Source organism: Streptomyces sp. NRRL S-244 (assembly GCF_000717915.1).
In the GTDB taxonomy this organism is placed as follows: Bacteria; Actinomycetota; Actinomycetes; order Streptomycetales; family Streptomycetaceae; genus Streptomyces.
On sequence record NZ_JOCX01000031.1, the window covers coordinates 1 to 57671 of the forward strand.

46 protein-coding genes, 1 tRNA gene and 1 pseudogene (1 of these 48 running past the window's edge) are annotated in these 57671 nt (G+C 72.9%); 26 read left to right on the plus strand and 22 right to left on the minus strand.

All coding sequences use genetic code 11. The features are described 5' to 3' along the window. From IF02_RS0127385 to IF02_RS0127420, 8 genes are all read left to right on the plus strand, one after another. Positions 1-820: BadF/BadG/BcrA/BcrD ATPase family protein (locus IF02_RS0127385; RefSeq protein WP_030161513.1), on the plus strand; the 820-nt coding region annotated here is incomplete at its 5' end. 177 nt (positions 821-997) lie between these two features. Then, positions 998-2407 (plus strand): hypothetical protein, encoded by a 1410-nt coding sequence (locus IF02_RS0127390; protein WP_420708217.1) that lies wholly within the window; start codon positions 998-1000, stop codon positions 2405-2407. Between the two features lie 5 nt (positions 2408-2412). After that, on the plus strand, positions 2413-3510 hold the full coding sequence (locus IF02_RS0127395; RefSeq protein WP_078622367.1) for a glutamate ABC transporter substrate-binding protein: 1098 nt from the start codon (positions 2413-2415) through the stop codon (positions 3508-3510). Between the two features lie 71 nt (positions 3511-3581). Continuing rightward, complete coding sequence (locus tag IF02_RS0127400; RefSeq protein WP_030161519.1) at positions 3582-4850, plus strand: hypothetical protein; 1269 nt, start codon at positions 3582-3584, stop codon at positions 4848-4850. Next, positions 4847-7639 carry a tetratricopeptide repeat protein gene (locus IF02_RS0127405; RefSeq protein WP_030161521.1) on the plus strand — a complete coding sequence of 931 codons (2793 nt, stop codon included), beginning with the start codon at positions 4847-4849 and terminating at the stop codon, positions 7637-7639. The genes IF02_RS0127400 and IF02_RS0127405 overlap by 4 nt, the downstream gene beginning before the upstream one ends. Positions 7640-7642: 3 nt before the next feature. Next, positions 7643-9256 carry a protein phosphatase 2C domain-containing protein gene (locus IF02_RS0127410; RefSeq protein WP_078622376.1) on the plus strand — a complete coding sequence of 538 codons (1614 nt, stop codon included), beginning with the start codon at positions 7643-7645 and terminating at the stop codon, positions 9254-9256. Between the two features lie 42 nt (positions 9257-9298). After that, positions 9299-10624 carry a vWA domain-containing protein gene (locus tag IF02_RS0127415; RefSeq protein WP_030161526.1) on the plus strand — a complete coding sequence of 442 codons (1326 nt, stop codon included), beginning with the start codon at positions 9299-9301 and terminating at the stop codon, positions 10622-10624. 63 nt (positions 10625-10687) lie between these two features. Beyond that, on the plus strand, positions 10688-11734 hold the full coding sequence (locus tag IF02_RS0127420) for an FHA domain-containing protein (RefSeq protein ID WP_030161528.1): 1047 nt from the start codon (positions 10688-10690) through the stop codon (positions 11732-11734). A 27-nt stretch (positions 11735-11761) separates the two neighbouring features. On the opposite strand, the gene IF02_RS0127425 is transcribed toward IF02_RS0127420, so the two are convergent. Beyond that, on the minus strand, positions 11762-12760 hold the full coding sequence (locus tag IF02_RS0127425; protein ID WP_030161530.1) for a methyltransferase domain-containing protein: 999 nt from the start codon (positions 12758-12760) through the stop codon (positions 11762-11764). A gap of 88 nt (positions 12761-12848) precedes the next feature. Between IF02_RS0127425 and IF02_RS0127430 the strand changes: the two genes are divergently transcribed. Beyond that, the gene (locus IF02_RS0127430) at positions 12849-13253 is read left to right on the plus strand and encodes a globin (RefSeq protein ID WP_030161531.1); all 405 of its coding nucleotides are present in this window, start codon (positions 12849-12851) and stop codon (positions 13251-13253) included. A gap of 73 nt (positions 13254-13326) precedes the next feature. Here IF02_RS0127430 and IF02_RS0127435 read toward each other — a convergent pair whose 3' ends face one another. From IF02_RS0127435 to IF02_RS0127475, 9 genes are all read right to left on the minus strand, one after another. Beyond that, the gene (locus tag IF02_RS0127435; RefSeq protein WP_030161532.1) at positions 13327-14049 is read right to left on the minus strand and encodes a hypothetical protein; all 723 of its coding nucleotides are present in this window, start codon (positions 14047-14049) and stop codon (positions 13327-13329) included. Next, positions 14046-14546, minus strand: coding sequence for an acyl-CoA thioesterase (locus tag IF02_RS0127440; protein WP_037837244.1), 501 nt, complete (start codon positions 14544-14546; stop codon positions 14046-14048). The genes IF02_RS0127435 and IF02_RS0127440 overlap by 4 nt, the downstream gene beginning before the upstream one ends. Before the next feature lie 10 nt (positions 14547-14556). After that, positions 14557-16221 (minus strand): energy-dependent translational throttle protein EttA, encoded by a 1665-nt coding sequence (gene ettA, locus IF02_RS0127445; protein ID WP_078622368.1) that lies wholly within the window; start codon positions 16219-16221, stop codon positions 14557-14559. 174 nt (positions 16222-16395) lie between these two features. Continuing rightward, positions 16396-16779, minus strand: a complete 384-nt coding sequence (locus tag IF02_RS0127450; protein ID WP_037837245.1) for a barstar family protein — start codon at positions 16777-16779, stop codon at positions 16396-16398. A 38-nt stretch (positions 16780-16817) separates the two neighbouring features. Continuing rightward, a complete protein-coding gene (locus IF02_RS0127455) occupies positions 16818-18302 on the minus strand; it encodes a bifunctional phosphatase PAP2/diacylglycerol kinase family protein (RefSeq protein ID WP_051696598.1) in 1485 nt (494 codons plus the stop codon). Between the two features lie 129 nt (positions 18303-18431). Continuing rightward, complete coding sequence (locus IF02_RS0127460; protein ID WP_324603790.1) at positions 18432-19610, minus strand: thioester domain-containing protein; 1179 nt, start codon at positions 19608-19610, stop codon at positions 18432-18434. A 242-nt stretch (positions 19611-19852) separates the two neighbouring features. Further along, complete coding sequence (locus IF02_RS0127465; RefSeq protein ID WP_030161538.1) at positions 19853-20260, minus strand: single-stranded DNA-binding protein; 408 nt, start codon at positions 20258-20260, stop codon at positions 19853-19855. A 98-nt stretch (positions 20261-20358) separates the two neighbouring features. Continuing rightward, on the minus strand, positions 20359-22257 hold the full coding sequence (locus tag IF02_RS0127470) for a GTPase (RefSeq protein ID WP_037837247.1): 1899 nt from the start codon (positions 22255-22257) through the stop codon (positions 20359-20361). Between the two features lie 4 nt (positions 22258-22261). After that, positions 22262-23875, minus strand: coding sequence for a GTPase domain-containing protein (locus tag IF02_RS0127475; RefSeq protein ID WP_030161540.1), 1614 nt, complete (start codon positions 23873-23875; stop codon positions 22262-22264). Between the two features lie 332 nt (positions 23876-24207). Between IF02_RS0127475 and IF02_RS0127480 the strand changes: the two genes are divergently transcribed. Further along, positions 24208-24280: transfer RNA gene (locus IF02_RS0127480), tRNA-Arg, on the plus strand. 223 nt (positions 24281-24503) lie between these two features. Here IF02_RS0127480 and IF02_RS0127485 read toward each other — a convergent pair. Then, positions 24504-24977: a phospholipase gene (locus IF02_RS0127485; RefSeq protein WP_030161541.1), complete on the minus strand. Its 474-nt coding sequence runs from the start codon at positions 24975-24977 to the stop codon at positions 24504-24506. 281 nt (positions 24978-25258) lie between these two features. On the opposite strand from IF02_RS0127485, the gene IF02_RS0127490 reads away from it, so the two are divergent. After that, on the plus strand, positions 25259-25777 hold the full coding sequence (locus IF02_RS0127490; protein WP_030161542.1) for a hypothetical protein: 519 nt from the start codon (positions 25259-25261) through the stop codon (positions 25775-25777). Between the two features lie 94 nt (positions 25778-25871). On the opposite strand, the gene IF02_RS34975 is transcribed toward IF02_RS0127490, so the two are convergent. Then, complete coding sequence (locus tag IF02_RS34975; RefSeq protein ID WP_158708577.1) at positions 25872-26681, minus strand: hypothetical protein; 810 nt, start codon at positions 26679-26681, stop codon at positions 25872-25874. A gap of 433 nt (positions 26682-27114) precedes the next feature. Between IF02_RS34975 and IF02_RS0127495 the strand changes: the two genes are divergently transcribed. The 5 genes from IF02_RS0127495 (at position 27115) to IF02_RS0127515 (ending at position 32394) form a co-directional block, all read left to right on the plus strand. Continuing rightward, positions 27115-27813: a 4'-phosphopantetheinyl transferase family protein gene (locus IF02_RS0127495; RefSeq protein WP_030161543.1), complete on the plus strand. Its 699-nt coding sequence runs from the start codon at positions 27115-27117 to the stop codon at positions 27811-27813. An 80-nt stretch (positions 27814-27893) separates the two neighbouring features. Continuing rightward, entirely contained in the window at positions 27894-28307 is a 414-nt protein-coding gene (locus tag IF02_RS0127500) for a GNAT family N-acetyltransferase (RefSeq protein WP_030161544.1), read from the plus strand. Between the two features lie 105 nt (positions 28308-28412). Further along, positions 28413-29618 carry a S8 family peptidase gene (locus tag IF02_RS0127505; protein ID WP_030161546.1) on the plus strand — a complete coding sequence of 402 codons (1206 nt, stop codon included), beginning with the start codon at positions 28413-28415 and terminating at the stop codon, positions 29616-29618. Between the two features lie 332 nt (positions 29619-29950). Further along, entirely contained in the window at positions 29951-31243 is a 1293-nt protein-coding gene (locus tag IF02_RS0127510) for a hypothetical protein (RefSeq protein WP_030161548.1), read from the plus strand. A gap of 110 nt (positions 31244-31353) precedes the next feature. Further along, positions 31354-32394, plus strand: a complete 1041-nt coding sequence (locus IF02_RS0127515) for a WxL protein peptidoglycan domain-containing protein (RefSeq protein ID WP_030161550.1) — start codon at positions 31354-31356, stop codon at positions 32392-32394. A 122-nt stretch (positions 32395-32516) separates the two neighbouring features. On the opposite strand, the gene IF02_RS0127520 is transcribed toward IF02_RS0127515, so the two are convergent. The 4 genes from IF02_RS0127520 to iolC are packed head-to-tail and all read right to left on the minus strand — an operon-like array spanning position 32517 to position 37743. Then, positions 32517-34016, minus strand: coding sequence for a CoA-acylating methylmalonate-semialdehyde dehydrogenase (locus tag IF02_RS0127520; protein ID WP_030161552.1), 1500 nt, complete (start codon positions 34014-34016; stop codon positions 32517-32519). Between the two features lie 12 nt (positions 34017-34028). Further along, positions 34029-35957 carry a 3D-(3,5/4)-trihydroxycyclohexane-1,2-dione acylhydrolase (decyclizing) gene (gene iolD, locus IF02_RS0127525; RefSeq protein ID WP_030161554.1) on the minus strand — a complete coding sequence of 643 codons (1929 nt, stop codon included), beginning with the start codon at positions 35955-35957 and terminating at the stop codon, positions 34029-34031. Then, a complete protein-coding gene (iolB, locus tag IF02_RS0127530; protein WP_030161556.1) occupies positions 35954-36811 on the minus strand; it encodes a 5-deoxy-glucuronate isomerase in 858 nt (285 codons plus the stop codon). Before iolB ends, iolD begins: the two co-directional genes overlap by 4 nt. A gap of 20 nt (positions 36812-36831) precedes the next feature. Further along, the gene (gene iolC / locus IF02_RS0127535) at positions 36832-37743 is read right to left on the minus strand and encodes a 5-dehydro-2-deoxygluconokinase (RefSeq protein WP_051696609.1); all 912 of its coding nucleotides are present in this window, start codon (positions 37741-37743) and stop codon (positions 36832-36834) included. Between the two features lie 80 nt (positions 37744-37823). Between iolC and IF02_RS0127540 the strand changes: the two genes are divergently transcribed. From IF02_RS0127540 to IF02_RS0127550, 3 genes are all read left to right on the plus strand, one after another. Beyond that, on the plus strand, positions 37824-38738 hold the full coding sequence (locus IF02_RS0127540) for a sugar phosphate isomerase/epimerase family protein (RefSeq protein ID WP_030161560.1): 915 nt from the start codon (positions 37824-37826) through the stop codon (positions 38736-38738). Between the two features lie 20 nt (positions 38739-38758). Beyond that, positions 38759-39769: a Gfo/Idh/MocA family protein gene (locus tag IF02_RS0127545; RefSeq protein WP_030161562.1), complete on the plus strand. Its 1011-nt coding sequence runs from the start codon at positions 38759-38761 to the stop codon at positions 39767-39769. Positions 39770-39999: 230 nt separating this feature from the next. Further along, on the plus strand, positions 40000-40200 hold the full coding sequence (locus IF02_RS0127550) for a helix-turn-helix transcriptional regulator (protein WP_030161564.1): 201 nt from the start codon (positions 40000-40002) through the stop codon (positions 40198-40200). A gap of 63 nt (positions 40201-40263) precedes the next feature. Here the strand turns inward: IF02_RS0127550 and IF02_RS0127555 are convergent, their stop codons facing one another. After that, the gene (locus tag IF02_RS0127555) at positions 40264-42549 is read right to left on the minus strand and encodes an MMPL family transporter (RefSeq protein ID WP_030161566.1); all 2286 of its coding nucleotides are present in this window, start codon (positions 42547-42549) and stop codon (positions 40264-40266) included. 131 nt (positions 42550-42680) lie between these two features. On the opposite strand from IF02_RS0127555, the gene IF02_RS0127560 reads away from it, so the two are divergent. The 3 genes from IF02_RS0127560 (at position 42681) to IF02_RS0127570 (ending at position 46190) form a co-directional block, all read left to right on the plus strand. Further along, the gene (locus IF02_RS0127560; protein WP_030161568.1) at positions 42681-43397 is read left to right on the plus strand and encodes a TetR/AcrR family transcriptional regulator; all 717 of its coding nucleotides are present in this window, start codon (positions 42681-42683) and stop codon (positions 43395-43397) included. 164 nt (positions 43398-43561) lie between these two features. Next, positions 43562-43798, plus strand: coding sequence for a heavy-metal-associated domain-containing protein (locus tag IF02_RS0127565; protein ID WP_030161570.1), 237 nt, complete (start codon positions 43562-43564; stop codon positions 43796-43798). A gap of 94 nt (positions 43799-43892) precedes the next feature. After that, positions 43893-46190 (plus strand): heavy metal translocating P-type ATPase, encoded by a 2298-nt coding sequence (locus tag IF02_RS0127570; protein WP_030161572.1) that lies wholly within the window; start codon positions 43893-43895, stop codon positions 46188-46190. A gap of 383 nt (positions 46191-46573) precedes the next feature. On the opposite strand, the gene IF02_RS0127575 is transcribed toward IF02_RS0127570, so the two are convergent. After that, the gene (locus tag IF02_RS0127575) at positions 46574-47863 is read right to left on the minus strand and encodes a citrate synthase (RefSeq protein WP_030161574.1); all 1290 of its coding nucleotides are present in this window, start codon (positions 47861-47863) and stop codon (positions 46574-46576) included. Between the two features lie 182 nt (positions 47864-48045). Beyond that, a complete protein-coding gene (locus IF02_RS0127580; protein ID WP_030161576.1) occupies positions 48046-50289 on the minus strand; it encodes an ATP-dependent RecD-like DNA helicase in 2244 nt (747 codons plus the stop codon). Positions 50290-50626: 337 nt separating this feature from the next. Here IF02_RS0127580 and IF02_RS0127585 point away from each other — a divergent pair, with 337 nt between their 5' ends. Continuing rightward, positions 50627-51160, plus strand: a complete 534-nt coding sequence (locus IF02_RS0127585) for a DUF937 domain-containing protein (protein ID WP_037837249.1) — start codon at positions 50627-50629, stop codon at positions 51158-51160. Between the two features lie 52 nt (positions 51161-51212). Then, positions 51213-51710: pseudogene (locus IF02_RS0127590) on the plus strand (GNAT family N-acetyltransferase); the annotation flags it as partial. Here IF02_RS0127590 and IF02_RS0127595 read toward each other — a convergent pair. Beyond that, complete coding sequence (locus tag IF02_RS0127595) at positions 51661-52662, minus strand: EamA family transporter (protein ID WP_030161582.1); 1002 nt, start codon at positions 52660-52662, stop codon at positions 51661-51663. The pseudogene IF02_RS0127590 and the gene IF02_RS0127595 overlap by 50 nt on opposite strands. A gap of 111 nt (positions 52663-52773) precedes the next feature. Between IF02_RS0127595 and IF02_RS0127600 the strand changes: the two genes are divergently transcribed. After that, positions 52774-53730, plus strand: coding sequence for a LysR family transcriptional regulator (locus IF02_RS0127600; protein ID WP_030161584.1), 957 nt, complete (start codon positions 52774-52776; stop codon positions 53728-53730). Between the two features lie 10 nt (positions 53731-53740). After that, positions 53741-55696 carry a glycoside hydrolase family 3 N-terminal domain-containing protein gene (locus tag IF02_RS0127605; protein WP_030161586.1) on the plus strand — a complete coding sequence of 652 codons (1956 nt, stop codon included), beginning with the start codon at positions 53741-53743 and terminating at the stop codon, positions 55694-55696. Between the two features lie 86 nt (positions 55697-55782). Here the strand turns inward: IF02_RS0127605 and IF02_RS0127610 are convergent, their stop codons facing one another. After that, positions 55783-57216 carry a S28 family serine protease gene (locus tag IF02_RS0127610; protein ID WP_030161589.1) on the minus strand — a complete coding sequence of 478 codons (1434 nt, stop codon included), beginning with the start codon at positions 57214-57216 and terminating at the stop codon, positions 55783-55785. A gap of 84 nt (positions 57217-57300) precedes the next feature. After that, positions 57301-57671 carry the 3' portion of a hypothetical protein gene (locus IF02_RS0127615; RefSeq protein ID WP_234318345.1) on the minus strand. The gene runs 31 nt beyond the window's last position, so the window shows 371 of its 402 coding nt (coding positions 32-402); its start codon lies off the right edge, out of view — the gene reads right to left on this strand; its stop codon occupies positions 57301-57303.

Genomic DNA, 57671 nt, shown 5'->3' on the forward strand with positions numbered 1-57671 from the left:
GGCCGGGGCGGGGGCCGGGGCGGGGGCCGGGACGCCGTACGCCGATCAGGTCTCGGCGTGTCTGGCCAATGCCGACCTCCCGGTGGAGGAGCGGCAGCTCGCGGACGCGATCGGCGCGCGCGGCTGGGGCTCGGCCACCCGGGTGTTCAACGACACCTTCGCGATCCTGCGCGCCGGGCTCTTCGGGGGCGAACCGCCGCGGGGGGTGGCGGTGGTGTGCGGGGCCGGCATCAACTGCGTGGGGATGCGGCCCGACGGGCGCACGGCTCGCTTCCCGGCCCTCGGGCAGATCTCCGGGGACTGGGGCGGCGGGGGCGGCCTGGCGGCGGAGGCCCTGTGGTGGGCGGCGCGGGCCGAGGACGGGCGTGGCGGCCCGACGGAGCTGGCGGGGGCGCTGCCGGGGCACTTCGGGCTCGGTTCGATGGCCGAGCTGATCGAGGCGCTGCACCTGGGGACCCTGGCGTCCGGGCGGACCCACGAGCTGGTGCCGGTGCTGTTCTCGGTGGCCGCGGCGGGCGATGCGGTGGCCTCGGCGATCGTGGAGCGGCAGGCGGACGAGGTGGTGGCGCTGGCTTCGGTGGCGCTGGCCCGGCTGGACCTGCTGGAGCAGGAGGCTCCGGTGCTGCTCGGCGGCGGTGTCCTCACGGCCGGCCACGAGCAGTTGGACGAGCGGATCGCGGCCGGGCTGGCCCGGCGGGCACCGCACGCCCGGGTGTCGGTGGTCTCGGCCCCGCCCGTACTGGGTGCGGGACTGCTGGGGCTGGACGCGCTCGGGGCCCTGCCCGAGGCCCATGGAAAACTCCGTGCCCATTTCGGGTGAACCCGCCCCGGGAGGCCCCGCGTCTGGAACCGTGGCGGCCGTGGAGACGTATTCACGGTGAAGGGGTGGGGTCGGCGCACACCGGGGGGATCGCCAAGATCCAGCACCGGGTGCTGTGGTTGACCGCCACTACGGCCATACTGCTGCGGAGCAGTCAGGACCGAGGGGGAGGTCACGGTGGCCATCACATCACGCGCGCCCGCGCCGGGCGGCGCTGTCGCCGTGCCGCCGCCGGGTCCCCCCGGGGGCCCGCCGCAGGGGCCTCCCCGGCCGGGTACGGCCTGGGCCGAGGGCGTGGAGCGGCTGCGCGCCGCCGCCACGACCGAGCCCGGCCGGCTGCGGATCATCGGAGCGGTCCTGGCCGCCCTGGTACTGCTGTTCGGCATGGTGACCGTCTGGCAGATCTCCTCCCGGGTCGGCGCCGCGGACGACGTGGTGGGCCGCAGCCAGCCGCTGAGCGCGGACGCGGCGAGCATCTACCGCTCCCTCGCCGATGCCGACACGGCCTCCTCCAGCGGTTTCCTGGCCGGCGGCGACGAGCCGCGCGAGGTCCGCGAGCGGTACGAGAAGGACATCGCCAACGCCTCGAAGCTGCTGGTGAACGCGGCCGCCAACACCGGGGCGGACGAGGACTCGCGCAAGCAGATCGCGCTGCTGAGCGAGCAGCTGCCCCGCTACACGGGCCTGATCGAGCAGGCCCGCGCCACGAACAAGCAGGGCCTGCCGCTGGGCGGCGCCTATCTGCGGTACGCCAACGAGCAGATGAGCACCCAGCTGCTGCCCGCCGCGCAGCGGCTGTACGAGGCGGAGACGGGCCGGCTCTACAAGGACTATGACGACGCCCGCTCGCTGCCGCTGGCCTCGCTCGGCGCGGGCCTGCTCGCGCTCGCCGCGCTGGCGTGGGCGCAGCGCCGCAGCTACCGCCGCACGAACCGGGTCTTCAACCACGGTCTCGTGGCGGCCACGGCCGCCTCGCTGGTGGTGCTGCTGTGGCTGGCCGTGGGGCACACGGTCGCCCGGTCGGGGCTGGCGGAGGCAAGATCGGACGGGCAGGAGTCGCTGAAAGTGCTCAACGACGCGCGGATCGCCTCCCTCCAGGCGCGCGCCAGTGAGAACCTGACCCTGATCGCGCGGGGCGCCGTACTGGCCGCGGACAACAAGTCCGACAAGTACGACGTGGACTTCACGGCCGAGATGAAGGAACTGGACGCGGGTCTGGCGACGGCGCGGAAGCTGGCCGACGACAGCAGCGGCCGGGAGCCGGTGGCCCGCGCCGAGGACGGCGTCAAGGAGTGGAAGCAGCGGCACGCGGCAGCCCGGGAGACCGACTTGCGCGGCGACTACCAGGCCGCTCTGCCCCAGGTCATCGGGGACAAGGACCACAAGGACAGCAGCGGGGCCTCGTTCGACACGGTGGACGCGTCCCTGGAGCAGGCAGTGGCCCATGAGCAGAAGGAGTTCACCCGGGCCGCCCGGGGCGGGCTCGGTGCGCTGGGCGGTTTGGTGACGGGTTCGGCCGCCCTGGCGGTCATCGGCGCGGCGGCGGCACTGCTCGGCATCGGGCGCCGGCTTTCGGAGTACAGGTGACAGCGATGCGGATACGCGTGAAGTCCCACGGCGAGGGCCCCGACGAGGGCCGGGGCGGCGGAGCACCCGGTGCGGATGGGGTGCCCGGCCCGGTGCACCGCGCCTCCGGGCCGCGGCGCGTGGCGGCGCGGCTGCGCGGCTGGGGCGGGGTGAGCGCGATGGCCGCCGCCTGCGCGGTGACGGCCGCGGCCGTCCTGTTGCCGCTGGCCCAGGCGGCCCCGGAGAGCGGCCACCCCGGCGTGGTCCGCGAACCCGCCGCGATGGCGGCCGCCCCGGCCCCCTGGTCGCTCACCGACACCTGCCAGGACCCGGAGGCCAGCCTGCGCCCGAACGGCGTGGACGGGCCGGCCATCGAGCGGATCCGCAAGGCGGGCAAACTCGTCGCGGGCGTGGATCAGAACAGCTTCAAGTGGGGCTACCGCAACCCGGTCGACGGCCGCCTCGACGGGTTCGACATCGCCCTGGTCAAGGCCATCGCGAAGGACATCCTGGGCGACGAGAACGCGGTCATCTACCGGGCCATCCCCACCAGCCAGCGCGTCCCCGCGCTCCAGGACGGCCGCGTCGACGTCGTCGTACGGACCATGACGATCAACTGCAAGCGGCTGGAGGACGTCGCCTTCTCGACGGCGTACTTCGAGGCCGGGCAGCAGGTCCTGGCCCCCAAGGGCTCCCCGATCACCGGGTACGACGCCTCGCTGAAGGACCGACGGATCTGCACCGCGGCCGGCTCCACGGCCGAGGCGGCGCTCAAGGCCCAGCCGTACGGCTCGGTGCCGGTCAGCGTGCCCAACCAGCTCGACTGCCTGGTCCGGCTCCAGCTGGGCGAGGTGGACGGCATCATCACGGACAACGCGCTCGCGGCCGGCCAGGCCGCGCAGGACCCGTCGGTGCGCCTCGTCGGCTCCCCGTTCACCAGGGAGTTCTACGGGGTGGCCATGAACAAGGACGCCTCCGACCTGGTGCGCCGGGTCAACAAGGTGCTGGAGAACTACCGCGCCGGCGGTGACAACAGCCCCTGGATGCAGGCGTACGTGACGCACCTCAAGCCCGTTCTGCCCGGTGTGGCCGGACCGCCCGCGCCGAAGTACCGGGACGGCTGAGACAGGTGGCAGAGTCGGAGCCCGATGTCAGGGAAGCGGAGGCGGGGCTTGTGGAGGCGCAGTCGGCAGTGATGGACCGGGACGACGTCGACCGCGCCCTGGCCCGGCTCGGCGCGGAGCACGAGGCCGTCGAGACCTCGCTGCTCGCCCTCCAGGACCACGCCGGGCGCCGGCTGCTGGAAGGGGCCGGGCTGACCGGCGTCACGAAGGAGCGGTGGGCCGCGGCCGACGCCGCCATCACCCGGCTGTGGACGTACTTCGACGCCTACAGCGGGGCGCTGGGCGCCGCCCGGGAGATCCGCGAGCGGCGCCGCTGGCCCGGCCGCGAGGAGCTGATCGAGCTCACCGAGCGGCTGCGCGGGCCCGGGGTGCTGATCGCCGGGGCCGGGGCGGAGGGCGTGGCGCTGGCGGAGCGGCTCTCGCTCGCCGAGCTGGTGTCGCGGATGAACGAGCTGTACGCGGGCTCGCTGGACGTGGTGGTGGCCGCCGACTCGGTGTGGTCGGCGCTGCCCGCCCGCATCGACCTGCTCGCGGCGGAGCTGCACCGTACGCGCTCGCTGGCCCACTCGGTGGGGGTCCGCCCGGGCGAACACCCCTCGGGCGACGACCTGGAGGCGATCACCGCCGAGCTGACCGGGCTGCGGGAGCAGGTGATCGCGGACCCGCTGGCGTTCTGGCAGCCGGTGGCGGGGAGTTCCGCGCCCGGCGGCGGCCGTCCGGACACCACCCGGTACGACCGGGCCGCGGTCGCGCTGGAGGACGTACGGCGGGAGATCGAGGCGGTCCTGGCCGTACGGCAGGACGCCGAGCAGCGGCTGATCAGCCTGCGGGACGTGCTCTCGCGGGCGGACCGGACCCTGGCGGAGGCGCGGACGGCGCGCGGCGAGGTGCTGGCGAAGATCGCGGCGTCGGAGGTGCCCGTGGTGAGCGGGCCGCCGACGGCGCTCCAGGAGCAGCTGGCGGCGGCGGCCGAGCACCGCCGCCAGGCGCGCTGGCACCGGCTCTCCCCGCTGCTGGAATCGCTGGAAGAGCGGGCCGAGGAGGAACTGCGCAGGGCCCGCGAATCGTTGACGGCGGTGACGGCGCCCTTGGCGGTACGGGCGGAACTGCGCGGGCGGTTGGACGCGTACAAGGCGAAGGTGGCCCGGCACGGCATGGCGGAGGACCCCCTCCTGATCGAGCGGTACGACACGGCCCGGCGGATGCTGTGGAGCGCGCCCTGCGACCTGCGGGCCGCCGAGCAGGCCGTGCTGCGCTACCAGCAGGCGACGGCCGAGTCACTGGCACCGCCGCAGCCGCAGTACCGGCCCGAGGGGCCGGGGAAGGAGGAGGACGCATGAGTCTGGTCGGAACCGCGTGCGTCCGCCCCGGCTGCCCGGGGTCGTACGAGGACATGGGCGACGGCGAGCTGTACTGCGACACCTGCGGTCTGGCGCCGATCGGCGCCGTCGCGGCGGGCGCGGAGGAGCTGGTCTCGCCGCCGACGGGGATGACGAGCGCGGCCCGGTACCCCGACGCACAGGGGTCACAGGGTTCGCACGGCTCGGCCCGGTCCGGCCGCTCGGGGTCGACGTCGGCCTCGGCGCGCTCCTCACGGTCCTCGCGCTCCTCGTCCTCGCGCCGCTCGGTGTCGGGCCGGCTCTCCCGCTCCCTGCCGGGCGCCGCGTCCAGCCGCTCGGTGTCGGTGCGCAGTTCGGGCTCGGCTTCCGGGCCCTCGGGGCGCAGCCGGCTGGGCGCCGGGCTGGTCAACATCCCGGAGGTGCCGCGTCCGGACCCCTCGGCGGCGGTGCTGGAGAACCCGGAGGTGCCCGAGCGCAAGCGGTTCTGCTCGCGCTCGGACTGCGGGGCTCCGGTGGGCCGCTCCCGCGGCGACCGGCCGGGCCGGACCGAGGGCTTCTGCACCAAGTGCGGGCACCCGTACTCCTTCGTGCCCAAGCTGCGCGCGGGGGAGGTCGTCCACGGCCAGTACGAGGTGGCGGGCTGCCTGGCGCACGGCGGCCTCGGCTGGGTGTACCTGGCGGTGGACCGGGCCGTCTCGGACCGGTGGGTGGTGCTCAAGGGCCTGCTGGACACCGGGGACCAGGACGCGATGGCCGCGGCGATCTCGGAGCGGCGCTTCCTCGCGGAGATCGAGCACTCCAACATCGTGCGGATCTACAACTTCGTGGAGCACCTGGACCAGCGGACGGGTTCGCTGGACGGGTACATCGTCATGGAGTACGTCGGCGGCAAATCGCTGAAGGAGATAGCGAACGAGCGGCGGCGGCCGGACGGCCGGCGCGATCCGCTGCCGGTGGAGCAGGCCTGCGCGTACGGGATCGAGGCGCTGGAGGCGCTCGGGCACCTGCACAGCAGAAACCTCCTGTACTGCGACTTCAAGGTCGACAACGCGATCCAGCAGCAGGACCAGCTGAAGCTGATCGACATGGGCGCGGTGCGCCGGATGGACGACGAGGAGTCGGCCATCTACGGCACGGTGGGCTACCAGGCGCCGGAGGTGGCCGAGCTCGGCCCCTCGGTCGCCTCCGACCTGTACACGGTGGCGCGGACGCTGGCCGTCCTGACCTTCGACTTCCAGGGCTACACGAACGTGTTCGTGGACTCGCTGCCGGACCCGGAGCACATCGAGGTGTTCGGGCGGTACGAGTCCTTCTACCGGCTGCTGGTCCGGGCGACGGATCCGGATCCGGGCCGGCGGTTCTCGTCCGCGCAGGAGATGGCGGACCAGCTGACGGGCGTGCTGCGGGAGGTCGTCGCGCTGCAGACGGGCCGGCCGCGGCCGCAGCTCTCCACGCTCTTCGGGCCGGAGCTGCGGGTTCCGGACACCCGGCTGTTCGCCGACGTGGCCGGGGCCGAGGTGTCCCGGCTGGGGGCGCGGGCGGTGTCGGAGCCGGCGGCGGGCGGCCGGCGGCTCGGCCGTCGGACCGGGCTGTCGGCGATCCGGCGGGCGCCGGGTTCCGTTCCGGCTTCGGGTTCGGGTGCGGCTTCGGCTTCGGGTTCGGCTTCGGCTTCGGCGGCGGGTTCGGGTGCGGCGGTGGCCCCGGGGACGGCGGCCCTCCCGGCGCCGCTCGGGACCACGGCGACGCACCGGGTCGGCGGGCCGGCCGGAGCCGTCCCGGCGGCGCGCCGGGCCCCGGAGCAGGCCGGCCGGCATGCGGCCCCGGTGGCGGCGCCCCTGCCCGGGCCGGGCGTGCGCGCCACCGAACTGGCTGCGCTGGAGGCCCGGGACATGGCGCTGGCCCTGCCGGTGCCGCTGGTGGACTCGGGCGACCCCAACGCCGGCTTCCTGGCCGGACTGCTGGCCTCCGCACCGGGTGACCTGCTGGGCGCCCTGCGCTCGGCGCCCGCCGACTCGGCCGAGCTGCGGCTGCGCGAGCTGCGGGCCCGGCTGGAGCTCGGCGAGCTCGCCGCGGCCGGAGCCTCGCTGGCCGATCTGGAAGGCCGGCATCCGGACGACTGGCGGGTGGTGTGGGCGCGCGGGATCGCCTCGCTGGCCACCGGCGAGGACGAGATGGCGGCCCTGTCCTTCGACGCCATCTACGACGCCTTCCCGGGCGAGCCCGCGCCGAAGCTGGCGCTGGGCCTGTGCGCGGAGATCCTGGGGCAGTTGGACAACGCCGCCGAGTACTACCGGCTGGTGTGGAGCACCGACCCGGGGTTCGTGAGCGCCGCCTTCGGGCTGGCCCGCGTTCAGCTCGCCGCGGGCGACCGGTCCGGGGCGGTGCACACGCTGGAGTCCGTGCCCGAGGCATCGATCCACTACACCGCCGCACGGGTGGCGGCGGTACGGGCACGCCTGCGCGACCGGTCTCCCGAGGAGGCTCTGCTTCCGGATCTGGCGGCCGCTGCCGCGCAGGTGGAGGCCCTGGAGCGGTTCGGCCTGGACGCGGTGCGGCACGAACGGCTGTCGACCGAGGTTCTGGGCTCGGCCCTGGACTGGGTACTGTCGGGTAGCCGGGGTTCCGACCCCGGTCGGACCTCGCTGCTCGGCAGTCAACTGGACGAGCAGGGCCTGCGCTTCGGCCTGGAGCGCTCGTACCGCGTCCTCGCGCGGCTGGCGCAGCGGGGCGAGGACAGGATCGAACTGGTGGAGCGGGCAAACCGTTTCCGTCCCCGGACGTGGGTGTGAGTGATGTCGATGCATCGGCCGTCTGGCTGCCCCAGCTGCGCGGAACCCCTCGAGGAGGGTGACCGTTTCTGCGGCGTCTGCGGCTCTCCCGTGTCCGCCGCGCCCCCTCCCGTGCGCCGGGACGATCCGACGCTCCCGATCCCGACGCTCCCGGTCGCGCCGACCGGCCCGACGGGGGGCTACGTCCTCGCGGAGCCCGCCCCCGGGTGGGGCAGCGTCGCCTCCGGCGCGGCGCCGACGCTGGTCGGGGACACCGCCGGGTGGTCCGCCCCGGCGGAGCCGGCCACCGCCGGGCCCGCCCCCGAACCGGCCGCACGGCCCGGGCCGGTTCCGGATCCGGCGCCCGCACCGGCGCCTGCGCCCGCCCCTGCCCCCGTCGCCGTCGCCGCGGCGGCCCCCGTACCGCCGCAGGGCTCCCCGTACGGCGCGCCCGACCCGGCGTACGGCAGCGCGCCCGACCCGGCGCCCGGCGGCGGCGAGATCCGCCACGACCGGCCCGGCGGCACCCCCACCCCGCCCGAGGGGACGCCCTGGGGCGCGCCCGAAGCCCCGTACGGCGGCGGCGCCGGCCCCGGGCACGAGGATCCGTACGCCTCAGGCGCCCCGCAGGGGACCGGCCCCGCGGGCGGCGACGGCGGGAAGACCTGCGTGGCCTGCCGGGCCGGGCGGGTCGACACCGACGGGTACTGCGAGCACTGCGGGCACGCCCAGCCCCGCGAACGGGACCACCTGGAGGAGGAGCTCGGCAGCGTCGCCGCCGTCAGCGACCGGGGGCTGCGCCACCACCGCAACGAGGACTCGTTCGCGGTCGCGGCCACGGCCCTGCCCGACGGATCGGCCGCCACCGTGGCCATCGTCTGCGACGGCGTCTCCTCCGCCAGCCGCCCCGACGAGGCATCGGCCGCCGCGGCCGGCGCCGCCAACGAGGCCCTGCTCGACGCCCTCCCGCGCGGCGCCCACCCCCAGGAGGCCATGCACGACGCCATCCTGGCCGCGGCCGCCGCCGTGAACGCCCTGGCCCCCGAGGTCCCGGGCGCCCAGAACGCCCCCGCCTGCACCCTGGTCGGCGCCGTCGTCAGCGGTGAGCTGCTGACCGTCGGCTGGGTCGGCGACAGCCGCGCGTACTGGGTCCCGGACGACCGGGACGCGCTGCCGCGCCGCCTCACCGAGGACGACTCCTGGGCGGCCCAGATGGTCGCGGCCGGGCTGATGGGCGAGGCCGAGGCCTACGCCGATGTCCGCGCCCACGCCATCACGGGCTGGCTCGGGGCCGACGCGTACGACCTGGAGCCGCACACCGCCACGTTCAAGCCGGACCACGCGGGCGTGGTGGTCGTCTGCACCGACGGCCTGTGGAACTACGCCGAGTCCGCGCAGGACATGGCGCAGGTGCTGCCCGCGGACGCCGCCGCCCGCCCCCTGCACAGCGCGCAGGTCCTGGTGGGGCACGCCCTCGACGGGGGCGGCCACGACAACGTCACGGTGGCCGTCGTCCCGTTCGCCGCACCGGCCGGCCCGGGAACGGCAATGACCACCGCAGCGGCGGCAGTTGCGCGAGCCGAATCGGAAACGGAAACGGAAGGGCAAGTGGAACCGGAAGCACGCCCTCAGGCCTGATCCACCCGCCCACACCCCCGTCCTCTCCTAGGAGTCCAGCCGATGGCGAACTTCGCCAAGCCGAGCGCCCCGCGCTTCAGCGTGGAGGTGTACCAGAACGAGTTCCTCCCCGAGGGCGGGCGGGACGTGCACGCCATCGTCACGGTCACGTCCACGGGCGGTGCCACCGCCACCCGCGCGACCGCCGCCCGGGGCTCGGCAGCCGTCGTGATCATGGTGGACTGCTCGGGGTCCATGGAGTACCCGCCGGACAAGATGCGCGGCGCCCGCGAGGCCACCGCGGCCGCGATCGACACCCTGCGCGACGGCACCGCGTTCGCCGTCATCGCCGGCACCCACGTGGCCAAGGAGGTCTACCCCGGCCAGGGCCGCCTCGCCGTCGCCGACCCGGCCACCCGCACCCAGGCCAAGGAGGCCCTGCGCGGCCTGAGCGCCGGCGGCGGCACCGCCATCGGCACCTGGCTGCGCCTCGCCGACGGCCTGCTGCGCCAGTCCTCCGCCGCCATCCGGCACGGCATCCTGCTCACCGACGGCCGCAACGAGCACGAGGACCCGGCCGTGCTCCGCGCCACCCTGGAGGCCTGCGCGGGCCGCTTCACCGCCGACGCCCGCGGGGTGGGGACCGACTGGGAGGTCAAGGAGGTCACCGGCATCGCGAGCGCGCTGCTCGGATCGGCCGACATCGTGGCCGATCCGGCGCACCTCACCGAGGACTTCACGCTCATGATGGAGAACGTCATGGGCAAGGAGGTCGCGGACGTCGCGCTGCGCCTGTGGACCCCGGTGGGCGTGGAGATCCAGTACGTCAAGCAGGTCGCGCCCACCGTCCAGGACCTCAGCGACCGCCGCACCGTGGCGGGCCCGCGCGCCGGCGACTACCCGACCGGGTCCTGGGGCGACGAGTCCCGTGAGTACCACGTCTGCGTCCGGGTCCCGGCCGCGTCCGTCGGGCAGGAGATGCTGGCCGCCCGGGCCACGCTCCTGCTCCCCGGCGCGCCGGGCGAGCCGCCGACCACGCTCGCGCAGGGACTCGTACGGGCGGTGTGGACGGACGATCTGGCCGCTTCCACCGCCATCAATCCGCAGGTCGCCCACTACACGGGGCAGGCGGAGCTCGCGCAGGCTATCCAACAGGGGCTGGAAGCGCGCAAACTGGGCGATGTCGACGGCGCCACGGCCAAGCTCGGCCGTGCCGTGCAACTGGCCAGTGCCTCGGGAAACGCGGACACGGCCAAACTGCTCGCGAAGGTGGTGGATGTCGTCGATGCGGCGGCGGGTACTGTGCGGCTGAAGGCGAAGGTCGCGGATGCCGACGAGATGACCCTCGAAACGCGTTCGATCCAGACCGTCCGTGTGAAGAAGTCCTGAGACCATCTGAGAGACCTGAGAAGACCTGACGCGATGACGCAGGCTGAAGGGGGAAGAGCCGCCATGCCGACCTGCCCGAACGGGCACCAGTCCGCCTCCGACGACTGGTGCGAGGTCTGCGGCCACCGCATGGCTGCCGCCACGGGCGCGCCCGCGGCGCCCTCCTACGGCTACGGCTACCCTCCCACCGCCGGTGAGCCGACCGCCCAGGCGGAGCTCTGCCCGCAGTGCCGGACCCCGCGCGAGGCCATGGCCCCGTTCTGTGAGGAGTGCCGGTACAACTTCCTGACGCGCTCGGCGACCTCGTACACGCCGCTCACGCCGCCGGGCACGGATGCGGGAGCCGCGGGCGGGAACGGCTCCGGGGCCACCCTGCCGCCGCCTCCGCCGCCGCCTCCCGCACCGCAGGTGCCCGCCTCGGCGCCGTTCTCCCAGGACCACTTCGAGTACCAGGGCTCCCGGCCGTCCCGGGTCAACCGGCCCGCCGAGCCGCTGCAGCGCGAGGACGACTGGCTGCTGCCGCCGCCGTCGCAGGGCCAGCAGCAGCCGCAGCCCCAGTACCCGCAGCAGCCCCCGCCGCCGCTGCGGGAGTACCAGCAGCCGGAGTACCAGCAGCAGCCGCACGAGTACCAGCAGGCCCAGCAGGCCCAGCAGCAACACCAGCAGCCCCAGCAGCCCCAGCAGCCGTTCCCGCCCCAGAGCACCGGCGCGTGGAGTGCGACGGTCGGCCCCGACCGCTCGTACTTCATGGCGATGATGCAGCGCAGCGGCCCCGAGGCGGCCGGGCTCAACCTGCCCGCGTACTCCCCGGAGCAGCACCTTCCGCTCTCCGGCGGCCAGATCACCATCGGCCGCCGCCGCGCCTCCACGGGCGAGTCCCCCGACATCGACCTGTCGGTGCCGCCGGAGGACCCGGGCGTCTCCCACCAGCACGCGGTGCTCGTCCAGCAGCCCGACCTCAGCTGGGCGGTCGTGGACCAGAACTCCACCAACGGCACCACCATCAACGGCGGCGAGGAACCGATCCAGCCCTACGTCCCGGTGCCCCTCACCGACGGCGACCGGGTCCACGTGGGCGCCTGGACCACGATCACCATCCGCCGGGGATAACAAGCCGGGGGTCGGGTCACACCCGCCTCACTCCCCCAGCGGCCATACGTACGGGCCCTGGGGGTCGTCGAGCCAGGACCACTGCCCCTGCGCGCTGACCGTCACCCCGAACCGCTCGCGGCCCGGCCGGCCCTCCCCGCGCCACAGGTCCAGGGCCTCGCGCGGGTGCAGCGCACCCGCCGTCAGGACGAGCATGAACTGGAACCGCTCGTTCTCCACCAGCTCGTACGGGAGCCCGTACGGCATCCCGGGTGCGGTCTGCGAGGCCGTGGCCCCGCGCAGTGGGACGAAGTACGCCGAGGTGTGCAGGAAGCGGCCCTCCGCGAAGCCGGCGTCCCGGACCGTCAGCGCGATCAGCCCGGTCGACAGCGGGGCCAGGATCCGCGCCCCGGGCCGGCACTGGCCGAGCCAGGCGTGCGGGATCAGCGGCAGCGTGCAGGTCACCAGGATCCGGTCGAAGGGGGCCCGCGAGGGGCAGCCGCGCGCCCCGTCCCCGGTGACCACGGTCGGCCGGAGGCCGAGCAGGGCCAGGTGCGCCCGGGCGGATTCGGTGATCTCCTCGTCCAGGTCGATCGTGGTGACGTGCTCCTCGCCGAGCCGGTGGCTGAGCAGCGCGGCGGTGTAGCCGGTGCCGGTGCCGATCTCCAGCACCTCGTCCCCGTCGCGGACGTCCAGCGACTCCAGCATCTTCGCCATCAGGGACGGCTGGCTGCTGGAGGAGACCAGTTCGCCGTCGCGCAGCCGGGTGGCGAGCGGGGCGTCCGTGTAGACCCCGCGCAGCCAGCGGGCCCGGTGGGCCGGGTCCGGGTCCTCGCCCCAGAGGCGCTCGTGGCCGGCCCCGCGGCCGGTGAAGAAGTACGGGACGAAGACGTGCCGGGGCACGGCCGCGAAGGCCGCCCGCCAGGCGGGATCCTCCAGCACCCCGGCGGCGGTCAGCTCCCGCACCTGCGCGGCGTGGGCGGTGTCCCGCAGGTCCCTCGCCTCGGCGTGCGGGGCCTGCGGGGAGCGTGCGGCGTGTGCACCCATGGCTCCACTGTCCTGCGGCCGGGCCCGGGAGGCGAACGCTGGTCCTAAGACCTCCGTCCTCCGTCCGAGCGTCTGAGACGATGGTCGGGTGAATGAGATTCCGCGGGGCACGGTTCAGGAGCAGACGTTCTACGAGCAGGTGGGCGGCGAGGAGACGTTCCGCCGTCTGGTGCGGCGCTTCTACCAGGGGGTCGCGGAGGACCCGCTGCTGCGGCCCATGTACCCGGAGGAGGACCTCGGTCCGGCCGAGGAGCGGTTCGCCCTGTTCCTGATGCAGTACTGGGGCGGCCCGAACACGTACAGCGAGAACCGCGGCCACCCGCGCCTGCGGATGCGGCACGCCCCGTTCCAGGTGGACGCGGCGGCGCACGACGCGTGGCTGGGGCACATGCGCGAGGCGGTGGACGAGCTGGGCCTGGCGCCGGAGCTCGAGGCGCAGCTGTGGCGGTACCTGACGTACGCCGCCGCATCGATGATCAACACCGCGGGGTGACACGTACGGGGTCCGGTACGAGGTCCCGTACGCGGAACCCCGACCGGAGGGACGGGCCCGGGACGGGCGCGGGCTAAACCGGCCGGACCTGGAGGGCGCCCAGGCCCCCGACGCCGCCGGGGCGGCGCATCGCGATCGAGCCGTACGGGGTGCGCAGCCGCAGCCAGCCACCGGAGGCGAGCAGGGCCACCGGATCGGGAGCGGCGCCGGGGGCGCCGACACCGCTGGCCACGGCCGACCGGACCGGCCGCAGGAAGCCCAGGGACTGCGCGGCGTGCACGGCGCGCAGCGGGAGCTCGGTGTCGCCCAGCGTCCGGGACCAGATCTCGCGGCCGATGCGGTCCCGCTCGGACCGGGTCCGGTGCTGCGGGGGCAGGGCCTCGTCACGGGCCCGGAACTCGGCGACGGAGGCGCTCACGGCAGCCCGTATCGCCTCGGGGCCGGGCAGCCCGGGCAGCTGCCGCCAGTCGCCGCGGGGCGGGAGCACCCCGGTCCACGGCGGGCCGGTGACCGGCGCGGGGACGGCGGTGCTCGCGGCGGCCTCGTCCACGGACTCCAGCAGCTCGCCGGCGGACACCGTCACGTCCAGCGGGCGGGAGACGGGTACGGCGAGGCGCACCGTGCGGATGGCCAGCACCTCGAAGGACGGCGGCCGTCCGAAAACGGCGAGCGCGCCGCCGCCCGCCTGCGCCTGCAGGCGGACCGCGGCGGCGCGGTCGTAGTGCACCAGCCGGCCCAGGAAGGCGGCGAGGTCCGCCGCCTCCCCGGAGTCGGCGAAGCGCAACTGCCCGGTCATGCCGCCATGCGCCCTTCGGCGGCCTTGGCCTCGGCCTTGACCTCGGCCTTGGCCTTGGCTGCCGGTTGGGCCGGCTCGTCGAGGTACTCCTGGAGGAAGCGCCTCTCCTCCGCCGTGATGCGGCGCGGCCGCCCCTCGGCGAGGTTGTACGGCACGACCACCGTCTCGGCGCGCACGTACACCGTCTCGGGTGCGTCCTCGGTCGCCTCGTCCTTGACCTCGTAGCGGATGGTCAGGGACGCGGCGCCTATCCGGGTCACCCAGGACTCGATGAGGACGGGCTCGTGACGGTGGACGAGGGGCAGCTTGTAGTCGATCTCGTGGCGGGCCACGACGGAGCCGCCCGTGAAGGACTCGCTGCCCTCCCCCGGCGCGAGGCGGAACATGAAGTCGATCCGCGCCTCCTCCAGATAGCGGAGGAAGACGACGTTGTTGACGTGCCCGAAGGCATCCATGTCCGCCCAGCGCAGGGGGCACCGGTAGTGGTGTCTGGCCATGGTGTCGGCCTCAGCCTCGCGTGAGCTTCTTGTAGGTGGCACGGTGCGGACGGGCCGCGTCCGGGCCGAGACGCTCGATCTTGTTCTTCTCGTAGGACTCGAAGTTGCCTTCGAACCAATACCACTTGGACTCGCCCTCGTACGCCAGGATGTGCGTGGCGACTCGGTCGAGGAACCAGCGGTCGTGGGAGATGACCACGGCCGCGCCCGGGAATTCGAGGAGCGCGTTCTCGAGCGAGGACAGGGTCTCGACGTCGAGGTCGTTGGTGGGCTCGTCGAGGAGCAGCAGGTTGCCGCCCTCCTTGAGCGTCAGCGCCAGGTTGAGGCGGTTGCGCTCACCACCGGACAGGACGCCGGCCGGCTTCTGCTGGTCCGGGCCCTTGAAGCCGAAGGCGCTGACGTATGCGCGCGACGGCATCTCGACCTGGCCGACGTTGATGTAGTCCAGCTCGTCCGACACGACCGCCCAGAGGGTCTTCTTGGGGTCGATGTTGGCGCGGGACTGGTCGACGTAGCTGATCTTGACGGTCTCGCCGACCTTGACGGAGCCGGCGTCCGGCGCCTCCAGGCCCTGGATCATCTTGAACAGCGTGGTCTTGCCGGCGCCGTTGGGGCCGATGATGCCGACGATGCCGTTGCGCGGCAGCGTGAAGGACAGGTCGTCGATGAGGACCTTGTCGCCGAACGCCTTGGAGAGGTTGTTGACCTCGACCACGATCGAGCCCAGACGCGGGCCCGGCGGGATCTGGATCTCCTCGAAGTCCAGCTTCCGCATCTTGTCGGCCTCGGCCGCCATCTCCTCGTAGCGGGCGAGACGGGCCTTGGACTTGGTCTGGCGGCCCTTGGCGTTGGAGCGGACCCACTCCAGCTCTTCCTTGAGCCGCTTCTGGCGCTTCTCGTCCTTGCGGCCCTCGACCTTGAGGCGCGCCTGCTTCTTCTCCAGGTAGGTGGAGTAGTTGCCCTCGTACGCGATCGCCCGGCCGCGGTCGAGCTCGAGAATCCACTCGGCGACGTTGTTCAGGAAGTACCGGTCGTGGGTGACGGCGATGACGCAGCCCGCGTACTTCGAGAGGTGCTGCTCCAGCCAGTTCACCGACTCGGCGTCGAGGTGGTTGGTGGGCTCGTCGAGGAGGAGCAGGTCCGGGGCCTCGATCAGCAGCTTGCACAGCGCCACGCGGCGCTTCTCGCCACCGGAGAGGTTGGTGACCGGCCAGTCGCCGGGCGGGCAGCCCAGCGCGTCCATGGCCTGCTCCAGCTGGGCGTCGAGGTCCCAGGCGTTGGAGTGGTCCAGGTCCTCCTGGAGCTTGCCCATCTCGTCCATGAGGGCGTCGGTGTACTCGACGCCCATCAGCTCGGCGACCTCGTTGAAGCGCTTGAGCTTCTTCATGGTGTCGGCGGCGCCGTCCTGGACGTTCTCCAGGACCGTCTTGGACTCGTCGAGCTTGGGCTCCTGCATGAGGATGCCGACGGTGTAGCCGGGCGACAGGAACGCGTCACCGTTGGACGGCTGCTCCAGGCCCGCCATGATCTTCAGAACGGTGGACTTACCGGCGCCGTTGGGGCCGACCACACCGATCTTCGCGCCGGGCAGGAAGTTCAAGGAGACGTCATCAAGAATCACCTTGTCGCCGTGCGCCTTGCGCGTCTTGCGCATGGTGTAGATGAACTCAGCCAAGAGAAACCGTCCGGCAGATCGATGGTGGGCAGATACACCCCATCTTGCCAGTCGTCTACACCTGCGGGCGAATGGGTAGCTCGGCCCCCGCACGCTCGGGCGGCTCCCGGCAGGGCTCCGTGACGACGGGGTCACCGTCGGCCACGTGACCGGGCGCCGGGCGGTGTGACCGCGTCAACGGAGGCGGAGGGTGCCCGGGGCCTGGTTCTCGATGATCTCCGTGAGGGTGTCGAACAGGGTCGGACCCCGGCCGCTGCGCGCCTGCGCGAGCTCCTCGGAGACCCGGGCCCGGTTCGTGGGATGGCAGCGCGCCAGCACGCCCTCCAGGTGGCGGGCGGTCTCCGGGTGGCCGAGGGCCCGGCGGGACAGCTCGTGGTCGCGCCACTCGATCACGAAGCCGCCGTCGTCAGGGGTCCCGAAGCCGCCCCGGAGACAGTCGACGAAGCTGTCGAGGTTCCGGCCGAAGTAGCCCCCGGGCCCGTTGACGGCTTCACCCATCAGCGTCCAGAAGTCGCCCAGCGTCCCGATCCGTCCGCCGTCCAGCACATAGCTCGTCACGCTGCCCGAGCCTAGGCCGTGTCCTGCGGGGCGGTAGGTCAGCGGGGGCGGTAGACCGTCAGGGCGTCCGGGAGGGTGTCGAGGACGAGGGCGGGCGGGGCGGGGGTGTATTCGCCGTCGTACGCGAGCGGGGTGTCCGGCGGGATGTCGCCGATGCGGAGACTGCGCAGGCGGGTGGCCGTGTGGACGGGGGAACGGCTCAGCGGACCCGTGAACGCGGCGGCGAGCAGGCGCGGGCCGGGGCGGCCTCCGCCGTGGACGAGACGGACGTCGAGCAGGCCCTCGCCGAGGCCGTCGCGGCGGCGGGGGGTCGGTCCGGTGCCGTGGTAGGTGCCGTTGCCGGCGAAGAGGAGCCAGACGCTCCGGGGCCGTCCGGCCAGCCGGAGCCGTACGGGCCGCTCCGCGCGCAGGACCTTCCACGCGGCCAGCAGCGCGGCGGGGCCGCCGCCGATCCGCGGCGCCCAGTGCAGGCGGTGCCGCAGCAGCTCGGGGTAGGCGCCGATGCTGAAGGTGTTCAGGAAGTACCCGGAGCCGCCGTCCTCGGGGTCCGGGCCGGGGGTGAAGCGGCCCACGCTGACCCGGACCGCGCTGCCGGCGGCGACGGCGCGGCAGGTGTCCTCGGCTCCGCCGAGGCCGAGGTCCAGCGCGAAGTGGTTGAGCGTGCCGCCGGGGAACACGGCCAGCGGCACCCCGGCCCGCAGCGCGGCGGTGGCGGCGGCGTTGACCGTGCCGTCGCCGCCGCACACCCCGAGCACAGTGGACCGGGCGGCCGCCGACGCCAGCTGCTCGGGCAGCTCCGGGCCCTCGCACTCGACCACCTCCGCGTTGGGCAGCCGGGCGCGCAGTACGTCGAGCCCCGCGGCGGCGGCGGTGCCGGACCCGGTGTTGACCACGACGGTGAGCCCGGCCCCGTCCGGCAGCGCGGGCGCCTCGGTGGCCGTCCGCTCGTCGCCGGGAACGACCCGCGCTTCGTCCACGCCGCGTACGAGGCGGCGTACGACGAGACCCGCGGCCACGCCCAGCGCGGCCCCGGCGGCCACGTCGGACGGGTAGTGGACCCCCGTGTACACGCGGGAGAACGCCACCGACACCGCCACCGGGGCCAGTAGCGCGCCCCAGCCCGGGGCTCCCAGCGCCAGGCCGGTGGTGAACGCGAACGCGGACGCCGAGTGACCGGAGGGGAACGAGGTGGTCGCCGGCTGCGTCACCAGCCGCCGTACCTCGGGCACCCCCTCCAGCAGCGGCCGGGGCCGGCGTACGGACCACTTGCCGACGGTGTTCACGGTCGCCGAGGCCAGCGCCAGCGAGGCGGCTCCGCACAGCGCCGCCTTACGGGCCCCGGTCGAGCCGAGGACCGCGATCGCCGCAGCGGCCCCGCCCCACAGCACCCCGTGGTTGGCGGCCCGCCCCAGCCTCGGCAGCACCCGGTCGGCCGCCGGCCAGTGCCGGCGGGCCACCCCGTCGAACAGCGCCCGGTCCCACCGTGCGGCGACGCCCTGCCAGGTCAACTCCTGATCAGCCATCTCCGTCGTCTACCCGCACATCCGCTCCGGAATCAGCACGGATCACCGAGCGAGCTCACGGCCGACGTGCCGCTGCCCACGGGCCCCGTCCCCCCAGGGGGTGCGGACGCCCCCGTGCTCCTACGCCCCCTACGCCTCGTCCTCCTCGTCGAGCGGGCGCTTGCGCAGGAGGAGGACCACCAGCCCGCCCAGGACCACCAGGCCCACCGCCAGCGAGGCGATGATCGGGGTCGCGGCCGAGCTGCCGCTGGTGGCCAGGCGCTCCTCGTCCGGGCTGGACTCCGACGAAGCCGCGGCGGCGGCTGCGGCCGCCGCCGCCGAGGCCTGCGTCACGGCCGGCCCGTCGCCCGTGGTGCCGGCCTCCGCGACGACCGCGGGCTGCGGCCACACCGCACTGGCCGTGGCCGCCAGGGCGGACTCGCTGGAGCCGGCCACGATCTGGGTCTGGCTCGGCACCTCACTGGTGAAGACCCGCCCGACCGGCACCTTCGTGGAGCCCTGGACGGTGACCGACGCCGAGCCGTCCGGGGTGCCGACGGGCACCTCGAAGTACAGCCGGCTCCCGTTCGCCGCGGCGGTGACCGGTCGCCCCTCGGCGTCCACCACCCGCACCCCCATCGCCACGGCCGCCGCGTCCGGGGTGACCGTCACGCTCTGCGCCCCCGTCCGCACGGTGACCGGCCCGAGGCGGGTGCCCACCGGCCCCGACACGCTCCCGGGGTCCAGTCCCAGCGAGGCCGGCGGCTCCGGCAGCTTGCCGGCCGAACGCTGGAGGTAGTCGGCCAGCTTCTCCGCCGCCGGGTCGGCGGCCTCCACCTGCGCCCCGTCCGCCAGCCGCCAGATCGCGACCTGCGTCCCGGCCGCCGCGCTCTCCGCGGTCAGGGCCCCGGCCCCGGCCGCCTTCGCCAGCCCGGCGAGATCGTTCAGCTGCGGATACGAGTGCTCCAGGACCCAGCGGATCCGGCCCGCCTCCCCGTTCCCGGCGAGCGGGCTGCCGCTCCAGCCGCTCTCCGCGTACCTGGCCTGCGGCTGGGCGGTGCCCGCCACGCCGACCCCGTAGGTCTGGAGCATCCCGCCGCCGTCGACCCGCATCTCGTACAGCCCGGCCGGAATCTGCCGGGCCGACCCGTCCTGGGCGTGCAGGACCGCCTGCCCGTACGTCTTCAGCCCGTCCAGCACGGCTCTCGCGCCCTCCGGTGTCCGGGGCGCGGGCGCCCCGGTGTCGGCGGCCGCCCGCGCGCCCGGGGCTGCGGCCAATGCCGCGGCCAGCAGCGCCGCCGCCAACGGCCGCCGCGCAGAGGCCCGCACGGGCGCCGCCCCCGCCACAGGCGCGGCAGCCGTAACAGCAGCGGCAGGTGGTGCGGAAGCGACGGAAGGCGGCTCTGAAGGCGTAACGGAAGGAGTAGCGGAAGGAGTAGCGGAAGGACCAAGCGAAGAAGGAGCGGAATCAGGAGCGGAGGATGCGGGAACGGCAATCGACACAGTCTTCCCCTTCGGGCCAATGACCCAGGTGCCCGTGAGTACCGGGGAATCCTAACCGCCTCGAACACTCAGACCACCGCCGCCTTCTGAGTGGCCATCAGTGGTGGGTCCGCCTTGACGACCCGGCGGAATGCCGCCGTCCCCCGGTTCAGGTCGTGTCCGATGGCGGTCGCGTCGATGTCCGCGGAGAACCACCGGTTGCCCTCCCCGTCGGGCGGATCGTCCCGCACCCGCAGCCGCCCGTGCACCACCAGCGGCTCTCCCACCGCGACGGAACCGGCCAGGTTCACCGCGAGCGCGCGCCGCGCCCACACCGTGTAGAAGCTGGTGGGCCCGTCCGCCCACACGTCCTTGCGCCGGTCGAAGTACCGCGGCGTCACGGCGAACCGGAACCGCGCCGACGGCCCGGTCGCCGTCTCCTTGTAGTCGATCTGCGTGGCCACGTAGCCGACCAGCGTCACCAGGGTGTCGTTCATCCCGGCGGCCCTCCCCCACTTCCGTACCCGCACGGACCATCCGCACGAGGTACGACCCATGCTGGCGCGACCCCCAGAATCCCGCTCCGGCCTGTGGATTACTCGCGGGTTGTGGACAACTTCGTCCCCCCTGCGGCCACGGTCGCGTACTGCTCGCGCACCTCCCGGTAGCGCAGCAGCTCCGCCGCCACCGGCTCCAGCACCCGGGCCCGCCCGCAGCCGGCCGCCGCCTGCCGCAGCCGCCGCTCCGCGTCCTGCCCGTACCGCCGCGCCGGGCCCCGGGCCGCGATCGAACAGGCCCACTCCACCAGCGGCCCGCCGACGATGCCCGCCACCATCAGCAGCACCGGCGGCATCAGACGCGGTTCCAGGACCCCGACGATCTGCCCGACCAGCCACAGCCCGCCGTAGATCTGCAGCAGCGTCATCGCCGCCTGCGCCAGCACCGCCGCCGGCCACCACGTCGGCCGCGGCGGCCTGGCGCTCGGCACCGTGACCGCCGACCCCAGGGTCACCGCGATCTCGTCCAGCGCCTCCGGGAGCTGCTCGGCTCCGCGCACCGCGGTCTCCCGTACCGCCTGCTCCCAGGCGTCGGGCAGCCCTTCGGCCGCCGCGTCGGCGACCGCCCGTACGGCCTGCTCCACCCGCTGGCGCGCGGTCACCTCCTGCTCGGCCGGCGCCTCCGCGCCCGCCGGGCCCCGGCTGCCGCCGATCACCGCCAGGGCGGCCAGCCCGGCCAGCGTGCGCGGGGCGCGCCGGCCCTCGTACCACCGCCACAGCCGCAGCCACGGCGTGCCGCAGGCCTTCCCGGCATTGCGCCGCCAGGCCCGCTCGGCGGCGAGCCCGGCCGCGTACGCCCCGACCGCCTCCGCGAGCCGGTCCTCGAACTCGGCGCGCGCCGCCTCCCCGATCTCCGGCGACGGATGGCCGTCGGCCACGTACAGCGGGCGCAGGCGCCCGGCGGCCCGGTCGACATCGGCGGAGATCCGGCGGGTCGCGGCGCCCTTCTCCTGGGTGAACTGTGCGAGGAGGTCGCGGAGTTCCCCGACGCCCTCGCCGGTCAGCGCGGACAGCCCGAGGACGGTGGCGCCGGGCTCGTCGTGCTCGCCGAGGGCGATGCCGTCGTCGTCGAGCAGCCGCCGCAGGTCGTCCAGTACGAGGTCGGCCGACTCGCCGGGCAGCCGGTCCACCTGGTTCAGCACGACGAACGTCACCTCGGCGTGCCCGGCCAGCGGCCGCAGGTACCGCTCGTGCAGGACGGCGTCGGCGTACTTCTCCGGGTCGACCACCCACACCACCGCGTCGACCAGGGCGAGCACCCGGTCCACGTGGTCGCGGTGGGCGCCGACCGCGGAGTCCAGGTCCGGCAGGTCCACCAGGACCATCCCGCGCAGGGCCCCGGCCTCGGAGGTCTCGCGCGGCCGGCGGCGCAGCCGGCCCGGGATCTCCAGGCGGTCGAGCAGCCCGGCCGCGCCGTCGGACCAACTGCACGCGATGGGCGCGGCGGTCGTCGGCCTGCGCAGCCCCGTCTCGGAGATCTGCACTCCGGCGAGTGAATTGAAGAGCGTGGACTTGCCGCTTCCGGTGGCTCCGGCGATCGCGACGACCGTGTGCTGCGAGGACAGCCCGCGCCGCGCGGCCGCCTCGTCGAGCACCCGGCCGGCCTCGGCGAGGGTCTTGCCGTCGAGCCGGGTCCGCGAGAGCCCGACCAGCTGGCGCAGCGCCTCGAGGCGGGTGCGCAGTGCCTGTCCTTCGGGGCTGAGCGGCGGCGAGGGCGCCTTGCCCCCGTCGTTTCCGGCGCCGGAGACGGCGCGGATGAGCGCGTCGTCGCTCCCGTCGCCTCCGTCGTCCCCGTCGCCGTCGCCGCGGCCCTCGACGTCGATGTCGATGTCGATGTCCATGTCGACGCCAGCGCCGGCGCCTGGGCGGCGCGAACGTGCGATGAATCCGTCGTCCCAGCGGTCATCGGTGCGGTCGCGGTCGGTCAGAGCGGTCACCGCGTCACCTCTCCTTCTGCAGTAGGGACAGCGCGGCGATCAGCTCGGCCTGCGGTTCCGGCGTCACTTCGAGCGCCTCCAGCGGGGCCAGCCGGCGGTCCCGTTCGGCGCGCAGCACCTGCTCCAGGTGTTCGGCGACCAGTTCGCCGCCCCGGTCGCGCAGTCGTACGGCGGCCTGTACGCCGATCCGCTCGGCGAGCTTCTCCCCGGCGGGCCGGGCCCGTTTGCCGCCGAGGAGGGCCGCGACGAGGAGGGCGGCGATCCCGTCGGGGTCGGGCGCGGGCTGCTTGTCGAGCCGGGCGACCTCTTCCTCGGCGAGTTCCTCCAGTACGCGCCGCCAGCGCCGTACGGCCATGCCGATGCGCTCCGCCGCCTCCCGGTCGGGCGCGGGCAGTTGCACCGCCCCGGCGGCCGGCTCGCGCCGCCACGCCTGGGCGATCCGCTCGTCGGCGGCGGCCACGGCGCACTGGAGCAGGGCGGCGAGCGACTCGGCGAGCGAGTCGAGCAGTTCGTCGGCGCTCGTGTCGAGGGGATAGCCGCGCCACCGCGTCAGCGCGTCCCCGGCCAGTACGGCGCCCTGGTCGAGGCGGCCCCGGACCCGCTTGCCCTCCCTCTTGTACGCGTCCTCGACGGCCGAGGTCAGCCGTACGGCGGCGGCGTGCTGGGCGGCGACGGCGGATGCCAGCTCCGGCATGCGGCGCCCGAGGGAGTCCAGCGCGCCGAGCGCGGTCCGCCCGACGGCGTACTGGCGGGCGGCGGCGTCCTGGGCGTGGTGGGCGAGCCACGCGAAGAGCGGGGCGACGGCGCTGGCGGGCAGCAGCCCGCCCCCGCCGGCCGATTCGGGCAGCTCGGGCACGGTGAAGCGCGGTACGTCGCCCAGCCCGGCCCGGGTGAGCAGGGCCCCGTACTGGCGCGAGACCTCGGCGAGCACCTGGTGCGGGACCCGGTCGAGGACGATGCTCAGGGTGGCCTTGTACTGCTTGGCGGTGCGCAGCAGGTGCCAGGGGACGGCGTCGGCGTACCGCGAGGCGGTGGTGACCATGACCCAGACGTCGGCGGCGCAGATGAGCTGCGCGGCGAGCGTCCGGTTCTCGACCACGAGGGAGTCGATGTCGGGGGCGTCGAGGATGGCGAGCCCGCGCGGGAGGCCGGCGACGGTCTCGATGCGCAGTTCGCGGGTGGCGGCGGAGTTCCCGGATCCGCGGGGGGAGCCGCGGTGGGGTCCGGGGAAGGGGTCGTCCTCCCCGGGCGGGGCCCAGACCCTCATCAGGTCGGGGAGCACCCGCATGCCGGCGAACCAGTGATGGTCATCCGGATGGCAGACGAGTACGGGGATGCGGGTGGTGGGCCGCAGGACGCCGGCCTCACTCACCTGGCGTCCCACGAGGGAGTTGACGAGAGTGGACTTACCGGCCCCGGTGGACCCGCCGACGACGGCGAGCAGCGGCGCCTCGGGCGCCTTCAGCCGGGGTACGAGGTAGTCGTCGAGCTGCGCGAGCAGCTCGGCTCTGGTCTGGCGGGCGCGCGGGGCGCCGGGCAGGGGCAGCGGCAGACGCACGGACGCGACCCGGTCGCGCAGGGCGGACAGGGCATCGAGCAGCTGAGGCCGAACATCCAAGGTCACCACATGCGAAGAATGCCCAATTTAGGACCATTTTTGAAGCTTATACGCCCTCTGCGCGCCGATCGCGACTCCAGTGGGACCTTTCGGGCACATCGGACGAGTGGGACTCAGGCATAACGAGTGCACAACACCAGGGGCGCCGCGGCGCAAAAGCGGTGCGAGAATCGCACCTGCCTGCGATTATCGGGACCGCTTCACCGAACCTCCACATCGTGGCACGCGGGTGAAGCAACCGGGACAAGGCGGCCGGAGCCCTATCCTTGACCCGGTCCGGATGACAGCCCCACCCCCACCCCGGGGCTCCAGGCCACCACGGCCACCTTCCGGCCCCCGTAGCTCAGTGGATAGAGCAGGTGCCTTCTAAGCACTTGGCCGCAGGTTCGAGTCCTGCCGGGGGCACTCTCCGCTTCTCCACCTCAGGCCCTCCTCCGCGGGGGCCTTTCTGCTGGCCGGACGGCGCGGCAGCCGGCCGTCCGGTTGCACGCCCGGCTACCGCGCTGGTCCCGTCGGACGCCCTCTGGCCGAAGTGGCCCTGGACGCCGTCAGAACCCGGCCGGTCCCGCCCGAGGGGGTTCGGGCGGGACCGGAGGTCAGGGGGTGACTGGGTCGATCACGGGTGGGTTCAGGCGGCGGGCGCGTCCTGCGGGGAGACGCCGAAGGCCTTGACGGCCTGGTAGTAGGTCCACGCGGTGCTGTCGCAGGAGCCCTTCTTCACACCCGAGTACGCCGAGCAGACGCGCTTGAGGTCGGCGTAGAGGGCCTCGTCCAGTCTCGCCTTGTTGGCTGAAAATGCACCGGCGGCCTTGTAGTTGCGGTAGCCGAAGTCGTGGCGGGCACAGGACGTCTGGAAGGGGAAACCGAAGGGGTTGTCGGGCGAGGTGGAGCAGTAGTCGGTCGACCAGTCGAACCCGTACGCGCCCCACTTGCCCTGGTTGCCGCGCGCGGCGACCCAGGCGTTGTAGCTGGCGGCACTGGTCTGCGTCCAACTGCTCAGGACCTGTGGCTTGTCGGCCGGCGCTGCCGACGCGGGGGTGGCGGCGACGAGCACACCGGCCGCGGCCGCCGATGCGAGGAGAGGAGCGAGACGAAGGCGCATGGCATTCCTCCAGGACGGGGTGGGGGGCCGCCCGGAGGTACCCCCGGTACGGCGTCGGGTCCCACCCTCGGGGCGCGTCCTATCGGCGCCGCTTAACGCCGCTATAACGGCGCTCGCCCGGTGCCGGTGTCGGGTTCGGGCGCGGACAAGGGAGGTGTGCTCAGGGCCAGTTGCCGGAGGGTGCAGCTCTCAGGTAGCACGCGGTATCAGACTTCCGGCAGAGAACGGGTTCGTCCTACGGAGGGACGCGCGAGGGCGTGGGACGGCCGAGACTGGATCACATGAACCGCCGTCCCCTCGTCATCGCCGCCGCCACTGTTGGAGTCGTCGCCACCGCCGCCCTGGCGCTGCCCAACCTCCCGCCCAACCCGCTGACCGACTCCATCAACGACCGGGTCTTCGAGGAGAAGAGCAAGCACTTCGCAACCGCCGCCGACGCGCCCACCCGCGGCAACCCGGCCTTCACGCTGCCGTCCTGGGTGCCCAAGGACGCCACCGACATACGCATACGGGTGCGCACCACCGGCGAGGCGAGGCTGATCCGCTTCACGCTCGGAGCGACCCCGCTGGACGGCCCGCAGTGCACGGCGGGCACGCCGAAGGACCTGGGCGGGCGGCGGCTGAACGCCAAGTGGTGGCCGCACGGCACCCGGGCCGAGGAGCGGCCCGAATGCCGGGACGTCCACCAGTACCAGGTGGCGGTGCGCGGCAAGCGCGTCTACGCCTGGACCGACGGCACCCCGTCGCCGGGCTCCCAGCCGCAGCACAACCCCCCGGCCACGGCCCACGCCCGCAGCTAGACGCTAGACGGGGACGGGCCGTTCTCCATCAGGCCACCCTGGATTTGAGCCCCCGCTCGGGACGCCTCCGCGCTGATCGGGTGGTCTGGAGTCATCAAGGCTGGGGATCAGGACCGGGCACCGGACCGGGGTCAGGACCGGCATCAGGGCTCGGGGCATGACTTGTGTCCGCAGAAGCGATCCCAAGTCGCGGCATTGCATAAATGAGCGTGAGGATCGTGGGCACAGGCATGATCAGTACGATAGCGACGGTTATAAACGCGACGACCCCAGGAATCGGATTCCAAAAACTGGTGGGCGTACTCGTAATAAATCCGATCGCCCCAGTTCCCACGATGGCATAAGAGACGGCACCGGTAAAGGCAATCGACAGGGCAAGACTGGAAGGCTCGTCAGAATTTGTCTCCGCTTGCGCACAATTTCGCTGCCGCTGCCAGACTGCACCTATCATCGCGGCGCCAACCAGCAGCACATAGACTGGCGAAATCCATGTCGCCCACCACGGCTTCGGCCGGCCGGAGAAGGCGACGTTCACATAGTCGTGAGCGACGGTTGACAGCAGGATTACGGTCATGACCGTAATCCCATAAACCGACCTCCGAAGGAGACGCTCCACGGTCCGCATCGCCTGGATGTGCCCGAGCGCGGATTGCTCTGGTGTCACGTTCTCGACATAGGCGGCAAGCAGCCAAGATACGCCGCTGATCACGGCAACCGTACCTACGACGAGCATTCCGCTGGCTATGAGAGATTCGGTCCACACTCTGCCACATGCACCTTCAGCGACATCCCCGGTAAGAATCGAAAATGAGTAACTATCAAGACCGAGGACGACAAAGCCCGCAATGAAGAGTCGCAGCGTCGCTACCCGGAGTGTGCCGATTTTCCCCTCGGTGAGCACCATGACAATTCCAGCAAACACGAAACCTGCGAGCACTCCCGCAAGCTGCGAATTCGCCGATGCCGATTCGACCGGGCTCCACCCAGTCCCAATGCATGCACCTCCCGTTGGGCTCATGAAGCACCCTGAGGTAAGTACGGGAGTTCGGGATCACTCGGTTGTGGTAACCCATTTCCAACATGGGCCGTCTCCAGGCCTCCCGTAGGCAGGTTCTTCCGCGCAGTCATGCCTATGAGATATCAACGATTGGCACTGCGGCATAGGGTGGCGGACTCTGGCGCTTCGGCAGAGACCAGTACGCCCGTACTGCACCGAGGTACCGCAGCCACAGCAACCGATCCTTGCCGACAGCGATGACTGATCTCGCCAGGGGTCTCCGGTGGATCATGGCCGGGCGCCCCCTGGACCGGGATCGGTGCTCGTCTACGCTCGTCCGGTGAGTACGTACCTGAACCGACTCGGCGAGGACATCCCGCGGATCGGCGCGTCCCCGGCGGGGACGGCCGTGGCGGTGTGGTCCCTGGACACCACGCTCGACGTGGTCGGCGGCCACCGGATCGAAGACGCGCTGCCGGTCCTGGACGCGGGCGAACGGGAGCGGGCCGGGCGGCTGCTGCGGGCCGGGGACCGGCACCGGTACCTCGTCTCGCACGTGGGGCTGCGGGTGCTGCTCGGCGGCTACCTCGGGCTGGCTCCGCAGGACGTCGTCCTGGTCCGGGAGGACTGCCCGTGCTGCGACGGCCCGCACGGGCGGCCGGCGGTGGCGGGAGGCGCGGTGCAGTTCTCGCTCTCGCACAGCGACGACCTGGCGTACCTCGCGTTCGCGGCGGTGCCGGTCGGCGTGGACGTGGAGGCGATCCCGAGCGCGGCGGCGGTGGAGGACGTGCTGAACACCCTGCACCCGGCGGAGACGGCGGAACTCTCCGCTCTGCCCGCGGAGGAACGGCCGGGGGTGCTGGCCCGCCTGTGGTCGCGCAAGGAGGCCTACTTCAAGGGCACGGGTACCGGCCTGGCCCTGGGCCTGGCCGAGCCCTACATCGGCTCGGGCCCCACCCCTTCCCAGGTCCCCGGCTGGCACCTCACGGACCTCCCGGCCCCCCCGGCGTACGCGGCGGCCCTGGCTCTGCGCACCTGACGCACCACCCCCGGCGCCGCTCGCCACGCCGGGGCGAAAAACAAGGTCGCCGCTCGCCGCACGGCCCTATCGTGACCGCCATGGACATCCGCCCCGCCCGTACCGTCGCCGAACTCCAGGCCGCGGAGGGGCTCTTCGACGGCCCCGCCCGACTCGACTGGTCCGAGCGCTTCCTCACCGCGCCGGGACACCTGATGCTCATCGCCTACGTGGACGACATCCCCGCCGGCATGGTCTCCGGGGTCGAGATGAGCCACCCCGACAAGGGCACGGAGATGTGCCTGTACGAGCTCTCCGTCGACGAGGGCTACCGGCGGCGCGGCATCGGCCGCGCCCTGACCGAGGCCCTCGCCGACGAGGCCAAGGCGCGCGGCTGCTACGGCATGTGGGTGGGGGTCGACACCGACAACGAGGCCGCCCTGGCCACCTACGCCTCCGCCGGCTCCCGCGACGAGGGCGTCTTCACCATGCGCGGCTGGCCGCTCTCCGGCTGACGCCTGTCTTCCGGATCACGCCGGGGACCCGTTCGGCGGCGTGTCGTGGGGCCAGTCGGCGCACCCTCCGCGCGGGCGGGGCGCGGCTCGCCGAGCATCGGGCGCATGACCGCATTCACCGCGCTGCTCCCGGCCGCCGCCGCCCTGCTGGCGGCGGCCACCGCCCTGCCGCCGCACGCCTCACCCGCATCCGCACCCGCACCCGCCGCCGACACCGCGACCGCGACCGCCCCGTACGTCGTCGTCCTCAAGGACACCTCCTCCCGCGCCCCGACCCGCGCCCTGGCCGCCGAGGCCGCGGGCTCCGGCGACCAGGTCGGGGCCGTCTACGACACCGTCCTCAGCGGCTTCGCCGTCCGGACCACCGCCGCCCGCGCCAAGGCCCTGGCCGCCGACCCCCGGGTGGCCTCGGTGGAGCCCGACGCCGAGTTCCGGATCAGCGACGCGCAGAGCCCGGCGCCCTGGCCCCTGGACCGGATCGACCAGCCCGGGCTCCCGCTCGACGGCTCGTACGCGTACGCCACCACCGCGCAGGGCGTCACCGCGTACGTCGTGGACACCGGGATCTACACGAGCCACCAGGAGTTCGGGGGCCGCGCCCGGGCCGGCTACAACGGGGTGTTCCTGGAGACCTCCAACGACTGCAACGGCCACGGCACGCACGTCGCCGGGACCCTGGGCGGGGCGACGTACGGGGTGGCGAAGGGGGTCTCCCTCGTCGGCGTCAAGGTCGCCAACTGCAAGGGGTCCGCGTCCCTGACCTCCATCCTGGGCGGCCTGGAGTGGATGGTGAAGGACGCCGCCAAGGCCCCCGGCACCCCCGCCGTCGCCAACATGAGCATGGGCGGCACCCGCAGCTACTCCCTCGACGCGGCGGTGGCGCGGGCGGTCGCCGCCGGGATCACCTTCACCGTCGCCGCCGGCAACTCCGCCGACGACGCCTGCACCGGCTCCCCCGCCGCGGTCCCCTCGGCGCTCACGATCGGCGCGGCCGACGCCGCGGACCAGTGGGCCCCGTTCTCCAGTTACGGCAGCTGCGTGGACCTCGTCGCTCCGGGCGTGTCCGTCACCTCGGCCTGGAAGGGCTCGGCGACCACCCTCGCCCGCGCCTCCGGCACGTCCATGGCGGCCCCGCACGTGGCGGGCGTGGCCGCGCTGATCCTGGCGGAGGGCATCGCGGCGGGCGGTACGGCGAAGACCCCCGCCGAGGTCTCGGCCACGCTGCTGGGGGACGCCGTACGGGACCGGCTCACCGGGGTCCCGGCCGGCACGGCCAACCTGCTCCTGAACCACCCGCCGGCCGCGGGCTAGGAAGCCGGCGGATCAGGGCCGGTCAAGCCTGCGGGCTTGACCGGCCCTGATCCGCAAGATCCCGTACGCCCAAGGCACCGCCAAACTCAACGCCCAGCCCAACGCCCAGCTCAACGCCCGGTCGGTCTCCCGCCCGCACCCCACCCATCCCACCCGCCCCGCACCCCTGACGACCTGGCCTGATGGGACATCAATTTCTGTGTGCTTCGGGCGAAAGCAAGTCATTGACTTCTCATCACCGCGACGCGTCAATGTCGGCCACCGCACCGGCTCGGCCTCCCCCACACAGCGGGTGGGGGGAGGGGTTCGTCTGACGAAGGAGTCGCGACCCAGTGAGTACAACGTTCCGACGAAGAATTCTGGCCGGGGCGGGCGCCCTGTCCCTCGCGCTGACGGGCGGCGTGGTGGGCCTGACCGGCACCGCCCAGGCGGCGACCGTGACCACCCCCGTCTTCGAGAACTGCGACGCCCCGGCACCGCAGCCGGACGGTTCGGGCAACCAGAACTACACGATCACCGTGCCCGGCACGGCCAAGGCCGGAGACGTCGTACCGATCACGATCGACCCGGGTGCGAGCCCGCTGATCCCCGGCTTCTCCGTCACGACGGTGAACACCACCAAGATCACCCTCAAGGTGGGCACGACCACCCAGGTCGTCACCAGCCCGCCCGAGACCGTCAGCGTCGTCGCCGGCACCCCGCTCGACCCGAAGTCCTTCTCCGGAACCATCAAGATCCCGGACGGCACCGAGGGCACCACGGTCGACGTCAAGCTCGACCTGGCGGTCACCGACGCGGACCTCAGCGGCTCCGTCTTCACCACGACCTGCACCCCAGCGCCCCGCCCGAGCGCCACCCTCGGCTCGGTCGCCGTCGAGGCCCTGCCCAAGGACCCGGTGACCACCAGGCTGACGCCCAACAGCGGCAAGGCCGGCACGGCCGTCGTCGTGAACGGCGCCAACTTCCCGGCCGGCCCGGTCACCTGCTCCGCCCTCCTCGCGGGCGCGGCGACCGGTGACACCGGCACCGGCACGGCGGACGCGAGCGGCGCCGCCACCTGCAACATCACGGTCACCAAGAAGGCCGACGCCGTCAAGATCGACCGCTCGGTCACCCCGTACAAGTCGTTCGTGTACCTGGAGGACCAGGCGGGCGTGAAGAACCCGGTCGACATCGAGGTCCTCCCCGGCCCGCTGGCGCTCGGCCCCAAGGACGGCCAGCCGGCCGTCGCCTTCCCCTCGGTCACCATCAACGGCAAGGCCCAGTCGGTGGTCGGCGTGTTCAACGCCGCGACCGTCCAGGACTTCCGCGGCGGCACCCTCGGCTGGGACGTGACGGCGACCCGTACGCCCTTCCTGAACCAGGCGACCGGCCACTCGATGGCGAAGGCGCAGATCGGCATCCAGCCGTCCTGCACCGTGACCAACCCGGACAGCCCGAGCACCTGCACCGCGGGCACGCCCGGCGCGATCTCCGAGACCCCCATGAAGGTGGCCTCGCAGGCGGCCGGCGGGGACGAGCTGACCGGCGGTGAGTTCGCCGTCGGCGGCGCCGGGATGATCCAGCTCCCGCCGTTCATGTTCGCCGACACCTACCAGACGGTCGTCACCTTCTCGATCGCCTGACCGGCAGGAACAGCGCACCCAGGGTGGTGCGGCGCCCCGGCGCCGCACCACCCCTTCGCCTTCCCGACACCCCCCGCCCCCGCCTCCCCGCGCCGACTGGAGAACCGCCCATGCGCCCCCGCCCCCGCATCGCTCCGCACGGTCCGCTCCTCACCCTGTTGCTGCTGGTCGCGGGCCTGCTCCTGACGCCGGCCACGACGGCGACGGCCGCGGACAACGGCACCTGGGGGGTGTTCCCGACGCCCCCGGGCGGCGCCACGATGACCGACCGCGCGTACTTCTTCCACCAGGGCGCGGCCGGGACCACGGTCAGCGACAGCGTGACCGTCCTGAACTCCTCCGACCGGGAGCTGACCTTCCAGATCTTCGCCACCGACGCCGTGAACACGCCGGCCGGCGGCGCCTTCGCGCTCCTTCCGGTGGATCAGAAGCCCAAGGACGTGGGCGCGTGGACAGCCCTGGCGCCCGAGGCGGCCACCACCGTGACCGTCCCGCCCAAGGGCCGCAAGGACATCCCGTTCACGGTGAAGGTCCCGCAGGACGCGACGCCCGGCGACCACGTCGGCGGGATCGTCGCCCTCAACACCGCCGTGGAGGGCATCCGGCAGGAGGGCAAGGTCCAGGTCGGGGTGAAGCGGCAGGTCGGCTCACGGCTGTACTTCCGGGTGCCGGGGCCGGTGACACCGGGACTGAGCGTGGAGGACGTGAAGGTCAGCCGGGCCGCGCCGCTGCTGCCGTGGGTCAAGAACGCCCGCGCCACGGTCTCGTACACGCTGGTCAACCGGGGCAACGTGGTCGTCGAGCCCAAGGTGGCGGTCTCCGCCGAGGGGCTGTTCGGCCGTACGGTGCTGGACCGGCCGGCTCGCGAGCTGAAGCTGGTGCTGCTGCCCGGCCAGCGGATCGAGCTGACCGAACCGTGGGCCGACGCACCGCAGTCGGACTGGGTGACCGTACGGATCTCGGCCGGGGCGACGGCCTATCCGGACCTCGCCTCGGCCTCCGAGGCGCGGTTCATCGCCGTGCCGTGGCCCGCCCTCGGCGCACTGCTCGTACTGGCGGGCGCCGCCCTCACCTTCCTGGCCCTGCGGCGCCGGCGCCGCTCCCCCGCGGAACAGGCCGAGCCCGCACCGGACCTGGCCGCGACGCACTGACGGGCAGGAGACGCGCTGACGGGCGAGAACGGAGCTCGCCCCCCCGCGTGAGGGTGCGGGGGGCGAGCCGGTCCTGCAAGTCCTACGTTCCTACGGCCGTACGGCCCTGCGGCCCTACGCGGTCAGTGGTTGCGGGGGAAGCCCAGGTCCACGCCCGCCGGGGCCTCGGACGGGTCCGGCCAGCGGGTCGTGACGACCTTGCCGCGGGTGTAGAAGTGGATGCCGTCGTTCCCGTAGATGTGGTGGTCACCGAAGAGCGAGTCCTTCCAGCCGCCGAAGGAGTGGTAGCCCACCGGCACCGGGATCGGCACGTTGACGCCGACCATGCCGGCCTCGATCTCCAGCTGGAACCGGCGGGCCGCGCCACCGTCCCGGGTGAAGATCGCGGTGCCGTTGCCGAACGGCGAGGCGTTGATGAGCGCCACGCCCTCCTCGTAGGTCTCGGCGCGCAGCACGCACAGCACCGGACCGAAGATCTCGTCGCGGTACGCGTCGGAGTCGGTCTTGACGTTGTCCAGCAGCGACAGGCCGATCCAGTGGCCCTGCTCGAACCCGTCGACCGTGTAACCCGTACCGTCCAGGACCACGTCCGCGCCCTGGTCGGCCGCGCCCTTCACGTACGAGGCGACCTTGTCGCGGTGGGCGGCCGTGATCAGCGGGCCCATCTCGGAGTCCGGGTCGTTGCCGGGGCCGATCTTGATCTTCTCGGCCCGCTCGCGGATCTTCTCCACCAGCTCGTCGCCGATCGATCCGACGGCCACGACCGCCGAGATCGCCATGCAGCGCTCGCCGGCCGAGCCGTACGCGGCCGAGACCGCCGCGTCGGCGGCCGCGTCCAGGTCGGCGTCCGGCAGCACCAGCATGTGGTTCTTGGCGCCGCCCAGCGCCTGGACCCGCTTGCCGTTCGCCGAGGCCGTGGTGTGGATGTGGCGGGCGATGGGCGTGGAGCCGACGAAGGAGACGGCCGCGATGCCCGGGTGGGAGAGCAGCGCGTCGACGGCGACCTTGTCACCGTGGACGACGTTGAGCACACCGGCCGGCAGACCGGCCTCGGAGGCCAGCTCGGCCAGCTTGTTGGCGGCCGACGGGTCCTTCTCGCTCGGCTTGAGGATGAAGGTGTTTCCGCAGGCCACGGCCAGCGGGAACATCCACATCGGCACCATGGCCGGGAAGTTGAACGGGGTGATGCCCGCGACCACGCCCAGCGGCTGGCGGATGGCGGCCACGTCCACCCGGTTCGAGACGGAGGTCGACAGCTCGCCCTTGAGCTGCGTGGTGATCCCGCAGGCCAGCTCGACGATCTCCAGGCCGCGCGCCACCTCGCCCAGCGCGTCCGAGTGGACCTTGCCGTGCTCGGCGGTGATCAGCTCGGCGATGGCGTCGCGGTTGGCGTCCAGCAGGGCGCGGTAGGCGAAGAGCACCTTGGTGCGGGCGGCCAGCGAGGACTGGCCCCAGCTCTGGTAGGCCTCCTGGGCGACCCGTACGGCCGCGTCGACCTCGTCGGCGGACGCGAGCGCGACCTGCGTGGTGACCTCGCCGGTGGCCGGGTCGGTGACCGGGCCGTAGTTGCCCGACGCGCCCTCGACGGTCTTGCCACCGATCCAGTGGTTGACGGTCTTCATTGCCTTGCTCCTTCACAGATGGCGACGTCGCTGCGCGGCTTGCCGGTCGTACTCTTCGCGGGCCGCGGCCGCGGACTTGCGTGTCGCGGTCTCGGCCACAGGAACATCCCACCACGCCTGTGCCGGGGGCGGGCCCGACACAGTGTCGGGTGTTCGGGTCTGTGCGTAGACACATGTGGGACGGTCCGCCGCACGCGCTTCCGCGAGGGCTTTCCGCAGGTCACCGATGGTGCGGGTGCGGATCACCGCCATTCCGAGGGAGGCCGCGTTCGCCGCGAGGTCCAGCGGCAGCGGCGCGCCGGTGTACGAACCGTCGTCCGCCCGGAAGCGGTAGGCGGTCCCGAAGCCCTCCGCGCCCACGGCCCCGGAGAGGCCGCCGATGGAGGCGTATCCGTGGTTGTCGAGGATCACCACCTTGATCGGGACGCCCTCCTGCACGGCCGTGACGAGCTCGGTCGGGTTCATCAGGTACGTCCCGTCGCCGACCAGCGCCCACACCGGGCGCCCGGGGGCGGCGAGCGCGACCCCGATCGCGGCCGGGATCTCGTAGCCCATGCAGGAGTACCCGTACTCCACGTGGTACTGGTCGGCCGAGCGGGCCCGCCACAGCTTGTGCAGGTCCCCGGGGAGGGAGCCGGCGGCGTTGATCAGGATGTCCTCGGCGCCGACGACCGCGTCGAGCAGCCCGAGCACCTGTGCCTGCGTCGGGGCGGCGTCCTCGTCGGGAGCCGCGCAGGCCCGGTCGACCAGCAGCTCCCAGCCGCTTTTCTTTTCTTTGTACGCCGTCTCGTACCCGGGGTCCACGCGGTACCCGGCAGCCGCGGCCCGGAGGTCTTCCAGGCCCACTCGCGCATCGCAGACCACCGGCTGACCGGCGAGCTTGTGGGCGTCGTACGGGTCGAGGTTGAGCCCGAGGAAGCGGACGGCGGGATTCTGGAACAGGGTCCCCGAGGCGGTGGTGAAGTCGGTGAGCCGGGTCCCGGCGGCGATGACCAGGTCGGCGCCGCGGGCCAGCCCGTCGGCGGTGGCCGTGCCGGTGTGCCCGATGCCGCCGACATCGGCGGGGTGGTCGTACGGGAGCGCCCCCTTGCCCGCCTGCGTGCAGGCGACCGGGATCCCGGTCGCCTCGGCGAACTCCGCCAGCGCGGTCTGGGCCGCGCTGTGCCGGATCCCGCCGCCGGCGACGATCAGCGGGCGCGCGGAGCCCCGTACGGCTTCGGCGGCCCGCGCGAGCTCGTCCCGGTCGGGCCGGGGCCGGCGTACGGCCCACACGCGCTCGGCGAAGAACTCGGGCGGCCACTCGTACGCCTCGGCCTGGACGTCCTGCGGCAGCGCCAGGGTCACCGCGCCGGTCTGCACGGGGTCGGTGAGGACCCGCATCGCCTGGAGGGCGGCCGGGATCAGGGCCTCGGGCCGGGTGATCCGGTCGAAGTGGCGGGAGACGGGCCGGAGCGTGTCGTTGACGGAGATGTCGCCCGCGTAGGGCACCTCCAGCTGCTGGAGGACGGGATCGGCGGGCCGGGTGGCGAAGGTGTCGCCGGGCAGGAGGAGTACGGGAATCCGGTTGATGGTGGCGAGGGCGGCCCCGGTGACGAGGTTGGTGGCGCCGGGCCCGATCGAGGTGGTGACGGCGTGGGCCGAGAGCCGCCCGCACTGGCGGGCGTACCCGACGGCGGCGTGCACCATGGCCTGCTCGTTGCGCCCCTGGAGGAACGGCATTCCGCCAGGGGCCCCGCCCGGCGCCCCGCCCGGCATCCCGCCAGGCCCCCTGCCAGCCGCCCCACCCGGTCCGCTCTCCAGCAGGGCCTGCCCGATGCCGGCGACGTTCCCGTGCCCGAAGATCCCCCAGGTGGCGGCGATCAGCCGCTGCCTGCGCCCGTCGCGTTCGGTGTACTGGGCGGCCAGGAACCGTACGAGGGCCTGGGCCACGGTGAGCCTCATCGGGTCTCGTCCTCCGCTCGGTAGAAGGGCAGCCGGGGGTCGGCGTCCTGGCCGGACCAGGTGTCCCGGATCCAGGCGTGGTCGGGGTGGTCCCGGATCAGCCACTCGCGGGGCTGCCCCGGGGGGCCTGCCATGACGTTGAGGTAGTACATGTCGTGCCCGGGAGCCGCGATGGACGGCCCGTGCCAGCCGTCCGGGATGAGCACCGCGTCCCCGGTCCTCACCTCGGTGAGGATGTCGGTCTTCCCGGCGGGGGACGGGGTGACACGCTGGTAGCCGAGGCCGGGGGTGTCGTCGCCGTCCGGGCCGCCGCGGTGCGGGGCGATCTCGAAGTAGTAGACCTCTTCCAGGCGGGACTCGTCGCCGGGATGGAACTCGTCGTGCTTGTGGGGCGGGTACGAGGACCAGTTCCCGCCGGGGGTGAGCACCTCGACGGCGATCAGGCGGTCGCAGTCGAAGACGTCGGCGGCGGCGAAGTTGTTGACCTGGCGCGTGCAGTGGCCGGCTCCGCGGATCTCCACGGGGACGCCCCGGGCGGGCCCGTACCGGGCGGGCAGGATCCGTTCGCACCGCGCCCCGACGAGCGCGAACCGCCCTCCGGCGGCGGACCCGATCACGGCCTGCCCGTCCCGGGGCAGGTACGCGAAGTCGCTCACCCCGCTGAACACGCTCTCCCGCCCGCGCAGTTCGAACACCTCCGGCCCCGCCGGCTCTTGTGGCCGGGGAACCTGCTCCACGCAGCGGACCACGCACGCCCCGGCCAGCGGGAGGACGATCCACTCCCGGTCCCCGCACGCGTGCGTGTGCGCCTCACCCGGTTCGAGCTCCAGCACCCGCAGCGCCGTGAACTCCATCTCGTGCGATCCGGTCACCTTCACGACTCCAGCACCTCCTCCACCTCCTTGGCGTACGGCATCGCCGCCGAGCACGCCAGCCTCGAAGCCACGATCGCCCCCGCCGCGTTGGCGAACCGGAGCACCCGCTCCAGGTCCCACCCCGCCAGCAGCCCGTGGCACAGCGCGCCCCCGAACGCGTCCCCGGCCCCCAGCCCGTTCACCACGTCGACCGGAACCGCCGGGGCCTGCACCACCGTTCCGTCCCGCCGCATCGCCAGTACCCCTTCCGGCCCCCGTTTCACCACCGCCAGCTCCACGCCGGCCGCCAGCAGCGCCCGCGCCGCGGCCCGCGGTTCGGACTCGCCGGTCGCGATCTCGCATTCCTGTACGTTCCCGACCGCCACCGTGGCGAGGCCCAGCGCCTGTGCGTACGCCTCGCCCGGCTCCCCCTCCCACAGCATCGGCCGCCAGTCGAGGTCGAAGACCGTGATCCCGGACTTCGCGCGCGCCTCCAGCGCGGCGAGGGTCGCGGACCGGCTCGGCTGCGCGCTCAGTCCCGTCCCCGTCATCCAGAACACCCGCGCGGCCCGTACCGCCGCCAGGTCCAGCTCCTCCGGCTCGATCTCCAGGTCGGGGGCCTTCGGCAGCCGGTAGAAGTACAGCGGGAAATCGTCCGGCGGGAAGATCTCGCAGAACGTCAGCGGGGTCGGATACCCCGCCACTTCCCCCGCCCACCGGTCGTCCACCCCGAATCCCCGCAGCTCAGCCCGTAGATAGGCGCCGAAGGGGTCCGCTCCGGTCCGGGTGATCACCGCCACCCGGCGGCCCAGCCGGGCCGCCGCGACGGCGACGTTGGCGGGCGAGCCGCCCAGGAACTTCCCGAAGGTGTCCGCTTCCGCCAGCGGTACACCCGTTGTCAGCGGGTAGAGATCCACCCCGATCCGCCCCATGGTGATCACGTCGAACGCGACATCGTCCGCGGTCGTCACAGGCAGTCCTCCCACTCGTCTCGCACCCTAAGGTGGCCGTCATGACGTCCTCCCCCACCGCGTTGACCCGTATCCGCATCGGTTCGGCTCCGGACTCCTGGGGTGTCTGGTTCCCCGACGATCCGCTCCAGATCCCGTGGGAGCGGTTCCTCGACGAGGTCGCCGACTCCGGGTACGAGTGGATCGAGCTCGGCCCGTACGGCTACCTGCCCACCGACCCCGCCCGCCTCGCGGAGGAGACCGCCGGACGGGGCCTGCGCGTCAGTGCCGGCACCGTCTTCACCGGACTCCATCACGGGCCCGCCGTCTGGGAGCAGACCTGGGAGCACGTGTCGCGGATCGCGGCGCTCACCCAGGCCATGGGCGCGGGCCACCTCGTCGTCATCCCGTCCTTCTGGCGCGACGACAAGACCGGCAAGGTGCTGGAGGACCGCACCCTCACCCCCGCGCAATGGCGTGAACTGACCACGCAGACCGAGCGCCTGGGCCGCGAGGTGCGGGACCGGTACGGGCTGCGGATCGTCGTCCACCCGCATGCCGACACGCACATCGACACCCCTTCGAGCGTGGCCCGCTTCCTGGACGCCACCGACCCGGACCTGGTCTCCCTGTGCCTGGACACCGGTCACTACGCCTACTGCGGCGGCGACAGCGTCCAGGCCATCGAGACCTTCGCCGAGCGGATCGGCTACCTCCACCTCAAGCAGGTCGACCCGCGGATCCTCGCCGAAGTCCTCGCGGAGCAGCTGCCCTTCGGGCCGGCCGTCGGGCGCGGGGTGATGTGCGAGCCTCCGTCGGGGGTGCCCGCGCTGGAGCCCGTCCTCGCAGCCGCCCAGCGGCTCGGCGTGGACCTCTTCGCCATCGTGGAGCAGGACATGTACCCGTGCCCGCCCGACCGGCCGCTGCCGATCGCCCGCCGCACCCGCGCCTACCTGCGCTCCTGCGGCGCCCGCTGACTCCCCGGAGGGAACACGACATGAGCACGCTGGGCATCGCCGTCATCGGGACGGGGAAGATGGGCGCCGACCATGTCCGCCGGATCGGGCGGACGGTGGGTGGGGCCCGGGTGGTGGCCGTGGCCGATCCGGACGGGGACCGGGTGAAGGCGGTCGCGGCGGATCTGGACGGCGCGAGCGCGCACACGGATCCGGCGGCGGCGATGGACGCTCCGGGAGTCCAGGCCGTACTGATCGCCTCCCCGGGGCCCGCCCACGAGGAGGCGATCCTGCACGCCCTGGGGCGGGAGTTGCCGGTGCTGTGCGAGAAGCCGCTGACCCCGGATCCGGCCGGGGCGCTGCGGGTGATGGAGGCGGAGCAGCGGCTGGGCCGGCGCCTGGTGCAGGTGGGGTTCATGCGGCGGTTCGACGCCGAGTACGAGCGGCTGAAGGAGCTGCTGGACGCGGGCGGGATCGGCCGGCCGCTGTTCCTGCACTGCCGGCACCGCAATGCCTCCTCGCCCTCCTTCTTCACCAGCGACATGCTGATCACCGACTCCGTCGTGCACGAGGTCGACGCGGCGCGCTGGCTGCTCGGGCAGGAGATCACGGCCGTGTCCGTACTCTCCCCGACGCCGAGCTCGGCGGCCCCCGAGGGGCTGCGCGATCCCCGGCTGGTCCTGCTGGAGACCGCGGGCGGGGCCATCGTCGACGTGGAGATCTTCGTCAACTGCGGCTTCGGCTACGAGGTCCGGTGCGAGGCGGTCGGCGAGTCCGGCAGCGCCCAGATCGGTGAGGGCCAGGCGATGGTCGTCCGGTCCGCGGGCCGCAGCTCCGGCGAGATCGCGCAGGATTTCACCGTGCGCTTCGCCGACGCGTACGACCGCCAGCTGCGGCGCTGGGTGGCCGCGGCCGCGCAGGGCCGGGTGGCCGGGCCCGACGCCTGGGACGGCTACGCGGCGGCCGCCGTCTCCGCGGCGGGGCTCGCCGCCGCGCACAGCGGCGTACGGACCCCGGTGGAGCTGGTGGAGCGCCCCGCCCTCTACCGCTGAACCCTCCTCCCTCTCCTTCCCGTTGTGGCGCATGTGTCACAGGCGTCGCCGTTGTGTCACGCATATCCCCATTACGCGGGTATTTCGTCACAGCCGGTCCACAAGGCCTCTCACGCCTTCCCCCTCTGTCGTTCTCCGGGCACAACCCGAGTGATCGTCACTGTCCACGCGTCGGCTCCCCCGACGGCCCTCCCGGCCGGCCCCGCCCCGTGGACAAGGAGGTGTCGTGGATGAGCGACCGACAGCTGTGGTCGTACAAGGAGATCGCCGCCCATATCCGGGTCCAGCCGGACACGGTGCGCTCGTACCGCAAGCACGGGCTGCTCCCCGCTCCCGACCAGGTGGAAGGCGGCAAGCCCTACTGGTACGCCGACACCATCCGCACCTGGGTCGCCCGCCGCCCCGGCAACCGGGGCCGCCGCGAGGACTGACCCCGGCCGGGCCCCGGCGCCGGCCGTAGCCGCCGGGGCCCGGCCTGACCCGCGGGCGAACCGCTAGCGGCTGCCCGCCGGTATGCGGTCCGGCTCGGGGGCGTCCCCCGGCGCCTCCCCTGCCGTCTTCGGCGGCGCCGTCGGCGCGGACTCCCCTTCGCTCAGCCCGAACCGCTCGTGCAGTCGCCGCAGCGGGCCCGGCGCCCACCAGGTGGCCCTCCCCGTCAGCTTCATGACCGCCGGCACCAGCAGGCTCCGTACGACCAGCGCGTCCATCAGCACGGCCAGCGCGATCCCGAGCCCCAGCATCTTGGTGTTGGTCACCCTGGAGCTGCCGATGGCCACCATCACCACCGCCAGGATCACGGCCGCCGCGGTGATCAGCCCGCCCGTGCGGACCAGTCCGGTGCGCACCGCCCCCTCGTGGTCCCCGGTCCGCTCGTACTCCTCCTTGATGCGGGATATGAGGAACACCCCGTAGTCCATGGAGAGTCCGAAGGCGATGCAGAACATCAGCACGGGCAGGGTGGTCTCGATGTCCCCGGTGGAGGTGAAGGAGAGCGGCCCGGAGAGGTGACCGTCCTGGAAGACCCACACCACCGCCCCGAACATCGCCGTCAGGCTCAGTGCGTTGAGCAGGACCGCCTGGACGGGTATCAGCACGCTTCCGGTGAGCAGGAAGACCAGCAGGAGCGTGGCCAGGACCACCAGGGCCAGCGCGGCCGGCAGTTTCTCCGATATCGCCTTCTGGGCGTCGACGAGGACGGCCGCCTGTCCGGTCACCGCGGTGTCGAACGGGGCGTCCACCTTCCGCACCTCCCCGACGAGGTCCTGGGCCCGCTGCCCCACCGGCTCGCCGTCGGTGACCACCGAGATGTACGCGTATCCCGGCCGGGATCCGGAGCTCACCGGCCCGTCCACCCGCACGCCGGGCAGGGCGGCCAGCCGGTCCCGGTAGGCGGCGAGGTCGGCGGGACCGGCCGCGCCCTCGGCCAGCACGGTCAGCCCGGCGCCGGGGCTGCCCGGGAAGCCGTCGCGGATCTGCTGCTGGACCAGGTGGGAGGCGGCCGTCTCCGGCAGCTGCCGGTCGTCCACGCTGCCGAACTTCACCCCGAGGAAGGGCAGTCCCAGCAGCAGCAGCCCGGCCGTGGTGGCGATGGCGAACACCGGGGCCCGGCGCATCACCAGCGCGGTCGTCCACGCCCAGCCCCGCCCGGCCTCGGCCCCGGCGGCCGCGCCCGGCGTCCCGGCGCCCGCCCCGGGCCGGTTGCGCCGCCACAGTCTCCGCAGGTCGAGGGAGTTGACCCGCTCCCCGAGGAGCACCAGCGCCGCCGGCAGGAGGATGAGGGCGGCGGCCGCCGCGAGCAGGACCACCGCGACCCCGGCATAGGCGAAGGAGCGCAGGAAGTACATCGGGAAGAACAGCATCGCCGAGAGCGAGACGGCCACGGTCAGCGCCGAGAACAGCACCGTGCGCCCGGCGGTGCGCAAGGTGGCCCCCACGGCCGCCGCCGGATCCCGCCCGGCGGCGAGCTCCTCGCGGAACCTCCGCACGATGAACAGGGCGTAGTCGATGGCGAGTCCGAGGCCGAGCGCGGTGGTCAGGTTCTGGGCGAAGACGGAGACGTCGGTGAACTCGGTGAGGCCGCGCAGCACGGCATTGGTGCCGAGGATGGCGACGATGCCCACGCCCAGCGGCAGCAGCGCGGCCACGGCGCTGCCGAAGACGAGGACGAGCAGGACGAGGGTCACCGGCAGGGCGATCACCTCGGCGCGCAGCAGGTCCTCCTGGATGGTGGTGGTCACCTCGCGCTGGACGGCGACCGGCCCCCCGAGGGAGACGTTCACCGGCCCGTGCCCGCCCCGGTAGTGCGGGGCGATCCGCTCCAGTACGGCGGCGCGGGTCTTCTCGTCGCCGAGCACCCGGGCGGCGATCAGGGCCTGCCGGCCGTCCTCGGAGCGCAGCGCGGGCAGGTGCGTGCGCCAGTACGAGCCGACCCCGGCCACCCCCTGTTCGGAGGCGAGTTGTGCGGTCAGCCGCTCGGCCTCGGCGGCGACGGCCGGATCGTCCACCCCGGACGCCCCCGGCCCGGCGGCGTCCACCAGCAGGAGCAGGTTGGGCTGGGAGCCCGGGAACTCGCGCTCCAGCACCTTGGCGGCGTAGGTGGACCGGGCGTCCGGGTCCTCCCAGCCGCCGCTGCCCATCCGGTCGGCGACGCCGCCTCCCGCGAGGACGGCCAGGGCCGTGACCACGAGGGCGAGCAGCAGTGAGAGCCGCGGCCGGGCCGTGACGAACCGGGTCCACCGTCCGCTCTCCCCAGACGACGGCGGTTTTTTGACTTCGGACATCACTCGGTGTCCCCTTCACCGTGATTGCCAGACAACTTAAGCTGGCAAACACGAGCAGTCGCTCGCGTTTTCCAAGAATGCGAGCGACCTCTCGCATTTGTCAATCACCCACGGGAAGCAGAGGACGGGACATGCCCGAGAGGCCCCAGGCCGAAAACGCCGCGAAGGCCCCAAAGGCCGCCAAGAAGACCGCCGAGAAGACCACTGAGAAGACCGCAAAGAAGGCGGCCGGGAAGGCGGCCGCCCCACGCCGCCAGGCCCGCGGCGAGCGCCGGATCGCCCAGCTCCTGGACGCCGCCGCCAGCGTGTTCTGCCGTACCGGCTACGCCGCGGCCAGCACCAACGCCATCGCCCGCGAGGCGGAGGTCTCACCGGGCACGCTCTACCAGTTCTTCCCGAACAAGGAGGCCATCGCCATCCACCTGGGCGACGAGCTGCTCCGGCGCGCCCGCGACATGCACGGCCAGGCCTTCCTCCCCGAGAACCTGGACAAGCCCCTGCCCGAACTGCTCGACGCCGTCCTGGACCCGGTCATCGCCTTCAACTGCGAGAACCCGGCCTTCTGGGCCCTCATGCACGGCTCCGGCATCCCCGGCATCACCCAGGAGCGCGAGGAGCTGCACGCCGGCCTGCTGACCCGGGTCCAGGACGTCCTGCGCACCTTCTGCCCGGACGGCTCACCCGAGGAGCTCACTCGCGTCTCCGGCATGATCCTGGGCATCTTCAAGGCGGCGCTCGACCTGATCCTGGCGAGCGAGGGCGCCGAGCGCGCCGCGTACGTCACCGAGCTGAAGACCGTGCTGCTGCGCTACGTCGAGCCGATGGTCGCCATTCCCCACCTTCACTGACCCGGCCGCGCCACATACCGGCACGTCGCCCCGGCTGTCGCCTCGCACACTCGCATTGATACCCCCTAGGGGTATAGTCTTCGAGTGTCGGGAGGACGGTGGGGTGACACCACCTGGCACCGCCGTCCCCGGCGACCGGATACGCCCTTGAAGAGGAGAACGACATGACCGCCGAGACGGACACCCAGACCACCACCGTCTACCGGGTGACCGGCATGACCTGCGGCCACTGCGAGGGCGCGGTGACCACCGAGATCTCCGCCCTGCCCGGCGTCAGCTCGGTCAAGGCCGTCGCCGCGACCGGCGAGGTCACCGTGGTCTCCGCCACCCCGCTCGCCGAGGAGGACGTGCGCGCCGCCGTGGACGAGGCCGGGTACGAGTTCGCCGGCCAGGCCGGCTGAGCCCGCTCCCTCCCTCCTCCGCAGTACCCCGCCGGGCCGTGCCGGCCAGCTCATACTGGTTCCGTACGACCCGGCCTTCCCCCTGGAGCCGGACATGAGCAGCAGCACAGTGCACGACGGGCCCATAGCGGCGGCCGAGGCCGCCGAGGTGGAGCTGACCATCGGCGGGATGACCTGCGCCTCCTGCGCCGCCCGCATCGAGAAGAAGCTGAACCGGATGGACGGGGTCACCGCGACGGTGAACTACGCCACCGAGAAGGCCCGCGTGTCCTACGGGGGCGGCGTCCAGGTCGCCGACCTGATCGCGACCGTCGTCAAGACCGGGTACACCGCCGAGGAGCCCCCGCCGCCGGAACCGGAACGGGAACCGGAGACCGCGCACCCCGGGACCGGGGCCGGGGCCGAGACCGCGACCGCCCGCGACCCCGAACTGGCCGCGCTGCGCCGGCGGCTGCTGGTCTCCGCCGCCCTGGCCCTCCCCGTCGTCCTGCTGTCGATGATCCCGGCCCTCCAGTTCGACAACTGGCAGTGGCTCTCGCTGACCCTGGCCGCCCCCGTGGTCGTCTGGGGCGGCCTCCCCTTCCACAAGGCCGCCTGGACCAACGCCCGGCACGGCGCCGCCACCATGGACACCCTGGTCTCGGTCGGCACGCTCGCCGCCTTCACCTGGTCGCTGTGGGCCCTGTTCTTCGGCCACGCCGGGATGCCGGGCATGCGGCACGGCTTCGACTTCTCGGTCTCCCGCACGGACGGCTCCTCCTCGATCTACCTGGAGGTCGCCGCCGGCGTCGTCAGCTTCATCCTGCTCGGCCGCTACCTGGAGGCCCGCTCCAAGCGGAAGGCCGGCGCCGCCCTCAAGGCCCTGCTGGAGCTCGGCGCGAAGGACGTAGCCGTCCTGCGCGGCGGCACCGAGGTACGGATCCCGGTGGCGCAGCTCGCGGTCGGCGACCGGTTCGTCGTCCGGCCCGGCGAGAAGATCGCCACCGACGGCACGGTCGTCGAGGGCGCCTCCGCCGTGGACGCCTCGATGCTGACCGGCGAGTCCGTCCCGGTCGAGACCGGCGTGGGCGACTCCGTCACCGGCGCCACCGTCAACGCCTCGGGCCGCCTCGTCGTCGAGGCCACCCGGATCGGCGCCGACACCCAGCTCGCCCGGATGGCCCGGCTCGTCGAGGACGCGCAGAACGGCAAGGCCGAGGTGCAGCGCCTCGCCGACCGGATCTCCGGGGTCTTCGTACCGGTCGTACTGGTGCTGGCGCTCGGCACCTGGGTCACCTGGCTGCTGATCACCGACAACCCCACCGCCGCCTTCACCGCCGCCGTGGCCGTGCTGATCATCGCCTGCCCCTGCGCCCTGGGCCTGGCCACGCCGACCGCGCTGATGGTCGGTACGGGGCGCGGCGCGCAGCTCGGGATCCTGATCAAGGGCCCCGAGGTGCTGGAGTCCACCCGCCGCGTGGACACGGTCGTGCTCGACAAGACCGGTACGGTCACCACCGGCCGGATGACCCTGACCGGCGTGCACACCGCCGAAGGCGTGGACGACCAGGAACTGCTCCGGCTCGCGGGCGCGCTGGAGCACGCCTCCGAGCACCCGATCGCCCGGGCCGTCGCCACCGGCGCGGCCGAGGCGGCGGGCGCCCTGCCGGTGCCGGAGTCCTTCGACAACCTCGCCGGACTCGGCGTCCAGGGCGTCGTCGACGGACACGCCGTCCTGGTCGGCCGCGAGCAGTTGCTGGCCGACTGGTCGATCGCCCTGCCCGCCGGCCTCGCGGGCGCCAAGGCGGCGGCCGAGGCCGAGGGCGGCACCGCCGTCCTGGTGGCCTGGGACGGGGCGGCACGAGGGGTCCTGACCGTGGCCGACGCGGTCAAGGAGACCAGCGCCGAGGCGGTGTCGCAGCTGCGGGCGCTGGGCCTGACCCCGGTGCTGCTGACCGGCGACAACAAGGCGGTCGCCGAGACGGTGGCCCGCGCGGTCGGCATCGAAGAGGTGATCGCCGAGGTCCTCCCGCAGGACAAGGTGGACGTCGTACGCCGGCTGCAGGCGCAGGGCCGTACGGTCGCCATGGTGGGCGACGGGGTCAACGACGCGGCCGCGCTGGCCCAGGCGGACCTCGGCCTGGCCATGGGCACCGGCACCGACGCGGCGATCGAGGCGAGCGACCTGACACTCGTACGGGGGGACCTGCGGGTCGCGGCGGACGCGATCAGGCTCTCCCGGCGGACCCTGGCCACCATCAAGGGCAACCTGTTCTGGGCCTTCGGCTACAACGTGGCGGCCTTGCCGCTCGCGGCCGCAGGCCTGCTCAACCCGATGATTGCGGGGGCCGCGATGGCGTTCTCCTCCGTTTTCGTGGTGAGCAACAGCCTCCGCTTGCGAACCTTCCGCTAATGGATCTTCTCCTCAGCCTGCGCACACTTCCTTCACAGGAGACGCAGATCACAGTGATTGCAACGTAACCATCTGGCACTGCAGTGGGTCTAATGGGGCGATGCCGGGAACGTCTTGGGGGACGTTCACGGAGGTCTTGGGGGACGTCCGGGGCATCAGCCGGCCGGGACGCGTGCCCAACGGGGTGCTTTGAGCGGCCCTCCCGACCCGTACGGGTCCCGGCAGACACCCTCTGGAGCGCACCGCGCGTGCGCTCCTCGCCGACGCCCCGGCTCGGGTCCCGTGGGGGGAATCCGTTCCGGGGAAAGGAAAGCGCCCCGACCGTCGACCCGTGGGGGGATCGACGGCGGGGCGCTTTTCGCTTGCTTGAGAGGTACCTCGGGTCAGCGGGCCTCGACCGGGACGAAGTCGCGCAGGACCTCGCCGGTGTAGATCTGGCGCGGACGGCCGATGCGGGAACCCGGCTCCTTGATCATCTCGTGCCACTGGGCGATCCAGCCGGGAAGGCGGCCGAGCGCGAAGAGCACGGTGAACATCTCGGTGGGGAAGCCCATGGCCCGGTAGATCAGGCCGGTGTAGAAGTCCACGTTCGGGTAGAGGTTGCGCGAGACGAAGTACTCGTCGGCCAGCGCGTGCTCTTCCAGCTTGAGCGCGATGTCGAGCAGCTCGTCGCTCTTGCCGAGCGACGAGAGGACATCGTGGGCCGCCGCCTTGATGATCTTCGCCCGGGGGTCGAAGCTCTTGTAGACGCGGTGCCCGAAGCCCATGAGGCGGACGCCGTCTTCCTTGTTCTTCACCTTGCGGATGAAGGCGTCGACGTCGCCGCCGTCGTTCTTGATGCCCTCGAGCATCTCCAGGACGGACTGGTTGGCGCCACCGTGCAGCGGACCCCACAGGGCCGAGATGCCGGCGGAGATCGAGGCGAACATGTTCGCCTGCGAGGAGCCGACCAGGCGCACGGTGGAGGTCGAGCAGTTCTGCTCGTGGTCCGCGTGCAGGATCAGCAGCTTGTCGAGCGCCGAGACCACGACGGGGTCCAGGTCGTACTCCTGGGCCGGCACGGAGAAGGTCATGCGCAGGAAGTTCTCGACGTAGCCGAGGTCGTTGCGCGGGTAGACGACCGGGTGGCCGACCGACTTCTTGTACGCGTACGCCGCGATCGTCGGGAGCTTGGCCAGCAGGCGGATCGTCGAGAGGTGGCGCTGCTTCTCGTCGAACGGGTTGTGGCTGTCCTGGTAGAACGTCGACAGCGCGCTGACCACGGAGGACAGCATCGCCATCGGGTGCGCGTCACGCGGGAAGCCGTCGTAGAACCGCTTCACGTCCTCGTGCAGCAGCGTGTGCTGGGTGATCTCGTTGCGGAACGACGCGAGCTGGTCGACGGTCGGCAGCTCACCGTTGATCAGCAGGTACGCGACCTCGATGAAGGTCGAACGCTCGGCCAGCTGCTCGATCGGGTAACCGCGGTAGCGCAGGATGCCCTGCTCACCGTCGAGGTAGGTGATCGCGGACTTGTAGGCGGCGGTGTTGCCGTAGCCGCTGTCCAAAGTGACGAGCCCGGTCTGGGCCCTCAGCTTCGAGATGTCGAAGCCCTGGTCACCGACAGTGCTTTCGACCACCGGGTAGGTGTATTCACCGTCCGCGTACCGGAGTACTACAGAGTTGTCGCTCACGTCATCCCTCACCGACGTAGTGCCTCTTCTTCGAGGTGCCCTGACTGCCTCTACCTTCCCCCATTTGGCGCAGGAGAGTGCACTCGGGGTCGGCCTTTGGTCCTTTTGACGGCACTGAGTGCCTTCAACCTGCTCATCCTGCCCCCTCCGCACCGGTGCCGGAACCCAAAATGATCGATCATTTAGGTGATGTTTCCCACCGGTATCCGGCCGGACAGCCTGGGCGCGACCGCCGTGTACCTCCTGCCTGCGGAAACGGTACGCACAGCCTGGCCGAGCGCTTTGCGGGACCCGACCAGCACGACCAGTTTCTTCGCCCTGGTCACCGCCGTGTAGAGCAAGTTGCGCTGGAGCATCATCCAAGCCCCGGTGGTGACGGGGATCACCACGGCCGGATATTCACTCCCTTGGGAACGGTGGATGGTGACGGCGTACGCGTGCGCCAGCTCGTCCAGCTCGGCGAACTCGTAACCGACCTCCTCGTCCTCCTCCGTCCGCACCGTCAGCCGCTGTTCGTCCACGTCGAGGGCGGTGACCACGCCGACCGTGCCGTTGAAGACGCCGTTGGCGCCCTTCTCGTAGTTGTTCCGGATCTGGGTGACCTTGTCGCCGACGCGGAAGACCCGGCCGCCGAACCGCTTCTCGGGCAGGTCCGGCCGGGCCGGCGTGATGGCCTGCTGGAGCAGCCCGTTGAGGTTTCCGGCGCCGGCCGGGCCGCGGTGCATGGGCGCGAGCACCTGGATGTCGCGGCGCGGGTCGAGTCCGAACCTGGCCGGAATCCGCCGGGCGGCCACGTCCACGGCGAGCCGCCCGGCCTCCTCGGTGTCCTCCTCCGGGAACAGGAAGAAGTCCGGCAGCCCGTCGGTGAGCGGCGGCAGGCCGGTGTTGATCCGGTGGGCGTTGGTGACCACGCCCGACTGCTGGGCCTGCCGGAAGATCCGGGTCAGCCGGACCGCGGGTACGGGACCGCCCTCGGCCAGCAGGTCCCGCAGCACCTCGCCGGCGCCGACCGAGGGCAGCTGGTCCACATCCCCGACCAGCAACAGGTGTGCACCCGGTGCCACCGCCTTGACCAGCTTGTTCGCCAGCAGCAGGTCCAGCATCGAGGCCTCGTCGACGACGACCAGGTCCGCGTCCAGCGGGCGCTCCCGGTCGTACGCCGCGTCCCCGCCCGGCTTGAGCTCCAGCAGCCGGTGCACGGTGGAGGCCTCGGCCCCGGTGAGCTCCGAGAGCCGCTTCGCGGCCCGGCCGGTGGGCGCGGCGAGCACGACCTTGGCCTTCTTGGCCCGGGCCAGCTCCACGATCGAGCGGACGGTGAAGGACTTCCCGCAGCCCGGCCCGCCGGTCAGGACGGCCACCCGGCGGGTCAGCGCCAGGGTGACGGCGTCCCGCTGCTCGGGGGCCAGCTTGGCCCCGGTGCGCCCGGCCAGCCAGCCGAAGGCCTTGTCCCACTCCACGTCCTGGAAGCCCGGCATCCGGTCGTCCTCGGCGTTCAGGAGCCGCCGCACCTGCCCGACCAGCGACAACTCGGCCCGGTGGAAGGGCACCAGGTACACGGCGGTCAGCGGCGGCCCGCCCTGCGGATCGGGCACGGCCTCCCGCACGACCCCCTCCGGATCGGCGGCGAGCTCGGCCAGGCATTCGATGACCAGCCCGGTGTCCACTTGGAGGAGTTTGACCCCGTCGGCGATGAGCCGCTCCTCGGGCAGGAAGCAGTGCCCCTGGTCGGTGGACTGGGACAGGGCGTACTGGAGGCCGGCCTTGACCCGCTCGGGGCTGTCGTGCGGTATGCCGACGGCCTGGGCGATCCGGTCGGCGGTCAGGAAGCCGATGCCCCACACGTCGGCGGCGAGCCGGTACGGCTGGTTCTTGACCACCGAGATGGAGGCGTCGGCGTACTTCTTGTAGATCCGGACCGCGATGGAGGTGGAGACGCCGACGCCCTGGAGGAAGACCATGACCTCCTTGATCGCCTTCTGCTCCTCCCAGGCGGCGCCGATCAGCTTGGTCCGCTTGGGGCCGAGTCCCGGCACCTCGATGAGCCGCTTCGGCGCCTCCTCGATCACGTCGAGGGTGTCGGTGCCGAAGTGCTCCACGATCCGGTCGGCGATCTTCGGGCCGATGCCCTTGATCAGGCCGGAGCCGAGGTAGCGGCGTATGCCCTGGATGGTCGCGGGGAGCACCGTGCGGTAGTTCTCCACCGTGAACTGCTTGCCGTACTGGGGGTGGGAGCCCCAGCGGCCCTCCATGCGCAGCGATTCGCCGGGCTGGGCCCCGAGCAGGGAGCCGACCACCGTGAGCAGGTCCCCGCTGCCGCGGCCGGTGTCGACGCGGGCGACCGTGTACCCGCTCTCCTCGTTGGCGTAGGTGATGCGCTCGAGCACCCCCTCGACCACTGCCAGTTGCACCGCCCCGTTGGTTGCCATGGCACGAAGCTACCGCCCGGCGCCGACAGCCCGTCAGCCCTGTGGATAACCCGCGGCACCGTGCGACACCTTGCGACGACCCACGACGACCCGCGACAACCCGCGACAACCCAGAAGGGGGTCCGGCCTCGCGGCCGGACCCCCTCACGGTTACCCCTCCCGTGTCGGACTTCCCGATCCCCCCAGATCCCTCCCCGGAAGTGCCGACGCACCATACGACCCGCTGCCCCGCTCCTGGGTTGCACGCGGAATCGGAACTTTACGTTTCCATTACCTCGGCGGGCTCGGGAGCCGATCCGAAGTGCCTGTGAATCACCACAGAAGTAGCGTTTCAGGCATGAGCGAATCTTCAATCCAGGACGACGTGCTCGGCGAGCTGGGCCCGGACCGGCTGAGCGAGATCGCCGGCATGCTCGGTACCGACGCGGCGGGTGCCCGCGAGACCGTCGCGACCACGGTCGGCGCCATGACCGGCGGCCTCCAGGAGAAGGCCGGCGCCGATGACGACGACGGCAACGAGGTCCGCCAGGCCTTCGCCGAGGTGGCCGAACCCCCGTTGCAGGGCGTGGCCACGCTCGGCGGCGGGCTGCTCGGCGGCGGGCTGATGGCCGGGGTGCTCGCGAAGGTGAGCAAGCCGGTCGCGGCGGCGGTGTCCAAGAAGACCGGCATCCCCGCGGCCACCGTCACCCGCGTCATCGAGTTGCTGATCCCGGTGCTGCTGACGGTCTTCGCCAAGCGCGCGGCGGCCGGCAAGGGCGCCGCCGCCGGAGCCCCGGGCTCCGCTCCCGGAAACGCTCCCGGCGCCGCCCCGGCCGAGGGCGGCGGACTCGGCGACCTGCTCGGCCAGATCCTGGGCGGCGGCAAGAAGTAGCCCGCTACCCTGGGGCGCCATGGAGCCCCCTGCTGACAACTCCGCCGCATCGGTACGGCTGCGGGAACCCGAGCCCGGGGAGCTGGGCTGGATCGTCCAGCGGCACGGCGCGCTCTACGCCGCCGAGTACGGCTGGAACGCGGACTTCGAGGGTCTGGTGGCCCGGATCGTCGCGGACTTCGCCGAGGACCACGACCCGTATCTGGAGCGGGTCTGGATCGCCGAGCTGGACGGCCGCCCGGTCGGCTCGGTGATGTGCGTGCGCGAGGAGGGCTCGCCCGGCACGGCACGGCTGAGACTGCTGCTCGTGGAGCCGGAGGGCCGGGGCCACGGCATCGGGTCCCTCCTCGTCGACGCCGTCGTCGCGTTCGCCCGCTCCGTCGGCTACCGCGAGCTGGTGCTGTGGACCAACGACGTGCTGACCTCCGCCCGTTCCCTCTACGAGCGCGCCGGGTTCACCCTGGTCTCCGAGCGCCCGCACCGCTCGTACGGCGTCACCCTCACGGGGCAGGACTGGCGGCTGCCGCTGCAGGAGGACTCCCCGCACTGACCTGCGCCGTACCGCCCTCCACCGGGCCGCCGCCCGACGCCGAACCACCGCCCGCCGCCGTCGTACGGGTGCCCGCCGCCGTCGTACGGGCGCCCGCTCGGGCGGGGGCCAGCGAGGTCATGCCCACCCCGCCGACCAGCAGCAGCGCCGCGACCCACCGCAGCCCCGAGATCCCCTCGCCCAGGACCAGCGCGGCCGAGGACATCCCGAACACCGGCACCAGCAGCGAGAACGGCGCGACCGACGAGGCCGGGTAGCGCTTCAGCAGGTGGTTCCAGGCCCCGAACCCGAACACGGTGGACACCCAGGCGACGTACGCGATGACCGCGACCCCCGACCAGTCCAGGGAGCGCAGCGCGGCCAGGTCCCGCTCGGGCCCCTCCAGCAGCAGCGAGAGCGCGAACAGCGGCAGCACCGGGACGGTGCACACCCAGACCATGAAGTTCAGCGCGTCGGGCGGGGACGCCTTGCGGGTCAGCACGTTGGACACGCCCCAGCAGGCGGCGGCCGCGACGACCAGGGTGAAGCCGAGCACCGGCCCGGAGGTGCCCCCGTCCACGGCGGCGACGGCGATCCCGGCGAGCGCGACGGCCATGCCGGCCATCCGGACCCGCCCCGGCCGCTCGCGCAGGACGAGGGAGGCGAGGACGGCGGTGAAGACGGACTGCACCTGGAGTACGAGCGAGGACAGTCCGGCCGGCATCCCGGCGGCCATACCGGTGAAGAGGAGGCCGAACTTGGCGACGCCGAGGGCCACTCCGACCGCGATGATCCACTTCCAGGCGGTCTTGGGCCGGCCGACGAAGAACACGGCGGGCAGCGCGGCGACGAGGAAGCGCAGGGCGGACAGGAGCAGCGGCGGGAAGTGGCCGAGTCCGATCTCGATGACGACGAAGTTGAAGCCCCAGACGGCGGCGACGAGTACGGCGAGTGCGGTGTGAACGGGACGCATGCTTCGAGCATCGACGCGGAAACCATGTAGCACCAGCGCGGATCTCTTCCGTGATGGATGAAGCATCGCTTACGGGTGTCCTGCGGCCCGGGGATGCCTACGATGGGCCGCATGCTCGACCTCTCCCGGCTGCGCGCCCTGCACGCCGTCTCCGTCCACGGCTCGGTCGCGGGCGCGGCGGCCGCGCTCGGCTACACCCCCTCCGCCGTGTCCCAGCAGATCGCCAAGCTGGAGCGGGAGACCCGGACCACGCTGCTGGAGCGGCGCGGGCGCGGCGTCGCGCTCACCGAGGAGGCCCGGCACCTCGCCGAGACCGCCCAGGAGTTGCTGGCGATCGTGGAGCGCGCCGAGACCACCCTGGAGGAGCGGCGCGGGCAGCCGAGCGGGCTGCTGACCGTGGCCGCCTTCGCGTCGGCGGCGCGCGGGCTCATGCCGGGGGCGCTCGCCGATCTCGCGCGCCGCCACCCCGCGCTGGACGTACGCCTCACCGAGGTCGACCCCCACCTGTCGGTGGACCTGGTGGCCCGGGGGGTCACCGATCTGGCGGTGGCCCACGACTGGGACATCGCCCCGCTGCCGGCCCCGGAGGGCGTCGAGCAGGTGGTCATCGGGGACGACCACTGCGACCTGGTCGTACCGCAGGACCACCCGTTCACCGAGCGGGCGGTCATCCGCCGGGCGGACCTCGGCGGCCAGCGCTGGGTCTGCCAGCCGCCCGGCCGGGTCTGCCACGACTGGCTGATGCGGACGCTGCGAACCGCCGGGTTCGAGCCCGACATCGCGCACGTGGCCGAGGAGAACCACACCATCGTCGCGCTGGTCGCGGCCGGGCTCGGGGTGGCCGTCGTACCCCGGCTGGGCACCGGGTCGCTGCCGCCGGGCGCGGTGGCCGTACCGCTGGAACCGGGCCCCGTACGCAGGTTGTACGCCGTGTGGCGGACGGGGGCGGCCCGCCGGCCGGCGATCACCGAGGCCGTACGGACCCTCCAGGAGCACTGGGCGTACGCGGCACCCCTTCCGGGGGACCTCCCGAGTGTCCGCGGCGGCCTTCGCGCGGCCCGGCAGTAGGGTCCGGCCCGTGTCGTACCACGCGTCCCGCAGGTCCCTGCTCACCGCAGCCGCCATCGCCGCCGTCACGGCCGCCGGGGTGGCCTCGTACGCCGCGGTCGGCGACCCGGGCGGCGAGGGCGGCGGGCCGCGCCCCGACGGCGGGCGCTCCGACGACGGGCGCCCCGGCGACCGGCCGCCGGGCCGGGCGCCCGACCGGGCCGCGCTGCGCCGCCTGGTGGCCGGGATGAGCCTGGCCGAGAAGGTCGGGCAGCTCTTCGTGTCCCGCGCGTACGGGCATTCGGCGACCGACCCGGATCCGGCGGACGCCGAGCAGAACCTGAAGCTGTTCGGGGTGCGCACGGCCGCGGAGCTGGTCTCCCGCTACCACCTCGGCGGGATCATCTACTTCTCCTGGGCCCACAACACCCGCGGCCCGCAGCAGATCGCCGAGCTGTCGGCCGCCCTCCAGCGGGCGGCGGCCGGGACCGGTTCCGGCATCCCGCTGCTGCTCTCCACGGACCAGGAGCACGGCGCCGTGGCGCGCATCGGCAAGCCCGCGACGCTGCTGCCGGGGGCGATGGCCCTGGGGGCGCGGCAGGGCGCCGGCGGTACGAGCGGTACGGGTACCGGTACAGGTAGTAGTACGGGTAGTACCGATACCGGTTCCGATACCGGTTCCGGCTCCGGCTCCGGCTCCGATTCCGCGGCCACCGCCGAGGCCCGCCGGGCCGCGCGCATCGCGGGCGCCGAGCTGGCCGCGATGGGCATCCGGCAGGACTACGCACCGGTGGCCGACGTGAACGTCAACCCGGCCAATCCGGTGATCGGCGTACGGTCCTTCGGCTCCGACCCGCAGGCCGTGGCGACCCTCGTCGCCGCCCAGGTCCGCGGCTACCAGGGCGCCGGAGTGGCCGCGACCGCCAAGCACTTCCCCGGCCACGGGGACACCGAGACCGACAGCCACGTCGGGCTGCCGGTGATGCGGCACAGCCGGGCCCAGTGGGAGGAGCTGGACGAGCCCCCGTTCCGGGCGGCGGTGGAGGCGGGCGTGGACGCCGTGATGACGGCGCACATCGTCTTCCCCGCGCTCGACCCTTCGGGGGACCCGGCGACCCTCTCCAGGCCGATCGTGACAGGCATCCTGCGCGAACGCCTGGGCTTTCGGGGGGTGGTGGTCACCGACGCCCTCGACATGGCCGGGGTACGCCAGAAGTACGGGGACGACCGGGTCCCGGTACTGGCCCTGAAGGCGGGATGCGACCAGCTGCTGAACCCACCAGACCTGGGCCTCGCGCACCGCAGCGTGCTCGCGGCCGTCGAGGCGGGCGAGCTGACGCAGGCCCGGATCGAGGAGTCGGTGCTGCGGATCCTGGAACTGAAGGCCCGCCGCGGCCTGTTCGACGCGGCGCACACCGCCGCCGGGCAGATGGACGCGCTGGTGGGGATCCCGGCGCACCTGACGGCCGCGGACGAGATCGCGGCGGGTACAACGACCCTGCTGGCCAATCCCGTCAGGCTGCTGCCGCTGGACCCGGCCGCCGCGCCCCGGGTGCTGGTCACCGGGACCGACCCCGCCTCCCCCAGCGGTACGACAGGGCCCCCTACCGCGGTACTGGCCCGGGAGCTGACCGCCCTGGGCTGCCGGGCGACGGCCCTGCCGCCCGCCCGGGCGGTGGCCGCGGCTCCCGGCAACGCGGCGGTGCTGGTGTGCACGTACAACGTCCCCGAGGGGGACGATCCGCAGCGCACGCTGGTCACGGAGCTGCTGGCCACCGGGGTGCCGGTGGTCGTGGTGGCGATCCGCAATCCGTACGACCCCGCCCGGCTGCCCGCGTGCGCGGCCGAGCTGGCGACGTACACCTGGACGGACGTGGAGATGCGGGCGGCGGCCCGGGTGGTCACCGGGGCGGTACGGCCCTCGGGCCGCCTGCCGGTCCCGGTGCCGGGCCGCTACCCGCTGGGCCACGGGCTGTCGTACGACTGAGTACGACCTGGTACGCCTGGTACGCCTGGTACGCCTGGTACTGGCCGTACTACCTCTCCCGTGGCCCCTCGGGTCCTACCGGGGAGCTACGGCCGCAGCTGCGGCTCGCGCTCCACGTCCTTCTGGTCGAGCACCGCGTCGGGCTTCGCCAGCGGCGTCGCCCGGCCCGCGTCGGCGAGCGCGGCCGCCGGGGCGACCCCGGCCCACTGCAGGATCTTCTGCGTGGCCAGCGCCTTCTCGCCGTCCAGGAGCTTGGCGACGTTGGCCCCGTGGTTGGCGCCCGGCGCGATCATCACGTAGCTGTCGCGCACCCCGTAGCCGAGGTGGAACGGTTCAGCACCCCACGGGTCGTTCTGCCCGTACACGAACAGCATCTGGTTCGCGTTGTTCTTCACCCAGTTGTCGACGTCCGCCATGACCCCCGGCTGGAAGGTCATCGGGATGTCGCGGGGCACGAAGTTGCGCGGCGGCTGGTAGCCGTAGCGGCTCAGGCCCTTCAGGTGCGACTGCTTGATGTCGGGCGAACCGAGCTGCGTACCCGCCTGGTAGTAGTACGGCGTGTACGTCTCCAGGCCCTGGTCGGCGTAGGCCGAGAAGCCGGAGATCGTGTCGATCGAGTCCCAGATCTCCTGGTCGCTCGCGGTCGCGGCGGCCGGGATGGAGGCGCAGTCGGCCAGCAGGCTGTACTGCCAGAAGGCCCACACGTAGTCGAGCACGACGGCCTCGTAGGCCTTGTCGAGGTTGCCGACGGTGGTGAAGGTCCAGCCGTTCTCGGCCGCGGCGGCCGCGTACTTGGCCTCCAGCGGCTCACGGCGTACGAGCGCCTCGCGCTGCACCGCGTTCAGCTTGTCGCGGCACTCCTTGGTGCCGACCTTGGCGAAGAACCGGTCGTACGCCGAGTCCTCCTTGTTGACGACGTCGTTGGGCGCGACGTACGCGACGACACCGTCCATGTCGCGCGGGTAGTAGCGCTCGTAGTACGTCGCCGTCATACCGCCCTTGCTGCCGCCCGTGGCCAGCCAGTTCTTCTTGTAGACCTTCTTCAGGGCGGTGTAGATGCGGTGCTGGTCGCTGGCGGCCTGCCAGATGTCCAGGTTCGCCCAGTTGGCCGGATCGGGCCGGGAGGGCGTGAAGAACCGGTACTCCAGCGACACCTGGTTGCCGTCGACGATGGTCGTCGGCTCGCTGCGGCGCGGGCTGGTGTTGACGTTGTAGCCGGAGGTGTAGAAGACCGTGGGCCGGGAGACGTCCTTGTGCAGCAGGGTGAGGCGCTGCTTGAAGGTGCCCTTCGACGGGTTCCGGTGGTCGACCGGCTGTTCGTAGTTCAGTACGAAGAAGCGGTACCCGGGGTACTCCTTCTCCTCGATCAGACTCATCCCCGCGATGGCGAGGATCTCGTCCTTGATGTCCGTCGCGGCGGACGGCCCTGCGGCGGTGGCCGCCTGGGCCGTGAAGCCGGCTGCGCCCATGGTGCCGATCAGCACCACGAGTGACAGCAGCCAGCCGAGCGTCTTGCGCATTCACCCTCCCCTGAGTTCACTTCGGTCGCCCGTGAACCTAGCGGGGTCAACGCGCCGCTGACCAGACCCAGTTGGGACGCTCGTTCAGCACAGAATCCAGCCGGAATCGACGGATCCGGCCTCGATGCTCCCCTTTACATACACGCAGCGGGTGATCGCACCGACGGTGACAGGTCCGGCATATCGGGTGAATTGCCCGGCGTCACGGACCGGAACCCCGCCGCGCGGCTGGATGCTGACCGCCATCGCCCGGCGCCGGCCCGGGTCGTGGGCGACGGTCACCGCGCAGGCCTGCGTACGGCTCTTGTAGACGCGCACCTCACCCGTCGGCAGCGGCAGCGTCCTGACCAGGTCACCCCCGCAGCCACCGGTCGCCGCGTGCGCCGGGGGCGCCGCGAGCAGCCCGCCGACGCACAGCATCAGCCCCGCCGCGAACGCCCTCGCCGACGCGGCCC

Excerpts from the sequence above, each read along its gene's own strand:
- IF02_RS0127395 (WP_078622367.1), top strand. The coding sequence starts at position 2,413 with ATGCGGATACGCGTGAAGTCCCACGGCGAGGGCCCCGACGAGGGCCGG.
- IF02_RS0127400 (WP_030161519.1), top strand. The coding sequence starts at position 3,582 with ATGGACCGGGACGACGTCGACCGCGCCCTGGCCCGGCTCGGCGCGGAG.
- IF02_RS0127405 (WP_030161521.1), top strand. The coding sequence starts at position 4,847 with ATGAGTCTGGTCGGAACCGCGTGCGTCCGCCCCGGCTGCCCGGGGTCG.
- IF02_RS0127410 (WP_078622376.1), top strand. The coding sequence starts at position 7,643 with ATGTCGATGCATCGGCCGTCTGGCTGCCCCAGCTGCGCGGAACCCCTC.
- IF02_RS0127415 (WP_030161526.1), top strand. The coding sequence starts at position 9,299 with ATGGCGAACTTCGCCAAGCCGAGCGCCCCGCGCTTCAGCGTGGAGGTG.
- IF02_RS0127420 (WP_030161528.1), top strand. The coding sequence starts at position 10,688 with ATGCCGACCTGCCCGAACGGGCACCAGTCCGCCTCCGACGACTGGTGC.
- IF02_RS0127425 (WP_030161530.1), bottom strand. The coding sequence starts at position 12,760 with ATGGGTGCACACGCCGCACGCTCCCCGCAGGCCCCGCACGCCGAGGCG.
- IF02_RS0127435 (WP_030161532.1), bottom strand. The coding sequence starts at position 14,049 with ATGACCGGGCAGTTGCGCTTCGCCGACTCCGGGGAGGCGGCGGACCTC.
- IF02_RS0127440 (WP_037837244.1), bottom strand. The coding sequence starts at position 14,546 with ATGGCCAGACACCACTACCGGTGCCCCCTGCGCTGGGCGGACATGGAT.
- IF02_RS0127455 (WP_051696598.1), bottom strand. The coding sequence starts at position 18,302 with ATGGCTGATCAGGAGTTGACCTGGCAGGGCGTCGCCGCACGGTGGGAC.
- IF02_RS0127465 (WP_030161538.1), bottom strand. The coding sequence starts at position 20,260 with ATGAACGACACCCTGGTGACGCTGGTCGGCTACGTGGCCACGCAGATC.
- IF02_RS0127485 (WP_030161541.1), bottom strand. The coding sequence starts at position 24,977 with ATGCGCCTTCGTCTCGCTCCTCTCCTCGCATCGGCGGCCGCGGCCGGT.
- IF02_RS0127490 (WP_030161542.1), top strand. The coding sequence starts at position 25,259 with ATGAACCGCCGTCCCCTCGTCATCGCCGCCGCCACTGTTGGAGTCGTC.
- IF02_RS34975 (WP_158708577.1), bottom strand. The coding sequence starts at position 26,681 with ATGGTGCTCACCGAGGGGAAAATCGGCACACTCCGGGTAGCGACGCTG.
- IF02_RS0127500 (WP_030161544.1), top strand. The coding sequence starts at position 27,894 with ATGGACATCCGCCCCGCCCGTACCGTCGCCGAACTCCAGGCCGCGGAG.
- IF02_RS0127505 (WP_030161546.1), top strand. The coding sequence starts at position 28,413 with ATGACCGCATTCACCGCGCTGCTCCCGGCCGCCGCCGCCCTGCTGGCG.
- IF02_RS0127515 (WP_030161550.1), top strand. The coding sequence starts at position 31,354 with ATGCGCCCCCGCCCCCGCATCGCTCCGCACGGTCCGCTCCTCACCCTG.
- IF02_RS0127520 (WP_030161552.1), bottom strand. The coding sequence starts at position 34,016 with ATGAAGACCGTCAACCACTGGATCGGTGGCAAGACCGTCGAGGGCGCG.
- iolD (WP_030161554.1), bottom strand. The coding sequence starts at position 35,957 with ATGAGGCTCACCGTGGCCCAGGCCCTCGTACGGTTCCTGGCCGCCCAG.
- iolB (WP_030161556.1), bottom strand. The coding sequence starts at position 36,811 with ATGGAGTTCACGGCGCTGCGGGTGCTGGAGCTCGAACCGGGTGAGGCG.
- iolC (WP_051696609.1), bottom strand. The coding sequence starts at position 37,743 with ATGGGGCGGATCGGGGTGGATCTCTACCCGCTGACAACGGGTGTACCG.
- IF02_RS0127540 (WP_030161560.1), top strand. The coding sequence starts at position 37,824 with ATGACGTCCTCCCCCACCGCGTTGACCCGTATCCGCATCGGTTCGGCT.
- IF02_RS0127545 (WP_030161562.1), top strand. The coding sequence starts at position 38,759 with ATGAGCACGCTGGGCATCGCCGTCATCGGGACGGGGAAGATGGGCGCC.
- IF02_RS0127550 (WP_030161564.1), top strand. The coding sequence starts at position 40,000 with ATGAGCGACCGACAGCTGTGGTCGTACAAGGAGATCGCCGCCCATATC.
- IF02_RS0127555 (WP_030161566.1), bottom strand. The coding sequence starts at position 42,549 with ATGTCCGAAGTCAAAAAACCGCCGTCGTCTGGGGAGAGCGGACGGTGG.
- IF02_RS0127560 (WP_030161568.1), top strand. The coding sequence starts at position 42,681 with ATGCCCGAGAGGCCCCAGGCCGAAAACGCCGCGAAGGCCCCAAAGGCC.
- IF02_RS0127565 (WP_030161570.1), top strand. The coding sequence starts at position 43,562 with ATGACCGCCGAGACGGACACCCAGACCACCACCGTCTACCGGGTGACC.
- IF02_RS0127570 (WP_030161572.1), top strand. The coding sequence starts at position 43,893 with ATGAGCAGCAGCACAGTGCACGACGGGCCCATAGCGGCGGCCGAGGCC.
- IF02_RS0127580 (WP_030161576.1), bottom strand. The coding sequence starts at position 50,289 with ATGGCAACCAACGGGGCGGTGCAACTGGCAGTGGTCGAGGGGGTGCTC.
- IF02_RS0127585 (WP_037837249.1), top strand. The coding sequence starts at position 50,627 with ATGAGCGAATCTTCAATCCAGGACGACGTGCTCGGCGAGCTGGGCCCG.
- IF02_RS0127595 (WP_030161582.1), bottom strand. The coding sequence starts at position 52,662 with ATGCGTCCCGTTCACACCGCACTCGCCGTACTCGTCGCCGCCGTCTGG.
- IF02_RS0127600 (WP_030161584.1), top strand. The coding sequence starts at position 52,774 with ATGCTCGACCTCTCCCGGCTGCGCGCCCTGCACGCCGTCTCCGTCCAC.
- IF02_RS0127610 (WP_030161589.1), bottom strand. The coding sequence starts at position 57,216 with ATGCGCAAGACGCTCGGCTGGCTGCTGTCACTCGTGGTGCTGATCGGC.